This window comes from Mycobacterium sp. E342 (assembly GCF_001667665.1).
In the GTDB taxonomy this organism is placed as follows: Bacteria; Actinomycetota; Actinomycetes; order Mycobacteriales; family Mycobacteriaceae; genus Mycobacterium.
This window is the reverse complement of record NZ_LZJM01000250.1, coordinates 1-55,184: the sequence shown is the minus strand read 5'-3', so window position 1 is coordinate 55,184 and position 55,184 is coordinate 1. Positions and strand designations below refer to the sequence as shown.

General features: G+C 69.7%; 57 protein-coding genes (1 of these 57 running past the window's edge). 19 read left to right on the top strand and 38 right to left on the bottom strand.

Features of this window, described 5'->3' with window-relative positions; translation table 11 throughout:
- Positions 1-1,990, bottom strand: partial view of a DNA translocase FtsK gene (locus tag A5692_RS19745; RefSeq protein WP_082962896.1) — the 5' portion only. Its footprint begins 512 nt before the window's first position; the window shows 1,990 of its 2,502 coding nt (coding positions 1-1,990); the start codon lies at positions 1,988-1,990; the stop codon falls past the left edge of the window.
- A 170-nt stretch (positions 1,991-2,160) separates the two neighbouring features.
- On the opposite strand from A5692_RS19745, the gene A5692_RS19740 reads away from it, so the two are divergent.
- Genes A5692_RS19740 through A5692_RS19730 form a run of 3 tightly spaced genes read left to right on the top strand, consistent with a single transcriptional unit; the run spans position 2,161 to position 4,172 of the window.
- Complete coding sequence (locus tag A5692_RS19740; protein WP_067781730.1) at positions 2,161-2,475, top strand: putative quinol monooxygenase; 315 nt, start codon at positions 2,161-2,163, stop codon at positions 2,473-2,475.
- Entirely contained in the window at positions 2,472-3,293 is an 822-nt protein-coding gene (locus tag A5692_RS19735; RefSeq protein WP_068059091.1) for a mycofactocin-coupled SDR family oxidoreductase, read from the top strand. The genes A5692_RS19740 and A5692_RS19735 overlap by 4 nt, the downstream gene beginning before the upstream one ends.
- 6 nt (positions 3,294-3,299) lie before the next feature.
- Positions 3,300-4,172 (top strand): SAM-dependent methyltransferase, encoded by an 873-nt coding sequence (locus tag A5692_RS19730; RefSeq protein ID WP_068058871.1) that lies wholly within the window; start codon positions 3,300-3,302, stop codon positions 4,170-4,172.
- Here the strand turns inward: A5692_RS19730 and A5692_RS19725 are convergent.
- From A5692_RS19725 to A5692_RS19685, 9 genes are all read right to left on the bottom strand, one after another.
- Positions 4,169-5,845, bottom strand: a complete 1,677-nt coding sequence (locus A5692_RS19725) for a ribonuclease J (RefSeq protein ID WP_068058869.1) — start codon at positions 5,843-5,845, stop codon at positions 4,169-4,171. The two genes, A5692_RS19730 and A5692_RS19725, sit on opposite strands and share 4 nt — an antisense overlap.
- Positions 5,846-5,864: 19 nt before the next feature.
- Positions 5,865-6,767 carry a 4-hydroxy-tetrahydrodipicolinate synthase gene (dapA, locus tag A5692_RS19720; RefSeq protein ID WP_068058867.1) on the bottom strand — a complete coding sequence of 301 codons (903 nt, stop codon included), beginning with the start codon at positions 6,765-6,767 and terminating at the stop codon, positions 5,865-5,867.
- Positions 6,768-6,831: 64 nt separating this feature from the next.
- Positions 6,832-7,587, bottom strand: a complete 756-nt coding sequence (gene thyX / locus A5692_RS19715) for an FAD-dependent thymidylate synthase (RefSeq protein WP_068059089.1) — start codon at positions 7,585-7,587, stop codon at positions 6,832-6,834.
- Positions 7,588-7,597: 10 nt separating this feature from the next.
- Complete coding sequence (locus tag A5692_RS19710; RefSeq protein ID WP_068058864.1) at positions 7,598-8,659, bottom strand: restriction endonuclease subunit S; 1,062 nt, start codon at positions 8,657-8,659, stop codon at positions 7,598-7,600.
- A complete protein-coding gene (locus tag A5692_RS19705) occupies positions 8,656-10,029 on the bottom strand; it encodes a type I restriction-modification system subunit M (protein WP_068058862.1) in 1,374 nt (457 codons plus the stop codon). Before A5692_RS19705 ends, A5692_RS19710 begins: the two co-directional genes overlap by 4 nt.
- Positions 10,029-11,276 carry a winged helix-turn-helix domain-containing protein gene (locus tag A5692_RS19700; RefSeq protein WP_197514517.1) on the bottom strand — a complete coding sequence of 416 codons (1,248 nt, stop codon included), beginning with the start codon at positions 11,274-11,276 and terminating at the stop codon, positions 10,029-10,031. The genes A5692_RS19705 and A5692_RS19700 overlap by 1 nt, the downstream gene beginning before the upstream one ends.
- An 18-nt stretch (positions 11,277-11,294) precedes the next feature.
- Positions 11,295-11,996: a cell division protein DivIVA gene (locus tag A5692_RS19695; RefSeq protein WP_068058860.1), complete on the bottom strand. Its 702-nt coding sequence runs from the start codon at positions 11,994-11,996 to the stop codon at positions 11,295-11,297.
- 86 nt (positions 11,997-12,082) lie between these two features.
- Positions 12,083-12,580, bottom strand: coding sequence for a dihydrofolate reductase (locus tag A5692_RS19690; protein ID WP_068058858.1), 498 nt, complete (start codon positions 12,578-12,580; stop codon positions 12,083-12,085).
- Positions 12,577-13,377, bottom strand: a complete 801-nt coding sequence (locus A5692_RS19685) for a thymidylate synthase (protein WP_068058855.1) — start codon at positions 13,375-13,377, stop codon at positions 12,577-12,579. Before A5692_RS19685 ends, A5692_RS19690 begins: the two co-directional genes overlap by 4 nt.
- A 151-nt stretch (positions 13,378-13,528) precedes the next feature.
- On the opposite strand from A5692_RS19685, the gene A5692_RS19680 reads away from it, so the two are divergent.
- The gene (locus tag A5692_RS19680) at positions 13,529-14,278 is read left to right on the top strand and encodes a dienelactone hydrolase family protein (protein ID WP_068058853.1); all 750 of its coding nucleotides are present in this window, start codon (positions 13,529-13,531) and stop codon (positions 14,276-14,278) included.
- A 24-nt stretch (positions 14,279-14,302) separates the two neighbouring features.
- On the opposite strand, the gene A5692_RS19675 is transcribed toward A5692_RS19680, so the two are convergent.
- From A5692_RS19675 to A5692_RS19665, 3 genes are read right to left on the bottom strand one after another with little or no spacing between them, the layout of a single operon-like run.
- Positions 14,303-15,394 carry an acyl-CoA dehydrogenase family protein gene (locus A5692_RS19675; protein ID WP_068058851.1) on the bottom strand — a complete coding sequence of 364 codons (1,092 nt, stop codon included), beginning with the start codon at positions 15,392-15,394 and terminating at the stop codon, positions 14,303-14,305.
- Positions 15,391-16,584: an acyl-CoA dehydrogenase family protein gene (locus A5692_RS19670; RefSeq protein ID WP_068058850.1), complete on the bottom strand. Its 1,194-nt coding sequence runs from the start codon at positions 16,582-16,584 to the stop codon at positions 15,391-15,393. The genes A5692_RS19675 and A5692_RS19670 overlap by 4 nt, the downstream gene beginning before the upstream one ends.
- 2 nt (positions 16,585-16,586) lie before the next feature.
- On the bottom strand, positions 16,587-17,363 hold the full coding sequence (locus A5692_RS19665; RefSeq protein ID WP_068058848.1) for an SDR family oxidoreductase: 777 nt from the start codon (positions 17,361-17,363) through the stop codon (positions 16,587-16,589).
- A gap of 90 nt (positions 17,364-17,453) precedes the next feature.
- On the opposite strand from A5692_RS19665, the gene A5692_RS19660 reads away from it, so the two are divergent.
- Positions 17,454-17,801, top strand: coding sequence for a PE-PGRS family protein (locus tag A5692_RS19660; RefSeq protein ID WP_068058846.1), 348 nt, complete (start codon positions 17,454-17,456; stop codon positions 17,799-17,801).
- 13 nt (positions 17,802-17,814) lie between these two features.
- Here A5692_RS19660 and A5692_RS19655 read toward each other — a convergent pair whose 3' ends face one another.
- The 4 genes from A5692_RS19655 to A5692_RS19640 all read right to left on the bottom strand — a co-directional run bounded on the left by A5692_RS19655 (position 17,815) and on the right by A5692_RS19640 (position 23,376).
- Positions 17,815-21,051: a carboxyl transferase domain-containing protein gene (locus A5692_RS19655; protein WP_068058844.1), complete on the bottom strand. Its 3,237-nt coding sequence runs from the start codon at positions 21,049-21,051 to the stop codon at positions 17,815-17,817.
- On the bottom strand, positions 21,048-22,592 hold the full coding sequence (locus A5692_RS19650) for a class I adenylate-forming enzyme family protein (protein ID WP_068058842.1): 1,545 nt from the start codon (positions 22,590-22,592) through the stop codon (positions 21,048-21,050). The genes A5692_RS19655 and A5692_RS19650 overlap by 4 nt, the downstream gene beginning before the upstream one ends.
- 87 nt (positions 22,593-22,679) lie before the next feature.
- The gene (locus tag A5692_RS19645) at positions 22,680-22,895 is read right to left on the bottom strand and encodes a hypothetical protein (RefSeq protein WP_156766173.1); all 216 of its coding nucleotides are present in this window, start codon (positions 22,893-22,895) and stop codon (positions 22,680-22,682) included.
- A gap of 61 nt (positions 22,896-22,956) precedes the next feature.
- Complete coding sequence (locus A5692_RS19640) at positions 22,957-23,376, bottom strand: hypothetical protein (RefSeq protein WP_156766172.1); 420 nt, start codon at positions 23,374-23,376, stop codon at positions 22,957-22,959.
- Positions 23,377-23,394: 18 nt separating this feature from the next.
- Here A5692_RS19640 and A5692_RS19635 point away from each other — a divergent pair, with 18 nt between their 5' ends.
- Genes A5692_RS19635 through A5692_RS19625 form a run of 3 tightly spaced genes read left to right on the top strand, consistent with a single transcriptional unit; the run spans position 23,395 to position 26,493 of the window.
- Positions 23,395-24,060 carry a response regulator transcription factor gene (locus A5692_RS19635; RefSeq protein ID WP_068058836.1) on the top strand — a complete coding sequence of 222 codons (666 nt, stop codon included), beginning with the start codon at positions 23,395-23,397 and terminating at the stop codon, positions 24,058-24,060.
- Between the two features lie 3 nt (positions 24,061-24,063).
- Positions 24,064-25,620 (top strand): GAF domain-containing sensor histidine kinase, encoded by a 1,557-nt coding sequence (locus A5692_RS19630; RefSeq protein WP_082962889.1) that lies wholly within the window; start codon positions 24,064-24,066, stop codon positions 25,618-25,620.
- A gap of 42 nt (positions 25,621-25,662) precedes the next feature.
- Complete coding sequence (locus tag A5692_RS19625) at positions 25,663-26,493, top strand: thioesterase family protein (protein ID WP_068058834.1); 831 nt, start codon at positions 25,663-25,665, stop codon at positions 26,491-26,493.
- On the opposite strand, the gene A5692_RS19620 is transcribed toward A5692_RS19625, so the two are convergent.
- The 3 genes from A5692_RS19620 to dapB are packed head-to-tail and all read right to left on the bottom strand — an operon-like array spanning position 26,490 to position 28,142.
- Positions 26,490-26,945, bottom strand: coding sequence for a flavodoxin family protein (locus tag A5692_RS19620; protein WP_068058832.1), 456 nt, complete (start codon positions 26,943-26,945; stop codon positions 26,490-26,492). The two genes, A5692_RS19625 and A5692_RS19620, sit on opposite strands and share 4 nt — an antisense overlap.
- On the bottom strand, positions 26,942-27,397 hold the full coding sequence (locus tag A5692_RS19615) for a hypothetical protein (RefSeq protein WP_068058830.1): 456 nt from the start codon (positions 27,395-27,397) through the stop codon (positions 26,942-26,944). Before A5692_RS19615 ends, A5692_RS19620 begins: the two co-directional genes overlap by 4 nt.
- Positions 27,398-27,404: 7 nt before the next feature.
- Complete coding sequence (dapB, locus tag A5692_RS19610; RefSeq protein ID WP_068058828.1) at positions 27,405-28,142, bottom strand: 4-hydroxy-tetrahydrodipicolinate reductase; 738 nt, start codon at positions 28,140-28,142, stop codon at positions 27,405-27,407.
- Between the two features lie 104 nt (positions 28,143-28,246).
- On the opposite strand from dapB, the gene A5692_RS19605 reads away from it, so the two are divergent.
- Positions 28,247-29,593, top strand: coding sequence for an HNH endonuclease signature motif containing protein (locus A5692_RS19605; RefSeq protein ID WP_068058826.1), 1,347 nt, complete (start codon positions 28,247-28,249; stop codon positions 29,591-29,593).
- Positions 29,594-29,595: 2 nt separating this feature from the next.
- On the opposite strand, the gene A5692_RS19600 is transcribed toward A5692_RS19605, so the two are convergent.
- Together A5692_RS19600 and A5692_RS19595 are read right to left on the bottom strand one after the other, a co-directional pair.
- Positions 29,596-30,678 (bottom strand): dihydrodipicolinate reductase, encoded by a 1,083-nt coding sequence (locus A5692_RS19600; RefSeq protein ID WP_068058824.1) that lies wholly within the window; start codon positions 30,676-30,678, stop codon positions 29,596-29,598.
- Positions 30,675-31,682 (bottom strand): Rieske 2Fe-2S domain-containing protein, encoded by a 1,008-nt coding sequence (locus tag A5692_RS19595; RefSeq protein WP_068058822.1) that lies wholly within the window; start codon positions 31,680-31,682, stop codon positions 30,675-30,677. Before A5692_RS19595 ends, A5692_RS19600 begins: the two co-directional genes overlap by 4 nt.
- A gap of 90 nt (positions 31,683-31,772) precedes the next feature.
- Here A5692_RS19595 and A5692_RS19590 point away from each other — a divergent pair, with 90 nt between their 5' ends.
- Together A5692_RS19590 and A5692_RS19585 are read left to right on the top strand one after the other, a co-directional pair.
- On the top strand, positions 31,773-32,423 hold the full coding sequence (locus tag A5692_RS19590; protein WP_068058820.1) for a TetR/AcrR family transcriptional regulator: 651 nt from the start codon (positions 31,773-31,775) through the stop codon (positions 32,421-32,423).
- Between the two features lie 71 nt (positions 32,424-32,494).
- Entirely contained in the window at positions 32,495-32,944 is a 450-nt protein-coding gene (locus A5692_RS19585) for a GNAT family N-acetyltransferase (protein ID WP_082962926.1), read from the top strand.
- A 28-nt stretch (positions 32,945-32,972) separates the two neighbouring features.
- On the opposite strand, the gene A5692_RS19580 is transcribed toward A5692_RS19585, so the two are convergent.
- Both A5692_RS19580 and A5692_RS19575 read right to left on the bottom strand, forming a co-directional pair.
- Complete coding sequence (locus A5692_RS19580) at positions 32,973-33,998, bottom strand: NAD(P)/FAD-dependent oxidoreductase (protein ID WP_068058816.1); 1,026 nt, start codon at positions 33,996-33,998, stop codon at positions 32,973-32,975.
- A gap of 10 nt (positions 33,999-34,008) precedes the next feature.
- Complete coding sequence (locus A5692_RS19575; RefSeq protein WP_068058814.1) at positions 34,009-34,470, bottom strand: SRPBCC family protein; 462 nt, start codon at positions 34,468-34,470, stop codon at positions 34,009-34,011.
- A 100-nt stretch (positions 34,471-34,570) separates the two neighbouring features.
- Here A5692_RS19575 and ald point away from each other — a divergent pair, with 100 nt between their 5' ends.
- Positions 34,571-35,686, top strand: coding sequence for an alanine dehydrogenase (ald, locus tag A5692_RS19570; RefSeq protein ID WP_068058812.1), 1,116 nt, complete (start codon positions 34,571-34,573; stop codon positions 35,684-35,686).
- On the opposite strand, the gene A5692_RS19565 is transcribed toward ald, so the two are convergent.
- The 4 genes from A5692_RS19565 to rpsO form a co-directional block, all read right to left on the bottom strand.
- Positions 35,683-36,708, bottom strand: a complete 1,026-nt coding sequence (locus A5692_RS19565) for a nitronate monooxygenase (RefSeq protein ID WP_068058810.1) — start codon at positions 36,706-36,708, stop codon at positions 35,683-35,685. The two genes, ald and A5692_RS19565, sit on opposite strands and share 4 nt — an antisense overlap.
- A 4-nt stretch (positions 36,709-36,712) precedes the next feature.
- Positions 36,713-38,068 (bottom strand): pitrilysin family protein, encoded by a 1,356-nt coding sequence (locus tag A5692_RS19560; RefSeq protein ID WP_068058808.1) that lies wholly within the window; start codon positions 38,066-38,068, stop codon positions 36,713-36,715.
- On the bottom strand, positions 38,046-40,325 hold the full coding sequence (locus A5692_RS19555; protein ID WP_068058806.1) for a polyribonucleotide nucleotidyltransferase: 2,280 nt from the start codon (positions 40,323-40,325) through the stop codon (positions 38,046-38,048). The genes A5692_RS19560 and A5692_RS19555 overlap by 23 nt, the downstream gene beginning before the upstream one ends.
- Positions 40,326-40,667: 342 nt before the next feature.
- The gene (rpsO, locus tag A5692_RS19550) at positions 40,668-40,937 is read right to left on the bottom strand and encodes a 30S ribosomal protein S15 (protein ID WP_003878661.1); all 270 of its coding nucleotides are present in this window, start codon (positions 40,935-40,937) and stop codon (positions 40,668-40,670) included.
- A gap of 172 nt (positions 40,938-41,109) precedes the next feature.
- Here rpsO and A5692_RS19545 point away from each other — a divergent pair, with 172 nt between their 5' ends.
- Positions 41,110-41,469 carry a helix-turn-helix transcriptional regulator gene (locus A5692_RS19545; RefSeq protein WP_068058804.1) on the top strand — a complete coding sequence of 120 codons (360 nt, stop codon included), beginning with the start codon at positions 41,110-41,112 and terminating at the stop codon, positions 41,467-41,469.
- A gap of 2 nt (positions 41,470-41,471) precedes the next feature.
- Positions 41,472-41,957, top strand: a complete 486-nt coding sequence (locus A5692_RS19540) for an SRPBCC domain-containing protein (protein WP_068058802.1) — start codon at positions 41,472-41,474, stop codon at positions 41,955-41,957.
- A 12-nt stretch (positions 41,958-41,969) separates the two neighbouring features.
- Here A5692_RS19540 and A5692_RS19535 read toward each other — a convergent pair whose 3' ends face one another.
- Positions 41,970-42,947 carry a bifunctional riboflavin kinase/FAD synthetase gene (locus tag A5692_RS19535; RefSeq protein ID WP_068058800.1) on the bottom strand — a complete coding sequence of 326 codons (978 nt, stop codon included), beginning with the start codon at positions 42,945-42,947 and terminating at the stop codon, positions 41,970-41,972.
- A gap of 127 nt (positions 42,948-43,074) precedes the next feature.
- Here A5692_RS19535 and mntR point away from each other — a divergent pair, with 127 nt between their 5' ends.
- Complete coding sequence (gene mntR / locus A5692_RS19530) at positions 43,075-43,779, top strand: manganese-binding transcriptional regulator MntR (protein ID WP_068058798.1); 705 nt, start codon at positions 43,075-43,077, stop codon at positions 43,777-43,779.
- A 16-nt stretch (positions 43,780-43,795) separates the two neighbouring features.
- Here the strand turns inward: mntR and A5692_RS19525 are convergent, their stop codons facing one another.
- The 4 genes from A5692_RS19525 to A5692_RS19510 all read right to left on the bottom strand — a co-directional run bounded on the left by A5692_RS19525 (position 43,796) and on the right by A5692_RS19510 (position 47,583).
- Positions 43,796-44,986: a lipid-transfer protein gene (locus tag A5692_RS19525; protein ID WP_068058796.1), complete on the bottom strand. Its 1,191-nt coding sequence runs from the start codon at positions 44,984-44,986 to the stop codon at positions 43,796-43,798.
- Positions 44,987-45,077: 91 nt separating this feature from the next.
- A complete protein-coding gene (truB, locus tag A5692_RS19520) occupies positions 45,078-45,983 on the bottom strand; it encodes a tRNA pseudouridine(55) synthase TruB (protein WP_068058793.1) in 906 nt (301 codons plus the stop codon).
- The gene (locus tag A5692_RS19515) at positions 45,980-46,660 is read right to left on the bottom strand and encodes a 4'-phosphopantetheinyl transferase (RefSeq protein WP_068058791.1); all 681 of its coding nucleotides are present in this window, start codon (positions 46,658-46,660) and stop codon (positions 45,980-45,982) included. Before A5692_RS19515 ends, truB begins: the two co-directional genes overlap by 4 nt.
- The gene (locus A5692_RS19510; protein WP_369830311.1) at positions 46,657-47,583 is read right to left on the bottom strand and encodes a metallophosphoesterase; all 927 of its coding nucleotides are present in this window, start codon (positions 47,581-47,583) and stop codon (positions 46,657-46,659) included. Before A5692_RS19510 ends, A5692_RS19515 begins: the two co-directional genes overlap by 4 nt.
- 199 nt (positions 47,584-47,782) lie before the next feature.
- Between A5692_RS19510 and A5692_RS19505 the strand changes: the two genes are divergently transcribed.
- Together A5692_RS19505 and A5692_RS19500 are read left to right on the top strand one after the other, a co-directional pair.
- The gene (locus A5692_RS19505; RefSeq protein ID WP_068058787.1) at positions 47,783-48,367 is read left to right on the top strand and encodes a DUF3558 domain-containing protein; all 585 of its coding nucleotides are present in this window, start codon (positions 47,783-47,785) and stop codon (positions 48,365-48,367) included.
- Between the two features lie 28 nt (positions 48,368-48,395).
- On the top strand, positions 48,396-50,114 hold the full coding sequence (locus A5692_RS19500; RefSeq protein ID WP_068058786.1) for a CocE/NonD family hydrolase: 1,719 nt from the start codon (positions 48,396-48,398) through the stop codon (positions 50,112-50,114).
- Here the strand turns inward: A5692_RS19500 and A5692_RS19495 are convergent.
- The gene (locus A5692_RS19495) at positions 50,073-50,633 is read right to left on the bottom strand and encodes a DUF1802 family protein (RefSeq protein WP_068058784.1); all 561 of its coding nucleotides are present in this window, start codon (positions 50,631-50,633) and stop codon (positions 50,073-50,075) included. The two genes, A5692_RS19500 and A5692_RS19495, sit on opposite strands and share 42 nt — an antisense overlap.
- Entirely contained in the window at positions 50,630-50,941 is a 312-nt protein-coding gene (locus tag A5692_RS19490; protein WP_068058782.1) for a DUF2277 domain-containing protein, read from the bottom strand. Before A5692_RS19490 ends, A5692_RS19495 begins: the two co-directional genes overlap by 4 nt.
- Before the next feature lie 43 nt (positions 50,942-50,984).
- Between A5692_RS19490 and A5692_RS19485 the strand changes: the two genes are divergently transcribed.
- Both A5692_RS19485 and A5692_RS19480 read left to right on the top strand, forming a co-directional pair.
- Entirely contained in the window at positions 50,985-51,734 is a 750-nt protein-coding gene (locus tag A5692_RS19485) for an enoyl-CoA hydratase (RefSeq protein ID WP_068058779.1), read from the top strand.
- A gap of 49 nt (positions 51,735-51,783) precedes the next feature.
- Entirely contained in the window at positions 51,784-52,365 is a 582-nt protein-coding gene (locus A5692_RS19480) for a hypothetical protein (RefSeq protein WP_068058777.1), read from the top strand.
- A 21-nt stretch (positions 52,366-52,386) separates the two neighbouring features.
- Here A5692_RS19480 and A5692_RS19475 read toward each other — a convergent pair whose 3' ends face one another.
- The 3 genes from A5692_RS19475 to infB form a co-directional block, all read right to left on the bottom strand.
- Positions 52,387-53,397: a bifunctional oligoribonuclease/PAP phosphatase NrnA gene (locus A5692_RS19475; protein ID WP_068058775.1), complete on the bottom strand. Its 1,011-nt coding sequence runs from the start codon at positions 53,395-53,397 to the stop codon at positions 52,387-52,389.
- Positions 53,372-53,839 (bottom strand): 30S ribosome-binding factor RbfA, encoded by a 468-nt coding sequence (gene rbfA, locus A5692_RS19470; RefSeq protein WP_068058774.1) that lies wholly within the window; start codon positions 53,837-53,839, stop codon positions 53,372-53,374. The genes A5692_RS19475 and rbfA overlap by 26 nt, the downstream gene beginning before the upstream one ends.
- 81 nt (positions 53,840-53,920) lie before the next feature.
- On the bottom strand, positions 53,921-55,184 hold a 1,264-nt coding region (gene infB, locus A5692_RS19465), incomplete at its 5' end, for a translation initiation factor IF-2 (protein WP_068058772.1).

Sequence of the window (55,184 nt, the reverse complement as noted above, 5' to 3'; positions counted from 1 at the left end):
TGGCGAACGCCAGCCGCGACGGCACGTTGGTCTTGATGAGCCCGGTGACGACGTCCACCGACGGGCGCTGGGTGGCCAAGACCAGGTGAATGCCCGCCGCACGCGCCTTCTGGGTGATCCGCACGATGGCGTCCTCGACGTCGCGGGGCGCGGTCATCATCAGGTCGGCCAGCTCGTCGACGATCGCCACGACGTACGGGTAGGGGCGGTATTCGCGCTGGCTGCCCAGCGGCGCGGTGATGGCCCCGGAGCGCACCTTGGCGTTGAAGTCGTCGATGTGGCGCACCCGGGAGGCCTGCATGTCCTGGTAGCGCTGCTCCATCTCCTCGACCAGCCACGCCAGCGCGGCGGCCGCCTTCTTGGGCTGGGTGATGATCGGTGTGATCAGGTGCGGGATGCCCTCATACGGCGTCAGCTCCACCATCTTCGGGTCGATCAGGATCATCCTGACCTCCTCCGGCGTGGCCCGGGTCAGCAGCGACACCAGCATGGAGTTGACGAAGCTCGACTTACCCGAGCCGGTGGAGCCGGCGACCAGCAGGTGCGGCATCTTGGCCAGGTTGGCCGAGATGAAGTCGCCTTCGATGTCCTTGCCCAGCCCGATCACCAGCGGGTGGTGGTCGCGGCGGGTCGACGGCGCGGTCAGCACGTCGGCCAGCCGCACCATCTCCCGGTCGGTGTTGGGCACCTCGATGCCCACGGCGGACTTGCCGGGGATCGGCGCCAGCATGCGCACGCTCTCGGTGGCCACCGCGTAGGCGATGTTCTTCTGCAGCGCGGTGATCTTCTCCACCTTGACGCCGGGCCCGAGCTCGACCTCGTAGCGGGTGACGGTCGGCCCCCGCGTGCAGCCGGTGACGGCGGCGTCGACCTTGAACTGGGTGAGCACCTCGCTGATGGCGTCGGCCATGACGGTGTTGGCGGCGCTGCGTTTCTTGGGCGGGTCACCGGCGACCAGCAGGTTCAGCGAGGGCAGGGTGTAGGGACCCTCGACGACGCGGTCGAGCACCTCGGTCTTCTTCTTGTCGCGGCGGCGGCTCTTCCCGATGGCCGGTTCCGGCGTGGTGGGGATGTCGTCTTCGTTGTCGCGCAGGGCGGGCGCCGGGTCCGCCGCCGACCACGCGTGCGGCTCGTCGACGGGGGCGGGCACGCCCTCGTCGTCGAGGCCGTCGGAGAAGTCTTCGGAGGGATAGGAATCGGCATAGGAATCGGCGTCGTCGTAGTCGTCGTAGCCGTATTCGTCGTCGTCGCCGAGCAGTCGGGCGCCGAACATGTTGCGGACCGCGTCGGGCACCTCCCGGATGGTCGTCCCGGTGAGCAACAGCAGCCCGAACATGAAGCCGATGAACAGCAACGGCGCCGCGATCCACGCCGTCAGCCCGTCCGACAGGGGGCCCCCGATGGCGAAGCCGACGAATCCCGCCGCGCGGCGCCGGGCCTCCGGGTCCTCGGGCGAGCCGGACCACAGATGGCGCAGCCCCAGCACGGAAAGGGCGATCAGGGTGGCGCCCAGGATCAGCCGGGGCCGCGCCTCGGGATTGGGCTGGGTGCGCATCAGCGCCACCGCCACGCCGGCGGTGACGACGGGAAGCGCCAGGACGCCCGCCCCGATGAAGGTGCGCAACAGCGTGTCGACCCACGCGCCGACCGGCCGGGCGGCGTTGAACCACGAGCTCGCGGCAACCACGACGGACAGGGCGAGCAGCATCAGCGCGATGCCGTCGCGGCGGTGTCCCGGGTCGATGTCCCGGGCCCGCCCGATCGACCGCGCCGCGCCCCCTGTGCTGCGTGCGGCCATCAGCCAGGTGGCGCGCAGGGCACGGCCGCCGGTCAGTCCGGCGGCCACCACCAGCGAATGGTTGCGCCGCCTGGCGGGCCTGCTCGGCCGCTTACGGGGTGCCGCCGGCCGCGCGCGACCCGACCCGCTCCGCGAAGGGGCCTTTGACCTGCTCGTTCTGGCTTTGGAGCGGGCGGCGGTCTTGTTAGCCATGTCGGCCAGGGTAGTCGCATCGACATCATCTGCACCACCCGCCACACGGGTAACGGTTCGGCCTCGTGCGCCATCTGGCGGGTCGGGCGCCTGGCCGCGTGAGTAGGGTGACAACCGGTGACGGAAGTTGTGCGCGTCACCCCACCCCGTTTGCCCCAGGAGGCCCCAGCATGCCCGTCGTCGTCGTTGCCACCATGACCGTCAAACCGGAGTCGGTCGACACAGTCCGCGACATCCTTACGCAGGCGGTGGAGGAAGTGCACAACGAACCGGGCTGCCAGTTGTACTCATTGCACCAATCGGGCGAGACCTTCGTGTTCGTCGAGCAGTGGGCCGACGAAGAGGCGCTGAAAGCCCACAGCACCGCGCCGGCCATCGGCAAGATGTTCGGCGCGGCCGGCGAGCACCTCGCCGGGGCGCCGGACATCAAGATGCTGCAGCCGGTTCCCGCGGGGGACCCGGACAAGGGTCAGCTCCGGTCCTGATGACCCGGCCACTCGAGGGCAAGGTCGCCTTCATCACCGGCGCGGCGCGCGGGCAGGGACGCGCGCATGCGGTGCGGCTCGCCGCCGACGGCGCGAACATCATCGCGGTCGACCTGTGCGAGCAGATCGCCAGCGTCCCCTACCCCCTGGCCACCGAGGACGACCTGGCGGAGACCGTCAAGCTGGTCGAGGACACCGGCGCTCGCATCGTGGCCACTCGCGGCGACGTGCGCGAGCGGGCCTCACTGTCGGCCGCGCTGCAGTCGGGTCTGGACGAGTTCGGCCGGCTCGACATCGTCGTGGCCAACGCCGGCATCGCCCCGATGCAATCCGGTGACGACGGCTGGCGCGACGTGATCGACGTCAACCTCACCGGCGTCTACAACACGATCAAGGCCGCCCTCCCGACCATGGTCAGGCAAGGCACCGGGGGCTCGATCGTGCTCATCAGTTCGAGCGCCGGCCTGGCCGGTGTCGGTAGCCCCGACGCCGGTTCGGTCGGCTACGCCGCCGCCAAGCACGGCGTGGTGGGGTTGATGCGGGTGTACGCGAATCTGCTTGCTACCCAGTACATTCGGGTGAACTCGATCCACCCCTCCGGCGTGGAGACCCCGATGATCAACAACGAGTTCACCCGGGAGTGGCTGGCCAAGATGGCCGCCGCGACCGACACTCCCGGGGCCATGGGCAATGCCATGCCGGTGGAGGTGCTGCAGGTCGAAGACGTCGCCAACGCGGTGGCGTGGCTGGTGTCCGACCAGGCGCGCTACATCACCGGCGTGACGTTGCCCGTCGATGCCGGATTCTTGAACAAGTAGCTTCGCATGGCCCGAAATCCCGCCGCGCAGACCGCCTTCGGACCGATGGTGCTGGCGGCCGTCGAGCACAATGAGCCGCCGGGCCACCGCCTGGTGGACGACGACCTCGCGGAACTGTTCCTGCCGACGCCGCTGCGCTGGCTCGTCGCGGCGACGCGCGCGGCGCCGCTGCGCCGCCTGATGATCCGCGCATCGGAGTGGTCCGGCCGCGGCCTGTGGGCGAACCTGGCCTGCCGCAAGCGGTTCATCGGCGACAAGCTGGCCGAAGCGCTGGACGGCATCGACGCGGTCGTCATCCTCGGCGCCGGATTGGACACGCGCGCATACCTTTTGACGCGCCAGGTCCGCATCCCCGTCTTCGAGGTGGACCTGCCGGTCAACATCGCCCGCAAGCTCAAGACGGTCCGGCGGGTGCTCGGCGGGCCGCCGATGTCGGTGCGGCAGGTGGCACTGGACCTGGAGCGCGACGACCTGCTCACCTCCCTGGCCGAGCACGGCTATCACACCGACTACCGCACGTTCTTCATCTGCGAGGGCGTGACCCAGTACCTCAGCGAGGAGACGGTCCGGCGGACCTTGGAGGGGTTGCGGGCCGCCGCGCCCGGCAGTCGTCTGATCTTCACCTACGTCCGGCGGGATTTCATCGACGGTACCAACCGGTACGGCACCCGCACGCTCTATCGCAGCGTCCGCCAGCGTCGGCAGTTGTGGCACTTCGGTCTGCTGCCCGACGAGGTCGGCGGCTTCGTCGGCGAATACGAGTGGCGGCTGCTCGAGCAGGCCGGCCCCGACGAGCTCGTTGCGCGTTACGTCGCGCCCACCGGCCGCAAACTCCCTGCCTCCCAGGTGGAGTGGTCGGCCTACGCGGAGAAGCTTTAAACCTCGATGACCGTCGGCACGATCATCGGCTGCCGGCGGTACGTCTCGCCCACCCACTTGCCGACGGTGCGGCGCACCGCCTGGGCGATGCGGCCCGGGTCGGTGATGCTGTCGGCGGCGAGCAATTCCAGCTCGGCCTCGACCCGGCGCACCGCGGGCTCCAGCGCCTTGGGGTCTTCGGAGAACCCGCGCGAGTGCAGGTGTGGCGCAGCCGCCGGGCGTCCGGTGCCGCGCTGGACGACCACGGTCACCGCGATGAAACCCGACGACAGGATGAGCCGCTCGCCCAGCGTGATGTCGCCGACGTCGCCGCTAATCAGCCCGTCGACGAACATCTTGCCCACCGGCACCGCCCCGGCGATCGACGCCGCGCCGGCGACCAGGTCGACGCTGACGCCGTTCTCGGCCAACAGGATTGACTCCTCCGGCACCCCGGTGCTGGCCGCCAGCTTGGCGTTGGCGCGCAACATCCGCCAGGTACCGTGCACGGGCATGACGTTCCGCGGCCGCACACCGTTGTAGAGGAACAACAGCTCACCGGCGTACGCGTGGCCCGAGACATGCACGCGCGCTTGGGCGTTGGTGACGACGCGGGCCCCGATCTTGGCGAGCGCGTCGATCACTCCGTAGACCGCCTCCTCGTTGCCGGGGATGAGCGAGGACGCCAGCACCACCAGGTCCCCCGCGGTGAGCGTGATGCTGCGATGCTCGCCGCGCGACATCCGCGACAGCGCCGACATGGGTTCGCCCTGGGTGCCGGTGGTGATCAGCACCACCCGCTCGGGTGGCATCAGCTCGGCGGCGCCGATGTCGATCACGTCGGCATCGTCGACCCGCAGGAACCCCAACTCGCGGGCGATGCCCATGTTGCGCACCATCGACCGCCCGACGAACGACACCCGCCGCCCCAAAGCGACCGCCGCGTCGATGATCTGCTGGACGCGGTCCACGTTGGAGGCGAAGCACGCCACGATCACGCGGCCCTCGGCGCCGCGGATCAGGCGGTGCAGCGTCGGTCCCACTTCGCTTTCCGACGGTCCCACGCCGGGGATCTCGGAGTTGGTCGAGTCGCACAGGAACAGGTCCACCCCGGCGTCGCCGAGCCGCGACATGCCGGGCAGATCGGTGGGCCGGCCGTCGAGGGGCAACTGGTCGAGCTTGATGTCGCCGGTGTGCAGGATGGTGCCCGCGCCGGTGTGCACGGCGATCGCCAACGCGTCCGGGATGGAGTGGTTGACGGCGAAGTACTCGCACTCGAAGACGCCGTGGGTGCTCCGCTGCCGCTCGGTGACCTCGACGAACACCGGCTTGAGCCGGTGCTCGCGGCATTTGGCCGCGACCAGCGCCAGGGTGAACTTCGACCCGACGACCGGGATGTCCGGTCGCAGCTTGAGCAGGAACGGGATGCCGCCGATGTGGTCCTCGTGCGCGTGGGTCAACACCAGCGCCTCGATGTCGTCGAGGCGGTCGGAGATGTGGCGCAGGTCCGGCAGGATCAGGTCCACCCCCGGCTCGTCGTGGGTGGGGAACATCACCCCGCAGTCGATGATCAGCAGCCGGCCGAGGTGCTCGAAAACCGTCATGTTGCGGCCGATTTCGCTGATGCCGCCCAGCGCGGTGACCCGCAGCCCGCCAGTGGTCAAGGGACCGGGAGGGGCGAGCTCTACATCCACTGACGGGCCACCCTTTAGCTCACCGGAGCACCGATGCCGCGCGCATATCGGCGGCCAGCGCGTCGATCTGCTCGGGCGTTGCGGGCATCTGCGGCAACCGGGGATCGCCGGCGTCGATGCCCTGCAGGCGCAGACCCGCCTTGGACATTGTCACACCGCCCAGCCGGCTCATCGCGTCGCAGAGCGGCGCGACGGTGACGTTGATCTTGCGCGCGGTCGCGATGTCACCCGAAGCGAAGGCCGACAACATCTCTCGAAGCTGACCGGCGGCCACGTGCGAGATCACGCTGATGAAACCGGTAGCGCCCATGGCCAGCCACGGCAGGTTCAGTGCGTCGTCGCCCGAGTAGTAGGCCAGTCCGGTCTCGGCGATGATCTGGCCGCCGCTGTGCAGGTCGGCCTTGGCGTCCTTGATCCCCACGATGTTCGGGTGGGCGGCCAGCGTGCGGATGGTCTCGGTGGCGATCGGTATCACCGAGCGCGGCGGGATGTCGTACAGCAGCACGGGCAGCTCGGTGGCGTCGGCGACGGCGGTGAAATGCGCGATCAGCCCGCTCTGCGGCGGCTTGGAGTAGTAGGGCGTGACCACCAGCAAGCCATGGGCGCCCTCGGCTGCGCAGGCCCGGGCCAGCCGGACGCTGTGAGCGGTGTCATAAGTGCCCGCACCGGCGATGACCCGGGCGCGGTCACCCACCGCCTCCAGCACGACGCGCAGCAGCTCCCGCTTCTCGTCGTCGGTGGTGGTCGGCGACTCGCCGGTGGTTCCGGAGACCACCAGGCCGTCACAGCCTGCGTCGACCAGGTGGTTCGCCAACTGTGCCGCGGCGGCGGTGTCGAGCGAGCCGTCGGGAGCGAACGGTGTCACCATCGCGGTCAGCACGGTTCCCAACCGTGCCGGGGCGTCGAATCCGACCGTGCTCACGGTCTTTAGGTTACCTGGCGGCGGCAAGGGCTTTAGCAACGGCGCGGCGCGGCGGCAGTGCCACTCAGGCCTCGGTCGCCAGCGGGCTGGTGGCCACCTCGGTCCCGTCGGCCAGCGCCGAGATCTCGAAGTCGGCGAACACGGCGGGCGCGGCGTCGGCGAGCTGGCGCAGGCACTCGATGGCCAGCCGCCGGATTTCGAGGTCGGCGTGCTCGCTGGCCCGCATGGCGATGAAGTGCCGCCAGGCCCGGTAGTTGCCCGTCACGACGATGCGGGTCTCGGTCGCATTGGGCAGCACGGCGCGGGCGGCCTGCCGCGCCTGTTTGCGGCGCAAGACCGCGTTCGGCTGGCCCGCCGCGAGTTTCGCCTCGAGCTTGCCCAGCAGCTCGGTGTAGGCGGCCCGGCTGGCGTCGGCGGCCTCGGTCAGGATTTGCCGCAGTTCGGGGTCGTCTTCCACGCCCGGTGGCACGACGACTCGGGAGTCGCCCTCGGGCACGTAGCGCTGTGACAGCTGCGAGTAGGAGAAGTGCCGGTGCCGGATCAGCTCGTGCGTGAGCGATCGGGAGATGCCGGTGATGTAGAACGACACACTCGCGTGCTCGAGCACCGAGAAATGCCCGACGTCGATGATGTGCTTGATGTAGCCGGCGTTGGTCGCGGTCTTGGGATTGGGCTTCGACCAGCTTTGATAGCAGGCCCGGCCGGCGAATTCGACCAGCGCCGGGCCGCCGTCGGCGTCGGTGGTCCACGGCACGTCCGGCGGTGCCACGAACTCGGTCCTGGCGATCAGTTGCACGCGTAGCGGCGCGGTCTCGGCCACGGCGCTCACCTTAACGCGGTGACCGCACAGACAGCTCACCCGATATCAACACCGGCAGCAGCGCGTCGCGAAGCGCAGACAGCCGCTCGCTTTCGGCGCGGCGCGCGTGACACAGCGCCCCGAGGCCGGTGATCGTGCGTCGGGCCGCGGTGGGTAGGCGCCGGACGTCGGGGACGGGAACGTCGAGCAGCTCGGACGGCGGGATCCGCTGATGGCTTCCCGACGTCCCGGCGACCCGGCGTTGCAGTCGTTCGGAGACGTCCGGCTGCCGCAGGGCCGCCCACAGGGCCGACGCGTCGACTCCACTCGGTATCAGGACGACGAACTCGCTGCTGGCCAACGCCATTTCCGACGGCACGCCGACCACGTTCCAGATCCGCGGGATTCGCGGGTTCAGCCTCGCGAACAACACACATGGCCCCGACAACAGGAACTTGCCGCTCCTGATGGACGCGGAGGGCACGACGCGGGGGGTCGCCCTGTCATCGAACGCGGCAAGGCTGTAGTGCGCGACCGCGTCATCGAACTCGGCCACGTTGAGCAACCCCGTGGACCGGCTCGCCAGGGCGGACAACGGCACGCGCTCAGGGGCCGCCTGCGCAATGGCCACCATCACGTCCTCCGCGGTGTCGATCACCCGCGCGTTGGCGGATATCTTGTCGTCGAGGGAGCCGAGCAGCTCGGCGATCGCCCGGCGCCGGGGCGCTTCCACGCTCCGCACCGCCACGTCACGCAGGACCCGCTGGCTGAGCAGCGGTTGTCCCGATCCGCAGCGGTGATCCCCCAGCCGGCAGGTCTGCAACGCGTAGTACCAATACCGCGTTTCGCGGGGGTCTTTGGCCCGGCATACCACGGCGTTCTCGGTGACCCAGACGTCGGAGTCGCAATACCGCAGACTCCCGCACTGCGCCCCGACGCGCCCGAGGACGATCAGCGGACCGGCCGCGTTGGATTCGTTGCAATAACCGATGGCCCCGTTGGCGCCATAGACACGGAAGCGTCCGCGCGGGGCGCTCCGCGGCGCGCTGCTGCCGGTGCTGAAGACCAGGTGGTCGCCCAGCGTGGCCGTCACCGCAAGCGCTCCAGTTGCCGGCGCACCGCGTCGTCCAGCCGGGCGGATTCGTCGAGCGCGGCCAGCAGGTCACCGGTCAGCCGGGTGATCTTGTTCCCGATGGGCTCGCCGTCATCGACGCCGGCGGGCACCCCGACATAACGGCCCGGCGTGAGCGGGTAGCCGGCCGCCGCGATGTCGTCGAGGCAGGCGGACCCGCAGAAACCCGGAACGTCTTGATAAACAATGTCTTTCGCGGCGACTGACGGTGACCCGCGCCATGCGTGATAGGTGTCGCCGATCCGGACGACTTCCTCATGCGTCAGCGCGCGCTCGGCGCGGCTGGCCAGGTAGCCGAACCCACGGGCGTCGATGAACAGCACCTGCCCGGATCGCTCACCCTTGTCGGTGTCGAAGATCCACAGGCACACCGGAATCGATGTGCTGCGGAACAGCTGCGCGGGCAAGGCGACCATGCAGGAGACCAGGTCGGCGTCGACGATCCGCGCACGAATATCGCCCTCCCCCAGCCCATTCGACGACATCGAACCGTTGGCCATGACCACCCCGGCCCTTCCGCCGGGGGCGAGTTTGGACAGGATGTGCTGAATCCACGCGTAGTTGGCGTTGCCGGCGGGTGGGACACCGAATCGCCAGCGCGGGTCGTGTTCGTCGCGGGCCCAATCCTTGATGTTGAAGGGCGGGTTGGCCATCACGTAATCCATGTGCACGCCCGCGTGCTGGTCCTCGAGGAGCGTGTCGCCCCAGCGGGCGCCCAGGCCGGTGTTGTCGATGCCGTGCACGGCGAGGTTCATTCGCGCCATCCGCCAGGTCTGCTCGACGCTTTCCTGCCCGCAGATCGTGACGTCCGCGGGATCGCCGTCGTGCTCGGCGATGAACCGTTCGGTCTGCACGAACATCCCGCCCGAGCCGCAGCATGGGTCATAGACCCGCCCTCTTGCGGGTTCCAGCATCTCGACGATCACCCGAACCACGCTCGGCGGGGTGAAGAATTCGCCGCCCCGGCGGCCTTCCGCGCGCGCGAAATTGCCCAGGAAGTATTCGTACACCTCGCCCAGGAAGTCGCGGGCGCGGCCGCGTTCCCCGAATCGCGCGGAGTCGAGCAGGCGCAGCAGCTCACCGAGCCGGCGCTGGTCGAGCCCTTCGCACAGCCGCGGCAACGCCATCGCCTCCATCGCGTCGTCGACGAGCCGGCCAAGCCCGGGCGATTCGGCGTTGTGTCTCAACAACTCCCACTGCGCGTCGGAGGCATGCCGGAGATACACCAGCCCGAGGACGACGTCCTTGTACTGGCTCGCCGGCAGGGATCCGCGCAGCGTGTTCGCGGCCTTCCAGAGCGTGTCTTTGAGCTCCTTGTCCGTCGCCCGCATCAGCCGGCCGCCCGCAGGTCGGCGGCCAGGTCGCCCCGGGTCGCGACGCTGAACCCGCCCAGGCCCAGCCAGGACGCCATGGACCGTAGCTCGCCGGCCAGCGCCTCGACCACGCGCGGCCGCGGGGTGTCGGGTTCGCCGAACGCGCCCAGGACGCGCAGCGTGTCGCCGGCACGGTCCGCCTTGAGGTCGACGCGGGCGACCAGTTGCCCGTCCATCAGCAGGGGCCAGACGTAGTAGCCGTATCGGCGTTGGGCGGCCGGGGTGTAGATCTCGATGCGGTAGTGAAACCCGAACAGCCGCTCGACCCGGGGACGGAAGAAGATCAGCGGGTCGAACGGGCACAGCAGCGCGGTGCCTCGATCGGCACGCGGCACCGCCCGACCGGCGCGCAGGTAGGCCGGCGCGGGCCAGCCGGCCACCTCGACCCGCTCCATCTCCCCCGCGGCGACCAGGTCCGCGACGGCGGGTTTGACCTGCTGGGCCGACAGGCGGAAGTAGTCGCGGATGTCGGCCTCGGTGGCCACGCCGAGCGCGGTGGCGGCCCGCAGCGTGAGTTCCCGGACGGCCTCGGCGTCGTCGACCTCGCGGGCCAGCACGCTCGCCGGCAGCACCCGCTCCACCAGGTCGTAGTGGCGGGCGAAGCCCACCCGGGTGGCCGTGGTGAGCACGCCGGCCGCGAACAGCGCCTCGGCGACCCATTTGGTGTCGCTGCGGCTGCCCCACCAGCTTCCTTTGGGCCCGCGCGGTTCGGCCTCGAGATGAGCCTCGATCTGCCCGGCGGTGCTGGGCCCGAGTTCGGCGACGGCGGCAACGATCTTGTCGGCGAGGTGGGGGTTGGCCTTGACGATGTGGGTGCCCCAGCGGCCGTGCCGGTACTGGCGCATCCGCCAGCGCAGCAGGGGCCAGTCGTCGACGGCCATCAGCGCGGCCTCGTGCGCCCAGTACTCGGCCAGCAGCCGCGACGACCGCGGGCCCCAGGCGGCGCGGTCCAGCACGTCGCGGTCGTAGGGGCCGAGCCGGCTGAACACCGGCGCGTAGTGGGCGCGCACCGCGACCGACACCGAATCCAGTTGCAGCACTTGAATTCTCGATATCAGCCGCTTCAGGTGGGTGCGGGTGACCGGACCGGACGGCCGCGGCTCGCTAAAGCCTTGGGCCGCAACGGCGATCCGCCGGGCCTGCGCGGCCGACAGCCTGGGGGTCCGGATCGACACGGCGCCGAGAATACCGCTCGGGTCCGACAGCGGCGGGTGGCGACGCGGCTAGGCCGTGCTGACCTTTCCGTCCAGCGGCACCACGACGCTGGGTTCCGGCGCGTTCTTCTGCTCTTGGTAGGCCGACTCGAGCGCGGCGGGGACGGCCTCGAGGTCGCGGTACACGCCCATCAGCTGCTCGAGGACGTCGATCCGTTGTTTGATCGCCTCGTCCGCCGCGCGCCGGGCCTGCTCACGGTAGTGATCGGCCTCCCGCTGGGCATCGCGCCAGGACTTGTCGATCGCCGCTTCGGTTTCGGCGCGCATGCCCGCCAGTTCGGCCTCAAGTTGCTTCTTGGTTTCCTCGTAATCGTTTTCCATGGCTTTTCGTTGGGCGGCCATCTCCGCCAACTCCTCTTCGTGCTTTCGCTGCGCCGCCTCGACCTCCGCCTGGGCCGCCGCGATCAGCGCGTCCGCCTCGCTGCGCGCCTCGGCCTGCATCTCGGCCACCTCGTCGACCGCGCGGTTGAGCATCTTCGCCATCCGGCGCTGCATCGCGTGCGGTGCGGGTGAGGTGTCGGTGAGGACGGCGACCTCCTTGCGCAGCGCGGCCGTTTCGTCGCCGGCTTCCTTCAGCCGGGTCCGCAGGCTATCGACGTCGTCGAGCAACAACTGCTGCTTGGTGGTCAACATCTCGATGTGGGCGTCGACCGCGGACGGGTCGTAGCCCCTGAACATGCGATTGAACGCCTTTGCGGGTTCGGTTATCACTGCCAATTCCCCCTTCTGGCAACGTGTGGTGACCTGGTGAGACCGACCCCCGCGTCCGAGTATGTCACGGGCGCGGGGACCAACGCTCATGCCCGACGGTAGCTGTGCAGCCGGTACCGCAGCCCCGTGCGGCTGACCTGCCACTCCCCCGTGTGACCGATCCAGCTGTCGTCGAGCACCGGTGCCAGCGCGTCGTCGTCGTCGCGCCGCAGGTCGACTTCGACCTCGGTGACCTCGCACCGGGTGGCGCGCGGCAGCGCGAGCAGATACACCTGCTCGCCGCCGATCACCCAGGTCTGTGGCTCGTCCTCGCAACCGGCGAGCGCCGCCTCGAGCGAATCGACGACCTGCGCCCCGTCGGCCACGAAGTCGCTCCGGCGCGAGAGTACGACATTGCGGCGACCCGGCAGCGGCCGGACCTTCGCCGGCAGGGACTCCCACGTCCGCCGCCCCATGACCACGGTGTGCCCGAGCGTCAGCTCCCGGAAGCGGGCCAGGTCCTCGGGCACTCGCCACGGGATGTCGCCACCGCGGCCGATGATGCCCGATGTGGACTGCGCCCACACCAGGCCGAGATCGGTCATACGGCGACGGGCGCTTTGATCGCGGGGTGCGGGTCGTAGTTCTTCACCACGACGTCGTCGTAGGTGTAGTCGAAGATCGAATCCCGGTGCGCCAGTACTAATTCCGGGTAGGGCCGCGGTTCGCGGCTGAGCTGGGTCCGCACCTGCTCGACGTGATTGTCGTAGATGTGGCAGTCGCCGCCCGTCCAGACGAACTCGCCGACCCCCAGACCGGCCTGGGCGGCCATCATGTGGGTGAGCAGAGCGTAGCTGGCGATGTTGAACGGGACCCCGAGAAACAGGTCGGCGCTGCGCTGATACAGCTGGCAGCTCAGGCGGCCGTCGGCCACGTAGAACTGGAAGAACGCGTGGCACGGCGGCAGCGCCATCTGCGGGATCTCCCCGACGTTCCACGCCGAGACGATGATGCGCCGTGAGTTCGGGTCGGTGCGCAGCAGCTCCAGCGCCGCGCTGATCTGGTCGACGTGCTCACCCGTCGGCGTCGGCCAGGACCGCCACTGCACGCCGTAGATCGGACCGAGATCGCCCGTGCTGCTTGCCCATTCGTCCCAGATGGTGACGCCGTGCTCGTGCAGCCACGCGACGTTGGAGTCGCCGCGCAGGAACCACAGCAACTCGTAGACGACCGACTTCAGATGCACCTTCTTGGTGGTGAGCAGCGGGAAGCCGGCCGACAGGTCGTAGCGCAACTGCTGGCCGAACAGGCTGCGGGTCCCGGTGCCGGTGCGGTCGGATTTGGCCGTGCCCCGCTCGAGCACCAGGCGCAGCAGGTCCTCGTAAGGCGTGGGAACCGGCACGCCGAAAGCTTAGCGGCGATCGCAAGCGCGGCGAAGCCGGGCGCGGCGGGTCGCCGCCACATTTCCCGCGGCGATCGCAAGCGCGGCGAAGCCGGGCGCGGCGGGTCGCCGCCATATTCCAGCGGTGGGCATGCGGAGTACAACGAATGCCATGCCGAAAATCATCGACACCATCACCACCGCTGACGGGACCTGCACCGTCCACTTGTTCACCCCCGACGGTCCGGAAGCCCAGGTCCCCTGGCCGGGCGTGGTCATGTACCCCGATGCCGGCGGGGTGCGCGACACCTTCGACCAGATGGCCGCCAAGCTCGCCGGATACGGCTACACCGTGCTGCTGCCCGACGTGTACTACCGCAGCGGCGACTGGGCGCCGTTCGACATGGCCACCGTGTTCGGCGACGAACGGGAACGCAGGCGCTTGTTCGGCATGATCGGCAGTATCACGCCGGACAAGATGGCCAGTGACGCCGGCGCCTTCTTCGACTACCTGGCGGCCCGGCCCGACGTGTCCGGGGAGCGCTTCGGCGTGTGCGGCTACTGCATGGGTGGGCGCACGTCGCTGGTGGTCGCCGGCAGGGTGCCCGAACGCGTCGCCGCGGCGGCGTCGTTCCACGGCGGCGGCCTGGTGACCGACACCGCGGACAGCCCGCACCTGCTGGCCGACCGGCTGCGCGCCACCGTGTACGTCGGCGGCGCCAAGGACGACGCGTCCTTCACCCGCGAGGACGCCGAGCAGCTCGAGAAGGCGCTGACGGCGGCCGGCGTGCGGCACACCATCGAGTGGTATCCGGCGGCCCACGGGTTCGCGGTTCCGGACAACGCGCCGTACGACCCCGCGGCGGCCGAGCGGCACTGGCAGGCCATGACCGAGGTGTTCGCTTCGGCGCTACCGCGCTAAACCGTCCAGCAGCAACGTCGCCGCCTAGCTCGGCGGCAGGTCCACCAATTCGGCCAGCCGGGCGCGGTGACGGTAGGCGGTGCCGAAGATGAGCTGGTCGCTCTTGGCTCGCTTGAGGTAGAGGTGCGCGGGATACTCCCACGTCATGCCGATGCCGCCGTGCAGCTGGACGCACTCCTCGGCCGCGTGCACGGCGACTCCGCTGCAGTAGGCCTGGGCGAGGGCCGTGGCGACGGCGGCGTCTTCGTCGTCGCGGGCGCACGCGTCGGCGGCGTAGCGGGCCGCCGCCGTCGCGGCGCCGACCTCGAACCACAGGTCGGCCAGCCGGTGCTTGACCGCCTGGTAGGAACCGATCGCGCGGCCGAACTGCTTGCGCTGCTTGACGTAAGCCAGCGTGGTGTCGAAACACCACTGGGCCACCCCGAGTTGCTCCGACGCGAGCAGGGCCGCCCCGGTGCGCAGCGCCTCGGCGACCGGTCCGTCCGCCGGCCCGACGCGCGACGAGTCCACCGCCGAAAAGCTCACGTCGGCGAGGGGTCTCGTCATGTCCAACGCGAGCAGTGGGGACACCTGCACACCGGCCGCCGCGCGCGGGACGGTATGCAGCTCCAGCCCGGCCGGGCCCGCGACCGGGACCACCAGCACGTCGGCCTCGGCGGCCCCGGCGACGCTGGTGACCGAGCCGGTCAGCCCGTCGGCGGCGCCGGTCACCGCCGTCACCGGATCGCCGGGTGCGGCCGACAGCGGCACCACCAACGCGGCGGTCAGTTCGCCTTGTGCCAGGGCGGACACGGTCTCGGTATCGCCGGCGCGCAACAGCGCGACGGTGGCCAGCACGGCGCTGGACAAGAACGGCACGGGCGCGACGGCCCGCCCGATCTCTTCCATGACGACCGCCGCCTCGCGCGCACCCGCGCCCGCTCCGCCGAGCGACTCCGGGACCAGTAGGCCGGCCACTCCCAGCTCGCCGGCGAGCGTCCGCCAAACACCCGAAAAGTCTTGCGGCTCCGGGTCGTACGCGTGGGTCACCGATTCGGGTGGACAGCGGTCGGCGAACAGCTGCCGGACGCTGTCCCGCAGCGCCTCCTCGGTGTCGGAGTACAGCAGGTCACTCACCGGTTCAGGTCCTTCCACGCGACGTCTTTGTCGACGCGATGTTCACCCGGCAGGCCGAGGATGCGCTCGGAAATGGTGTTGCGCAGGACCTCCGAGGTGCCGCCCTCGATCGAGTTGCCGCGGGCGCGCAGGTAGCGGTACCCGGGCTCGCGTCCGATCAGATCGACGACCTCGGTCCGGCGCATGGTCCAGTCGTCGTACTGCAGGCCGGACTCGGCATGCAGCTCGATGTCGAAGCCCGAAACGGCTTGTGCGAGGCGGGCGAAGGCCACCTTCATGCCCGCGCCCTCCGGTCCCGGCTGGCCGGCCTGGGCCTGCTGCCGCAGCCGCTCACCGGCCAGGCGGAGGACCTCCGCGTCGACCCACAGCCGCATCAGCTCGTCGTGCATTCCGGGGTTGCGCAGCCCCGGCTCGTCCCGCCACGCCTTGGTGATCTTCCCGATCATCCCGCCCTCGCGCGGCGTCCCGGCGCGGGTGCCGATGGCGACGCGCTCGTTGTTCAGCGTCGTGGTCGCGACCCGCCAGCCGCCACCGACCGGGCCGAGCCGGTTGGCGTCGGGCACGCGGGCGTCGGTGAGGAACACCTCGTTGAACTCCGCCTCGCCGGTGATCTGACGCAGGGGTCGCACCTCGACGCCGGGCTGCGTCATGTCGCACAGGAAATACGTCAGCCCCGCGTGTTTGGGCACCGTGGGGTCGGTGCGGGCGACCAGGATCGCCATCTGCGCGTGCTGGGCCATCGAGGTCCACACCTTCTGCCCGTTGACAATCCAGTCGTCACCGTCGCGCACCGCACGGGTGGCCAGCCCGGCCAAATCCGAGCCCGCGCCGGGCTCGCTGAACAGCTGGCAGTAGACCTGCTCGCCGGTGAACAAGGGGCGCAGGAACTTTCGTTTTTGTTCGTCCGTCCCGAATGCCGCGATGGTGGGGGCCGCCATGCCCATTCCGATGAAATTCTTAGCCGTGCCGCCCACCGGCGCGCCCGCGGCGGCCAGCTGGGCGTCGACGATTTCCTGCGCCTTGCGCGGCAGGTCCAGCCCGCCGAAACCGCGCGGCAGGTGCACCCAGGCCAGGCCCGCGTCGTACTGCGCGCCGAGGAATTCGCGCGGTTCGGTGGTGGCCGGGTCGTGCTCGTCCAACAGCGCCTGCACCCGCGCCTTGAGGTCCACCGCCAGGTCTTCGGAGCTCATCGCTAGCCCTGCGGTCGGATCTGGAAGCCTTGCGCGGCACCGAGCAGCAGGCCGCCGTCGATGACCATCGTTTCGCCGGTGATCCAGCTCGCGGCGTCGGAAACGAGGAAGGCCACGGCGCCGGCCACATCGGCGGGCTCACCGATGCGCCCGAGCGCGATCGAGGAGGCGAGCGGGTCCTCGTGGTCCTTCCACAGCGCCTCGGCGAGCCGGGTGCGCACCACCCCGGGGGCGATGGCGTTGACACGGATGCGCGGAGAGAGTTCCAGCGCCAGCTGCTTGGTGACGTGGATCAGCGCGGCCTTGGTGGCGTTGTACATGCCCATGGCCGGCGACTGGTGCAGGCCGCCGATGGAGGCGGTGTTGACGATCGCCCCGCCGTGCTCGCCCATCCACGACTTGACGACCAGCGAGGTCCACAGCAGCGGCGCCCAGAGGTTGACGTCGAAGATCTTGGTGAAGCGGGCGTGGTCCTGGTCGATGAGCGGACCGTAGGCAGGGTTGGTGCCCGCGTTGTTGACCAGGATGCCCACGCCGCCGAAGCGTTCGAGCGTGAGGTCCACGCAGCGGCGGGCGGCGTCCTCGTCGACCGCGTGGGCGCCGACGCCGAGGGCGTTTCCGTCCACCTGCGCCGCGGCCTCGTCGGCCGCCTCCTGCTTGCGGGCGGTGAGCACCACGTTCGCCCCCGCGGCCGCGAGCTGCTGGGCGATGGCCAGCCCGATCCCGCGCGAGGCGCCGGTGATGATCGCGGTTCGGCCGGTCAGGTCCAGTGAGGTCATCGTGGTGCGCCTTCCGTTGCGCGAAAGCCAACGGTTTCCCGTTCGCTACATGGATGTTTTACACGTGTCGGTCCGTGGTATGCGACCCGCATGTTCTCGAAATTAACCCTCGCGAAAAGACTGGTAGTGGGCGGGGCTGCGGCCGCGGCAATCGCGGTCGCGCCGATCGCCATGACCGACTCCTCCGCCTCAACGCCTGCGCCGTCCGCGGCGCCCACGCACGTGGTGTTCAAGGACGACCCGGGCGGTGGCGGCTGTGACGCCAACGGCAACTGCGGTTCCGGCGGCCAGTTCAACGGCCCCGGTGGCGGTCCCGGCGGCCAGGGCTGCGTCCCGGGCGTGGGCTGCGGCTCCGGCGGCCAGAACGCGGGACCCGGTGGGATCCCCGGCGGTCAGGGCTGCCTGCCCGGCATCGGCTGCGGTTCCGGGCACGCCTGATCAGTTGGACTGATCAATTCGATCTGCGCGGCTCCCGGAGCCTGGCGATCCAGGCCCGGGAGTCCGCGGGGTCGATGACGTCGTCGAGTTCGAATGTGGTGGCCGCCCGCAGCGCCTTGCCGTGCTCGTAGGCCGCCGCCACCAGCTTGTCGAACAGCTCCTGGCGCTTCACCGGGTCTCCCTCGGCCGCCAGCTCCTTGCTGAAGCCGAGGCGCACGGCGCCCTCGAGTCCCATCCCGCCGATCTCCCCCGTGGGCCAGGCGACGGTGAACTGCGGGGCGCGGAACGAACCGCCGGCCATGGCCATCGCGCCGAGCCCATATCCCTTGCGCAGGATGATCATGCCGAGCGGCACGGTCAGCCGCGCTCCCAGCACGAACATTCGCCCGAACCGCCGGACCGCGGCCTGGGTCTCCGCGTCGGGACCGACCATGAAGCCCGGGGTGTCGCACAGCGAGATGACCGGCAGCCGGAACGATTCGCAGAGGGCGAGGAAGTCACCGGCCTTGTCGGCCGCCTCGGCATCGATGGCGCCGCCGAGGTGGTGCGTGCTGTTGGCGATCAGCCCGTAGGGCGCCCCTTCGACGCGGACGAGCGCGGTGACGATCCCGACGCCATAGTCGGGCCGCAGCTCCAACGCGGAGCCGGTGTCGACGATCGCCTCGATCGCCCGGTGTACGTCGTAGGCGCGTAACCGATTCTGCGGCACCACATGCCGGGCCAAGCGTGGGTCCGGTGCCGCCCAGTCGTCCAGTGCGCCCTGGAAAAAGGACAGATATTGCTTGGCCAGCGCGACCGCGTGCAGCTCGTCGCGGGCGACCAGGCTGACCACGCCGTTGCGCCGCTGCACGCCGATCGGCCCGATCGCCTCCGGCGGGTACACCCCGAGCCCGCCGCCCTCGATCATGGCCGGGCCGCCCATCCCGATGTTGGCGTCCGGCGTCGCGATGATGACGTCGCACACCCCGGCCAGCGCGGCGTTGCCGGCGAAGCACCGCCCCGACACGATCGATATCAGCGGGACCCGGCCGCTCAGCGCCGCCAGCATCCGGAAGGTCGGCACGTCCAGCCCCGCGGCGCCGCCGACGTCGGTGTCGCCCGGCCGGCCGCCGCCACCCTCGGCGAACAGCACCACCGGCAACCCCTTTCGGGCCGCCAGGTCGAACGCGCGGTCGGTCTTCGCGTGGTTGCGCATGCCCTGCGTGCCCGCGAGCACGGTGTAGTCGTAAGACACCACGACGGCCTCGGCCGCCGCTCGCCCGAAACGGTCCGCGCCGATGGTGGCCAGGCCGGCGACCAGGCCGTCGGCCGGCGTGTTGGCGATCAGGTCCTCCTCCGAGCGTCGGCTGCGCTGCGCCGCGATCGCCAGCGCGCCGTACTCGACGAAGCTGCCGGGGTCGATCAGATCGGCGATGTTCTCCCGGGCGGTGCGACGGCCTTGCTTGTGCCGCTTGGCCACCGCCGCCCCGCGGCCCTCATCGCGGGTCAGCAGATGCCTCCTGTGCACCTCGTCGAGGTCGGCGCGCGGCCTGTCGAGATCCGTTGCCGCCGTTGACGAATCGCCGTCAGAAGCGGTGCCAGTGCGGGTGAAGACCAGTAACGGGTCGCCGGTTCCGACGACCTGCCCAGGGGTCACCAGGTTGCGCGTGGTCCGCAGCGCATCCGGCGCGACGAGCACGTGCTGCATTTTCATCGCTTCGAGGACGACGAGCTGGCTGCCCGCGCCGTATTCGGCGTCCTCGGGCGCCACCTCGACGACGGTGCCGGCCAGCTGCGCCCGCAACACGTCCTCGCCGGGGTAGAGCTCGACCGGCGCGGCGCGGACGTCGTGCTGGTGCCACGACGCCGCCGCCAGCTCGGGTAGCTTCTGGTCGACGAAAGTGGTGCTCACGCAGCCGGATTCCACGGCAGGGTCACTCAGCAGCTCGCGCAGGAAGTCGATGTTGGTGCGGACGCCCTCGACGCCGAACTCGGCGAGGGCGGTCCGGGTCTTGCGCAGCGCGGCCCCGAGTGAGGACCCGCGGACGTGGGTGACCACCTTCGCCAGCAGCGAGTCGTAATGCGGGTTGACGACCAGTCCCGTCCGGCCGTAGGTGTCGACCCGGATCCCCAGCCCGCTCGGCGGCGAGAAGGCGGTGAGCGTGCCGGCGGAGGGGACAACCGAAAGGTCGACGGCGAAGGTCTCCGCGTTGACCCGCGCCTGGATCGCGACGCCGCGGTGCGCGGCGGGCTCGCCGATGACTTCGGTGCCGTCGGAGGCGATTCCGGCCGGAAGCCCGAGCTGGTAGAAGGAGGCGCCCCCGGCGATGTCCAGCTGGACCGCCACCAGGTCGATCCCGGTCGTCTCCTCGGTGACCGTGTGCTCCACCTGGATTCTCGGGTTGACCTCCAGGAATACGAAGTCCTCGCCGGTGACCAGGAATTCGACCGTGGCCAGCCCGCGCAGCGCGACTCGCGCGCACAGCCGGGCAGCAGCCTGGTGCAGACCACGGCGCAATACGTCGGAAAGCCCTTGGGCGGGCGCCATTTCGACGAGTTTCTGGTAGCGCCGCTGGATGCTGCAGTCGCGGTCACCGAGTGCGAGTGCACGGGTCTGGTGCCCCGCCGGGGCGGCGACCACCTGGACCTCGATGTGCCGGGCACCGTCGAGAAGCGCCTCGGCGAACAGCGCCGGGTCGCCGAAGCCGAGCCGCGCCTCCGCGGCGCACCGCTGGTAGGCGTCGCCGATCTGATCGGCGCTGCGCACCGTGCGCATCCCCCGTCCACCCCCGCCGGCGAGGGCCTTGATCATGATGGCGCCGCCCTGGGCGGCGAAGAACGCCTCGACGTCCGCCACGCTGCTCGGCCCGTCGGTCGCGGGCAACACCGGCACCCCGGCGGCGACGGCGGCACCGCGGGCGGCGGCCTTGTTGCCGACCAGCTCGAGCGCGTCGGCGGCCGGTCCCACAAACGTGTACCCGCCGCCGGCGCAGGCGCGGGCGAATTCGGCGTTCTCACTGAGGAACCCGTAGCCCGGGTGGACCAGCTGCGCGCCGGAGCTCTTGGCCGCGGCCAGCAGGGCGGACTGGTCCAGATAGGCTCGCGGTCCGGCGCCGGGCAGGCCGATCGCCTCGTCGGCGGCGTGCACGTGCGGGCTCTCGGCATCGTCCTCGGCGTAGACCGCGGCCGTCCGCAGGCCCAATTCGGTTGCGGTGCGGATGATTCGGAGCGCAATCTCGCCGCGGTTGGCGACCAACAAGGTCGCGCTCATCGCAGCTGCTCCCCCCACCGCACCTGCTCACGGAGTTTGCCTTTGAGCAGCTTGCCGCCGGCGTTGCGCGGCAGCGCGTAAGCGACCACGGCGACGTACTGCGGCACCTTGAAGTCGGCGAGCTGCGAGCGACAGTAGTCGAGCACTGCCGGTACGTCGATCTCGTCCGCGCCGCCGAAGAGCACCGCCCCCACCTTCTCGCCCATGACGTCGTCGGGAACGGCGAGCACGCACGCGTCGGCGATGTGGGGCGCCGCCAGGAGCACGGCTTCGACCTCGACGCTGGAGACGTTCTCACCGCCGCGGTTGATGATGTCCTTGAGCCGGTCGACGATGTGTATCCGACCGGCGTCGTCGACCCGCACCACGTCGCCGGTGTGCAGCCAGCCGTCCACGATGGTGGCCGCGGTCGCCTCCGGGCGGTTCCAGTAGCCGGCAGTCACGTTGGCGCCGCGCACCACCAGCTCGCCCACGCCCGGCTCGTCACCGCCGAACGGAACCAGGCCCAGGTCGACGGACGGGACCGCGAACCCGACCGAGTCGGCGTGCTCGACGGCGTCGCGGCTCGGCAGCACGGTCATCAGCGATGCCGTCTCGGTCATGCCGTAGCCGTTGAACACCGTGGCCTGGGGGAAGGCGCCCTTCACCGCGCGCACCAACGACGGGGCGATCGGGGCGCCACCGTACCCGACCCAGCGGACCCCGGAGACATCGACGTCGGCGAAGCTGTTGTGCCGCAACATCAATGCGTAGATCGCCGGGACGGTGACCATGACGGAGATGCGCTCGGCGCTCAGCGTGGCGATCAGCCCGTCCAGGTCAAGGGCGGGCAATATCACCGACGCCCCGCCCAGCCGGGTGGCCGCCAACAGCTGCGAGTTGCACCCGGTCACGTGGAAGAGTGGCACGGAGATCAGCGTGCGCATCGCTTCGCCGAGATCTCTCGGCTGGTCTAGGCAACGCATCGCGTTCTCGGTGTTGGTCAGGAATGCCTCGTGGGTGGTGGGTACCCCCTTGGGGTGGCCGGTGGTGCCCGAGGTATAGAACAGCGCGGCCACGTCGGCGGGACCGAGTTGCTCGGTCACGTACGGCCGCCCGTCGGGCAGCGGTGCGTCGGCCGCCAGGTCCAGCGTCGCCCCCGAGTCGGAGAGGACGAAGTCGACTTCAGGTTGCGCCGAGCGCGTGTTGACCGCCACCGCGACGCCGCCGGCCATCACCGTGCCCCAGAACGCCAGCACCCAGTTGATGCCCGCGGGGTGCCGCACCGCGACGCGGTCGCCGGGCCGCAGTCCGGCTGCGCGCAGCCCACCGGCCACCCGCGCCGCGGAGTCCCACAACTGACGGTAGGTCAGTCGCCCGGCGCCGAGTTCGACCACCGCCTCGCTGTCCGGGCGCCGCTCGACCTGCTCGACGAGCATGTCGAGCAGGGTGGCCGGGAGATCGTCGTAGCGCGGGATGCGGTCGGCGCCGCGAGTCACTCCGGTCGTGGGAAACGGGTTGTTGTCCCGGGAGATGTCGAGGACCGCGCCCCGCTGCGTCACGTCTCGACCTCCGTCACAAGAACAGTTGCGTCCCGCTGTGAGCGTAGTAGGCCGCCCCGTCCCTGAGCTCGAAACGGTCCTGCCGGATCAGCGCGATGGTCCCGGCGGCGAACCGGACAGACCGTCCGACAGACCGTCCGCGATCCCCCGGTCTATGTCGTGTTGTTGAACCGGGCCGCCGCCTGAAGGCGTGTCCGGGCAGCTGCAGCCGAGCGTGCCGAAGACGCTGGGGTCGGCGTGGACCGGTGTCCCGACACCGCAGCCCAGCGCCAGGACGGCGGTGAGCACTATCTCGGCGATCACGTCGCGGCCCCTCCTCACCCGGCGGCTGCCCGCCCCATACATAACCGGACGAGCACGCGCACTAACGGGTTCCACCGATGAGATCGGGGGCGCGGTCGATGGCCGCCTCGGCCGCCTCCGAGCGCAGAAGCATCCCGTTGAGGGCGAAGAACGTCAGGACCGCCCCGGAACCGGCCATCATCGGCGGCAGCACCAGCAAACACAGCTCCGACAAGCCCAATCCGGTCAGACGAACTCCTGCCAGCAAAACGGCGGCGTTGAAGGCGAGGATTTCGGCGAGGTGGACAACGGACCTCACCAGATACCGGCCGCCGACGGCACGGATACTGGCCGAAGATGCGGTGGTCGTCGTCATGACCCCAGGCTCGCGCGGCGCCGGGCCGCTGTCGTCGGCGCTGACACCCGTCTTGCGGGACCGCCAGCCTGACCGCGGCGATACCCGCTGGCTGCAATTACGCTCGACACTGCCGGTGCGGATCATACGAGAGGATCGGGTCAGGTGGAGCCGGAGAAACCGGGCAAGCGCGTCGTCGTCGCCGACGACGACGTGCTGTTGCGGGAGGGATTGGCCAGCCTGCTGACCCGGTCCGGTTACCGCGTCGTTGGCCAGGCCGGTGACGCGGCGAGCCTTCTAGAACTGGTCCGCCGGGAAAAGCCGGAGCTGGCGATCGTCGACATCCGGATGCCGCCGACGGGCACCACCGAAGGACTCGACGCCGCGATGACCATCCGCGAGGAGCTGCCGCCGGTCGGGCTGGTGATCTTGTCCGCGCACGTGGACGTCGAGCCGGCGATGCGGCTCCTGGCCAGCGGCCGCGGCGTCGGTTACCTGCTGAAGACGCGGGTCACCGATGTCGACGACTTCCTGGACACGCTGGGCCGGATCGCCGGCGGCGCGTGTGTGGTCGATCCGGCTCTGGTCCAGGAGTTGGTCGAAGCGCGCACCCGCAACGACCCGCTGGCCGCGCTGAGCCCACGGGAGTTGGAGGTCCTCGCCCTGATGGCGGAAGGGCGCTCGAATGCCGGCATCGCCCGCCGCTTGTGGGTCACCGAGGGCACCGTCGAGAAGCACGTCCGCAGCATCATGACCAAACTGGAGCTGCGCGAGACCCCGGACGATCACCGACGGGTTCGTGCGGTCGTCACCTTCCTGAAGGCCCGCTGACCGGTGCCGAAAGCCAAGTCGCAGGCCCTGTCTCGCCTTGGCTCGACGTTGCTGTCCCGCGACCCACTGCCCACGCCGCTGGGGATCGCGGTCGCGACCGCCTGCATCGGCGTGGAGACCGCCGTCATGCTGCTGCTCAAGATGCTCGCCGCCGACAACGCCTTCGGCGTCCTCTACCTGATCGGGGTTCTGATCGTCGCTACCGGCTGGGGCCCAAGCCTGGCCGCCGCCACCGCGGCGCTCAGCGCGCTCGCCTTCGACTACTTTCGTGGCTGGCCGGACAACACGATGGTGCCGAGCCAGCCCCAGGACTGGACGGTATTGCTGGTCTTCGTCGTCGTCGGACTGGTGGCAAACGCCCTGGCGCGCACCGCGCGAGCCCACGCCGCGGATGCCGAACAGCGGCGGCGCGACGCCGAGGCGAGCCGCGACGAGCTCGGTGTGCTGGCCGAGCAACAAGCCGCGCTACGCCGGGTTGCCACCCTGGTCGCGCGCGGAATTCGGCCATCCGACGTCTTCCCGGCGGTCGCCAATGAGCTGGCGAGATCGCTCGGCGTTGCCAACGCTTCCCTTTGGCGCTACGAGAACGACGGCACCGCAACGCTTGTCGCGGCCCGTGACGACCCCGTGCAGGTCGCGCGGATGCCCGTCGGCAGCCGTTGGTCCCTGGGCGGGCAGAACATCGGCGCCATGGTGGCCGATTCCGGTCGGCCCGCTCGAATGGACAGTCACGACAAGGCGATTGGCGACGTGGCTGCGCTGATTCGCCGCCTCGGATTGCGCAGCGGCGTGGGCGCACCCATCGTGGTCGACGGCAGGCTGTGGGGTGTCGCCGTCGTCGGCTCCGCCGCGGAGCCGCTGCCGCCCGATACCGAACAGCGGATCGGCGAGTTCAGCGAGCTGGTCGCGGCCGCCATCGCCAATGCCGAAGCCCACGCGGCACTCACGGCGTCGCGAGCGCGGATCGTCACGGCCGCCGACGACGCCCGGCGCCGCCTGGAGCGTGATCTGCACGACGGGGCGCAACAGCGGCTGGTATCGCTTGCGCTGCAACTGCGCTCGATCGAGGCCGCCATCCCGCCCGAACTGGGTTCGCTAAGAAACGAGATCTCGGCCGCCGTCACGGGCCTGAGCGCGGCGTCGGCCGATCTCCAGGAGCTCGCCCGGGGCATTCATCCGGCGATCTCGTCCAGAGGAGGGCTCGGTCCGGCGCTCGAGGCGCTCGCCCGCCGCTGCCCCGTTCCGGTCACGGTTCGCCTGGCACTGGAAGAACAGATTCCCGAATCCGTCGAAGTCGCGGCGTATTACGTTGTGGCGGAAGCCCTTACCAACGCGACCCGGCATGCGCGCGCCTCACTGATCGACGTCGACGCCCGGACCGACGAGGCGCAGCTGATGGTCGCCATCTGCGACGACGGGGTCGGTGGAGCGGACAGCCGCAACGGATCCGGGCTCCTCGGCTTGCTAGACCGGGTCGAGGCGCTCGGGGGTCACCTCGACATTGCCAGTCCGCCCGGCGGCGGCACCGCGCTGCAGGTGGCGATACCCACCCGCGCGTGACACCGCGCGGCCTCGGCCGCACGGTGTCCTATCGTCATAGCGGTGACGACTGATTCCGCCGTTGTGCCCGAGGCGTTCTTCACGGTCGACGGTGACTCGTATGTTCCGGGCGCGATGACCCAGGGGCCGTGGGGTGCCGCGATGGGTGGTCAGATCGTCGGTGGCCTGTTGGCCTGGGGCATAGAACAATCCGGTATCGAGGCCGACTTCCAGCCGGCCCGCCTCACCGTCGACCTGCTGCGTCCGGCGTTGCTCGAACCGGTGCAGATTCGGACCTCGGTGCAGCGGGAGGGCCGGCGGATCAAACTGGTCGACGGCGCGCTGGTGCAGAACGGAAACACCGTCGCGCGGGCCAGCGCGCTGTTCCTGCGCCGAGGGGAGCATCCCGACCAGGCGGTGTGGTCCGCCCCCCTGGCGATGCCGCCGCTGCCTGCCGACTCCGAGGACTTTCCGGCCGATATGCCATTTTTCATCTGGGGATACGGCGCCACCACCGCGGGCAGCCCGGGCATCGCGGCCGGCGAATGGGAACAGTCGCATTCCCGGAAGTTCGCCTGGACGCGCCTGTTTCGCCCGATCGTGCAGGGCCACCCATTGACCCCGTTCGCCCGGCTCGGCTTCGTCGGTGACGTCACCAGTTCACTGACCCATTGGGGCACCGGCGGATTGCGCTACATCAACGCCGACTACACGGTCACCGCCAGCCGCCTGCCCGACGGCGAATACCTGGGCCTGGCCGCGCAAAGCCATTACGGCACGGCCGGCGTGGCCACCGGCGCCGCCACTCTGTTCGACCGGCACGGCCCGATCGGCACCAGCTCGGCACTGGCCCTGGCCCAGCCGGCCGAGGCATTCAAGCCGAAACTCGCCTAGTCCATCAGTTGGGCGGCGACCGTCGCCCCGAGTTCCCAGCAGGCCTGCAGGTCACCCTTGTCCGGCTTGCCCGAAACCACCACGGTTTCTGCAGCTTTCGTCCAGCCCAGGCCGGTGGTGATCGACATGACGCCGCGCTCGGCGCCCTCGGTGCCCTCGTTGCCGTGCAAGTACAGGCCGAACGGGCGCCCGCGCGTCGAGTCGAGCAGCTGGTAGTAGGCGCAGTCGAACGCGTGCTTGAGCGCCCCGCTCATGTAGCCCAGGTTGGCGGGGCTACCCAGCAGGTAGCCGTCGGCGCTCAGCATCTCGGCCGGCGACACGGTCAGCGCCGGCCGGCGGACGACCTCGACACCCTCGATCTCGGGGTCGGTGGCGCCCGAGACGACCGCCTCGAACATCTCGTGGCAGTGCGGGGACGGTGTGTGGTGGACGATCAGCAGCGTCTTGCTCATGGGCGGCCCTGCAATTCGAGCGCCGTCTTCATGGCCGCCCGCGCCCGGCGGCGGTCCCCCGCGTAATCGTAGGCGCGGGCCAGCCGGTACCAGCGCCGCCAATCATCGGGATTATCTTCGACTTCGGTGCGCACCGTGGCGAACAGCGCGTCGGCGGCGTCCCGCTCGATGCGGCCCGACGCCCGTCGCGGCAGCCCGCTGGTGTCGAGCTCCATGCCGTCGGCCGCGATCAGGTGGGCCAGCTTCTGGTGCGCGAACCCGTTGCGAAGCGTCGCCACCATCGCCCACAGCCCGATCAGGGGCATGATCAGCACCGCCAGGCCCAGACCCACGGCGGCCGGCCGCCCCGAAGCGATCATCGCGACGGCCATCCGCCCCAGCAGCACGAAGTAGGTCAGCATCGCGACGCAGAGGAAGGCGATGAGGAACTGGGCGCGCAGGGCGGCGTTCATCGCCGGCTCACTGCAGGTCGAGCAGGGGCTCGAGCCCCACGGTGAGGCCGGGCCGTTCCTGGACGCGCCGCACCGCCAACAGCACGCCCGGCACGAACGAGGTGCGGTCCAGACTGTCGTGGCGGATGGTGAGCGTCTCCCCCTCGGTGCCGAACAGGATCTCCTGGTGGGCGACCAGCCCGGCCAGCCGCACCGAATGTACGGGGATTCCGTCGACGTCGGCGCCACGGGCGCCCGGCAGGCCCGTGCTGGTGGCATCGGGGTTAGGCGGCAAGCCTTTTCGCGCTTCGGCGATCAGCTTGGCAGTACGCGCGGCGGTACCGGACGGGGCGTCGACCTTGTGCGGGTGGTGCAGCTCGATCACCTCCACCGATTCGAAGAAGCGCGCCGCCTGCGCGGCGAAGTGCATCGACAGCACCGCGCCGATCGCGAAGTTCGGGGCGATGAGGACGCTCGTGTCGGGCTTGTCGGCCAGCCACGCCTCGACCTGCTGCAGGCGTTCGGCGGTGAAGCCGGTGGTGCCGACGACGGCGTGAATTCCGTTGCCGATCAGGAACTCCAGGTTGCCCATCACCACGTCGGGATGAGTGAAGTCGATGACCACCTCGGTGTCGGAGTCGGTTAACAGGCCGAGCGGGTCGCCGGCGTCGACCTCCGCGGACAGGGTCAAATCGTCGGCGGCCTGCACGCCCGCCACCATCGCCGAACCGACCTTGCCCTTAGCTCCCAGGACGCCTACCCGCATGGGCTTCACCCTAGACCGAGCCGATTCATCCACAGTTGGGTGTTTATCCACAACGGCGGTTTTCTCGGTGGCCTGGTACGGGCACCCTGGGATATTTTTCGAACATGTGTTCGAACGAGCTCCCGGCGGAGGTGTCCGCCGCCTTGGACGCGCAGGACGCGGCCGACGCGGCGGTGCGCGCCCTGAACCTCGGTGCGTTGAGCCCCGCCGTCCGGTTGCGCGTGCTGGAGCGTCTCGAGACCTCGCACCGCCGGCAGGTCGCGACAAGCCATGACCTGATCGCGGGCCTGGCGCTAGAGGATCCCGGTGAGCTGGGCGGGCCGGTTCACAAGGTCATCGGAGACTGGTTGCGCATCAGCTACGCCGAGGCATGCCGACGGGTCCGCGACGCCAGGCAGCTCTCGCCGCGCGTCACCCTCACCGGCCAGGAGTTGCCGCCTGAGTTACCCGCCACCGCGCGGGCATGGCGGGACGGCGCCCTCGACGGGCAGCACCTGCGGGTCATTCAGACCTTCGTGCGCGGTCTCCCCGACGCCGTGCCCCCCGAGACGGTGGAGGCCGCCGAACAGTTCCTGGCCCAGCAGGCGGTGACCTTGCGTCCCGACCAGCTGGAAAAGGTCGCGCACCGGTGCGCGCTGCGGATCAATCCGGACGGCAAATTCTCCGACGCCGACCGCGCGCGGCAGCGCGGCTTCGCCTGGACCGGGCAGCGCCTCGACGGGATGAGCGTCGGGAAGCTGGTCGCGTCCCCGGAACTGCGCGCCAACCTCGATGCCTGGCTGGCGCGGTTCGCCGCGCCCGGCATGTGCAACCCGGACGACGAAAAGCCCTGCGTCGAAGGCGAACCCAGCGACGAGTCGGCGAGCGGCGACGTGCGCAGCCACGCGCAACGCCAGCATGACGCCCTCAACGCCTTGGTGCGCGGCCTGCTGGGCGATCCGAAACTGGGCGCCCACAACGGATTACCGGTCACCGTCATCGTTTCCACCACGCTGCAGGAGCTGACGGCCGGCAGCGGGCGGGCGGTGACCGGCGGCGGAACGGTGCTGCCGATGGGCGACGTGATCCGGATGGCGCGCCATGCCTACCACTACCTGGCCGTGTTCGACGAACACTCGGACCGCCCGCTGTATCTCGGCCGGACGCGGCGAATCGCCACGCCGGATCAGCGCATCGTGCTGTACGCGAAGGACCGCGGCTGCACGCATCCTGGCTGCGACGCGCCGGGCTACTGGTGCGAGGTCCACCATCTCGACGACTGGGCCAGCGGCGGGTTGACCGACGCCGACAAGCTCACCTTCGCCTGCACGCAGCACCACAAGCTGATCGACAGGGGCTGGCGGACAAGGAAACTCCCGAACGGACGCACCGAATGGATTCCGCCGCCGCGCTTTGGCCGCGGCCCGGGCAGCAACGACTACCACCACCCGGAACGCTTGTCGGATCCTTGACGCTAGATCTTGAACCGGCCGGCGAACCCGCGCAGCGGCAGGTCCGCGCTGGTGATGAGCCCCGGCGGCGCCGCGACGACCGATCTGATCGAGGCGAGCGCGGGCATGCCGGTGACGGTCATGCCGATGGAGGCGAAGTTGTCCGGATTGGACAGGTCGACGCCGGGCTTGGGGAAGATCATGTGCTTGTTGTAGATGCACGGGTCACCCTTGATCTGGGTGATATAGCAGCCCTTGATGTTCCAGCTCGGATCGGTGTGCGGGGTCATCTGCCACTCCAGGTGCGTCTCGACCCGCGGCACCCCGTCCACCATGCCCTGATACTTGATGTAGTTGCCGCCCAGCGACCCCTTGGGCAGGGTGTACCAGCCCAGGTCCACGTCCTTGGTGCACGCGCCGAGTTCGTAGCTGAACTTCACCTCGTCGAGTGGCAGATCGAAGCAGTCGGCCATCATGAGCACGCTGTCCGCGAACACGCGGGTGTACTTCTCCAGCTTGGCCGGGATTTCCGGATCGTCGACCGGCTGGCCGTAGCCCACCTCGATCCAGGTGTCCTTGGAGTGGTGGCACGACACGTCCACGGATTCGATCGTGGTGACGTTCTCGATGTCGGCGACGTCGGCCGAACACACCACGCCCAGTATCTGGTTCAAACCCGGGTTCATCCCGGTCCCGTAGAACGTCGCGCCGCCCTTTTCGCAGGCCTCGGCCAGTAGCCGGCTCACCGGCTTGCCCGATGGGTGCGGATGGTTCTTGTCGCGGTGCCAGCCGGTGATCCAGTCGGCGGTGGTGACGATGTTGATCCCGGCCTCGAGCACCTTGACATAGAGGTCCTCGTCGGGGAACACGCCGTGGAAGGTGAGCACGTCCGGCTTGGCGGCGATGATCTCCTCGATGGTGCCGGTGGCCTTGACGCCGTTGGGGGCGACCCCGGCGAGCTCACCGGCGTCCTTGCCAACCTTCTCCGGCGAATAGCAATGCACGCCAATGAGTTCGAGGTCGGGCTGGGTCGCGATCCGCCTGATCATCTCCGAACCGACGTTTCCGGTGGCCACCTGGAACACGCGGATCGGTGCGCTGGTCATTGCATTGAACCTTCCTGTGATGCGAATGCCTCGGGATAGAACTGCTTGGCCCACTTACGAATTGCGGTGAAGCCCTCGTACTCCTCGGTGGCCAGCGCCGGCGGGTCCGAGTAGCGCTGGTGTCGCCAGATCTCGATGTCCTGCTCGAACTGGCGGATCACTTCACGCCCGAATTCGGCCGCCTTGCGCTCGGCGCGGTCGGGGTCTTTACCCCCGGTCCGGCCGATGTAGACCATGAACCGGACGTCGGAGGTGAACTCGTCGACCGGGGTGACCGCGGAGATGGTGCGGTTGTCGATCATCCCCCAACTCTTGGTCACCGCGATGCCCAAGCCGCCGTTGATGGCCTCGACGCCGCTGTTGACGTCCTCGATCTTCTGCCCGTCGTCACCTTCGAAGGTGATGGTGAAGTCGACGAACGACACCGGTTCGGCGAAGTCGTGGCGGGTGAACACCGGCACGATCGGCGTGTTGTGCACGAACTTGAAATGTGCGAAGTCGACGCCGTTTTCGAGCACGTACTGCGGGTGCAGCTCCAGGGCGGGCCGGTACAGCCGCTGCTGCGGGTAGTAGTCGGCGGCGCCGCTGCCGTCGCGGAATGCGGCGAAGACGTCCGGCGCGTCGAAATACGGCTCGCGGCGCTCGACGTCGTGCCAGATGTAGACCGACGCGTTGCGTTCGACGACCGGGTAGGTGCGGATGCGACGGCCCCGATTGGGCCGGTCCTGGTAGGGAATGCAGACGTTGCGGCCCTCCTGGCTCCACTGCCACCCGTGGAACGGGCACTGCAACACCTCGCCGACGACCGTGCCGCCGTAACCCAGGTGCGCGCCGAGGTGCTCGCAGTAGGCGTTCATCACGGTGAGCTCACCGGACTCGGCCCGCCAGGCGACCATCTCCTGGCCGAAATACTTCATCGCGTGCACCTCGCCCACACCGATCTCGTCGGACCAGGCGACCTGGAACCAGCCGGTTGGTGTCATCGACAACGGCGGCTTAGCCATGCGGGATCCCTCCTTGGAAGAGATGATAGGCGGGACCACGAACAAATCAAAGCACCCTCTATGAAACTGTGGGCGCGATAGGCTCGGCAGATGACTCGGCACGTCAACGCGGCCGGAACCGCGAGCCGGCGCCCCAACCGGCGTGGCAACGCCACCCGCGAGAGCATGCTCGAAGCCGCGCTCAAGTCGTTGGCATCCGGCGATCCGGGCTCGGTGTCGGCCAACCGCATCGCCAAGGAGATCGGCGCCACCTGGGGCGCCGTGCAGTACCAGTTCGGCGACACCGACGGCTTCTGGGCGGCGGTGCTGCACCGCACCGCCGAGCGCCGCGCAGCGACCTTCTCGACGCTGTCGACGCCGGTCTCACCCGACGCGCCCCTGCGCGAGCGGGTCGGGGCAATCATCGACACCCTTTACGACGGCTTGGCGTCGCCGGATTCGCGCGCGATCGAAAACCTGCGCGCTGCGCTCCCCCGCGACCCCGCCGAGCTCGAGCGCCTGTTCCCGCGCACCGCCGCCGAGCTGTTCTCCTGGGGCAAAAGCTGGCTGGAGACCTGCCAGAACGCCTTCGCCGGCCTGGACGTCGACCCCGAGCGGGTGCGCGAGGTGGCCGCCCTGATCCCCGGCGCGATGCGCGGGCTGGTGTCCGAACGTCAGCTGGGCTCGTACGCCGACCTCGATATGGCGCGGCGGGGCCTGACCAACGCGCTGGCCGCCTACCTGGAGCAATCGCGCCGGTGACGTCCGGTGACGTCCCGGGCGACATCGCGATCCGCCGGGCCGGACCGGGCGATTTCGCCCGGGTCGCCGAGATGCACTATCCGGTCTGGCGGCAGTCCTGGGCCGGCGTACTGCCGGACGCCACGCTCGACGTCCTCGGATCGCCGCGGCGCTGGGCCGTCCTGGCGTACCCGGGTATCCTGCTGCGCAGCCATTGGAGCATGTGGCTCGCGGAATCCGGTTCGCGGACAATCGGTATGACCCTCTTCGGCCCCGATCCCACGAACCCCGACCAGGTGGAACTCGATTCGCTCTACGTCGCGGCCGACAGCCAGCGCCACGGTGTCGGTGGGCGCCTGCTCGCCACGGCCCTGGCGGAAAGCCCGCCGGGAGACGTCGTCCTATGGTGCGCCGAACACAACACCCAGGCGCGAATCTTCTACGAGAGGAACGACTTTCACGCCGACGGGCGCACCCTGGACTGGGAACCGCTGCCCGGCGTCAAGGTCGCCCACCTGGGCTATCGGCTGCGCCGGCGTTAGCTTTGGCGGCCGGCATGGGACGCGGACGTCAGCCGGCGGCGACGTCTCGGCGCAGGTCGTACTCACCGAGATCGGTGTTCGCCAGCGTGGAGCGATGTGCGCCCGGGGTGAAGGGCCACACCTCGGGCACCCCCTCCTTGTTCAGGTACCAGCTGTCACATCCGGTCGTCCACACCGTGTCCGGCATCGCGGCGCGCAGCGTGGCGTTGAAACTCTCGGTCGCCGCCCAGGTCGGCTCCACGGTGTCGAATTCGCCACGCCGCCACCGTTGAATCCACCGCAGGATGTGGTCGGCCTGCGATTCGGCGACGGTCGTCAACGCGAGGTTGCCGACCGGGCTGTGCGGCCCCAGCATCATGAAGAAGTTCGGGAACCCGGGCAGCGCCACGGTCCGGTAGGCCCGCGGACCGTCGCGCCACACCTCGTCGGCGGTAATTCCGTCGCGGCCGATCACTTGCATCGGCCGGAAGAACGCGTGTGTGTCGAACCCGGTGGCGAGGACGACGATATCCGCCTCGTGCAAGACGCCGTCGCCGGTCACGATGCCGCGCCGTTCCAGGTGGTCGATTCCGGCGGTGACCAGCTCGACGTCGTCGCGCTGGATGGCGCGGTAGAAGCCGTTCGACATCACCAGCCGTTTGCACATCGGCGTGTAGTCGGGTGTCAGTGCCCGGCGCAACTCGGGGTCGCGGACCTCGCGCAGGCTCGCCCGGCACAGCGTTCCCATGATCTTTCGGCGCAGGCCCGGCTTGGTGAGCCCGGCGGCGAACGTGTCGAAGCCCAGGCTGTAGCCACGGTAGGCGATCCGGTCGAGCCAGCCGCCCGGCGAGAAGAGGTGCGACCAGTCGGGGTTGCGGGCGAACGTGTACTGGTAGACCCGCGAAGGGATGTCGCAGACCAGGCCGGGGTAGGTGTTCTCACGCCAGGTCCCGCCGACCTCGTCGGCCTTCTCGTAGATGGTGACGTCGGTTATCCCGTTGCGCAACAACGCGATCGCGACGCATAGTCCCGACATGCCCGCTCCGACGACGGCTACGGCGGGATCGCGTCGCATGGCCCGCCGGCTACTCGGACTCGGCGCGCTGTTTGAGGCGCTGCAGGGTGAGCCGGATGTGTTCGGTGTTGGCGGCCACGCGATCCGGAACGCCGGTGGCCCTGCCTGCGAGCTTGCGGAACCAGCGGGGCCTGCGGTCCCAGGTGCTTTCGGTGACCCGGCAGCCGTGGTCGGCGGCCACGATGTCGTATTGCCAGCGCGCGATCGGCAGGACGGTGTGCCGCACGTCGAACGCGAAGACGCGACCCGGTTCCGCATCGGTGACGGTGCACGTGGTGCTCCAGCGCCGCTTGCCGCTTTCGTTGTGTCCGGTGAACACGGCCCCGGGACGGGCGGCATCGCCTTTGCGCCACTCCATCGCCACCGCTTCCTCAGCGAACGAGGCCAGCGTCGGCAGATCGGTGAGGAGCCGGTACACCGCCTCGGGGCGGGCATTGACCTGCACGGTGGCCGTCACGCACGGGTCAGTCATCCGCCGATCATAGCCAGCACACCCCGGATTTCACCGTGATTGCGGCCCGTCCGAAGTTTCCCCACACTTGAGTGCGAACCGTCCAGAGCGAGGGGCAAGCATGCGAGTCGGCGTACCGACCGAGACCAAGGTCAACGAGTTCAGGGTGGCCATCACCCCCGCCGGCGTCGCCGAACTGACCCGTCGCGGCCACGAAGTGCTCGTGCAGGGCGGCGCCGGGGACGGGTCGTCTATCCCCGATGACGAGTTCAAGGCGGCGGGCGCCCGATTGGCCGACACGGCCGAACAGGTGTGGGCCGAGGCCGACCTGCTGCTCAAGGTGAAGGAGCCGATTGAGTCCGAATACGGCCTCCTGCGCCAGGATCAGGTGCTCTTCACCTATCTGCACCTGGCCGCCTCTCGTACCTGCACCGACGCGCTATTGGCTTCCGGGACAACGTCGATCGCGTACGAGACGGTGCAGGCCGCCGACGGCACCTTGCCGTTGCTGGCTCCGATGAGCGAGGTCGCCGGCCGGCTCTCGGCCCAGGTCGGCGCCTACCACCTGATGCGCACCCACGGGGGGCGCGGTGTGCTGATGGGCGGGGTCCCCGGCGTCAAGCCCGCCGACGTCGTGGTGATCGGCGCGGGCACGGCCGGCTACAACGCCGCCCGGGTCGCGGGCGGCATGGGCGCGAACGTGACGGTCCTCGACGTCAACATCGCCAAGCTGCGCCTGCTGGATGCCGAATTCGGCGGACAGGTGCGCACGCGCTACTCGTCGGCGTACGAGCTCGAGGGCACCGTCACGCGCGCCGACCTGTTGATCGGGGCGGTCCTGTTGCCGGGCGGCAAGGCGCCGGAACTGGTGCCGAATTCGCTTGTGGCCCAGATGAAGTCGGGCGCGGTGCTGGTGGACATCTCCATCGACCAGGGCGGGTGCTTCGCGGATTCCCGGCCGACCACCCACGACGATCCGACGTTCGCCGTGTACGACAAGCAGTTCTACTGCGTGGCCAACATGCCCAGCGCGGTGCCCAAGACGTCGACGGTGGCGCTGACCAACGCGACCATGCCCTACGTGCTCGAACTGGCCGACCGCGGGTGGCGGGCGGCGTGCCGATCGGATCCCGCTCTGGCCAAAGGTCTTTCGACGCACGACGGCGGGCTGCTGGCCCAGCGGGTGGCCGCCGACTTGGGCCTGCCGTTCACCGACCCGGCGGGGCTGCTGAGCTAGTCGCGCTCCACCAGGCTGGCGATGATGTCGGCCGCCGGCCCGGGTTGGGCCTCCTTGAACGACGTTCCGGCCCATAGCGGTATCCCGTTCGGGTCCTCCATGGCGGCCGCCGCCTCCCGGATCGGGCTGGTCATCTGGTTGACCTCCGGGTAGCCCAGCGGCGCCACGTTGTCCAGCAGCCGGGTGAAGTTGTTCTCCAGGCCGCGCGCGTAGCGGCCCGAGAAGGCGCGCGTGACAACGGTGGTGCCGAAGACCGGGTTCTTCAGGGCGGTGCGGTGCGCGGTACTGGTGCCGGCTTCGTCGCTGAGCAACAGGGCGGTGCCGACCTGCGCGGCCACCGCGCCCCGGTTCAGCACGGCGGTGACGTCGCGGGCGGTGCCCAGTCCGCCGGCCGCGACGACCGGAACGTCTTGCGCATGGCGGATGCGATCGATCAGCTGGTGCAGCGATTCGTTGCCGGGCTCCATGTCGGGCGCGAACGTGCCCCGGTGCCCGCCCGCGTCCGGGCCCTGGACGATCAGGCTGTCCGCGCCGGCGGCCACGGCCACTCCGGCCTCGTACGCCGACGTCACCGTGACCATCACCAACAGGCCCAGCGCGCCGAGCCGCCGGATGACGTCGGGCGGCGGCACCCCGAAGGTGAACGAGACCAGCTCGGGCCGCACGTCGGCCACCACCTCGAGCTTGTGCTCCCAGTCGTCGTCGTCGCCGTATTGCGGGTGCCCGACCTCGACCTGGTAGTAGTCGGCGATCTCCTCGAGTTCCTCGGCGTAGTAGTCCAGCGCCATCCAGTCGGCGACGCTGGGTTGGGGGACGAACAGGTTGACGCCGAGCGGGCCGGTGGTGGCCGCGCGCGCGGCGGCGATGTCCTCGGCGAAGCGCTCCGCGCTGCGGTGGCCGCCGGGGACGAAGCCGAGGCCGCCCGCGTTGGAGACCGCCGCGGCCAGCTCGGGCGTGCCCGGTCCGCCAGCCATCGGCGCACCCACGATGGGCACCATGATGTCCCAAAAGCCCAGTACCACGGAGCTAATTTACCATCGCCCGAAGTTGTTGGGGCAGTGACCGTTTGGAGGCATAGGGCCCCAGGACGGCAGCACCATAGGGCTGGTTCAGCAGCCGGCGGGCAACCGCGTTGACCTCCTCGACCGTCACTTGGTCGATCTTCCCTAGGGTCTGCTCGATGCTGCGGTGCTCGCCGTAGTTCAGTTCGTTGCGGCCCAGACGGCTCATCCGCGAGCTGGAATCCTCCAAACCGAGTACGAGCCCGCCGCGCAACGACCCCTTCGCGATGCGGCACTCCCCCTCGGTGATGCCGTCGCGGGCCACCGACTCGAGGACCTCGTTGGTCACCTGCATCACCTCGGCGAACCGCTCGGGCTGGCAGGCGGCGTAGACGGACAGCGCGCCGCTGTCGGCGAAGATGTCCACCGTCGAGTAGACCGAATAGGCCAGCCCGCGCAACTCGCGAACCTCTTGAAACAGCCGGGAACTCAGGCCGCCGCCCAGCGCGCTGTGTAACACCGACAGCGCCCAGCGGTGCCGCCAGCTACGCCCCGGGGTCCGCACGCCCAGCGCCACGTGGGTCTGTTCGGCGTCCCGGTTGCCCAGCGACAAACTGGGCCGTCCGGTCACCCGTCCGGCACCCTTGCGCGGGGCGATGGGCCGGCGCCCGCGGACCAGGTGCGGCCCGAAGTGCGCACGCACCAGCGCGACGACCTCGTCGTGGTCGACGTTGCCGGCCACCGCCACCACCATGCGTTCCGGCGTGTAGCGGCGCACGTGAAACGAGTGCAGCTGATTCCGGGTCATCGACGACACCGAGTGCGCGGTGCCGATCACCGGCCGGCCCACCGGGTGGTCACCGAACATCGCGCCCAGGAACATGTCCCCCAGCGCGTCCTCGGGATCGTCGTCACGCATCGCGATCTCTTCGAGCACCACGTCGCGCTCCAGCTCGACGTCCTCGGCGGCGCACCGGCCGTTGAGCACCACGTCGGCCACCAGGTCGACGGCCAGCTCCAGGTCGCTGTCCAGCACGTGCGCGTAGTAGCAGGTGTGCTCCTTGGCCGTGAAGGCGTTCAGCTCCCCGCCGACGGCGTCCATCGCCTGCGCGATGTCCACAGCGCTTCGGGTGGGCGTCGACTTGAACAGCAGATGCTCGAGGAAGTGCGCCGCCCCAGCCACGGTGGCACCCTCGTCGCGCGATCCGACGCCCACCCAGACGCCGACGGACGCCGAACGCACCGACGGCAGGTACTCGGTGACGACCCGAAGGCCACCCGGAAGCGTGCTGCGGCGCAGCGCGGTCGAGGATTCGACCTCAAGCGTCTGCTTGCCGCGGCGCAGGGCCGCGGCGCGATCAGCTGCTGGCTGTCGCGGCATCGGCTGGCGCGGCCTCCTGAGGAGCCCCGGCGTCGGACGGGGCCGCGGCGTCTTCCTCGACCAGGACGAGGGAGATCTTGCCGCGCTTGTCGATGTCGGCGATCTCGACCCGCAGCTTGTCGCCGACGTTGACGACGTCCTCGACCTTCGCGATGCGCTTGCCCCTGCCGAGCTTCGAGATGTGCACCAGGCCGTCGCGTCCCGGCAGCAACGACACGAACGCGCCGAAATCGGTGGTCTTGACCACGGTGCCCAGGAACCGCTCGCCCACGGTCGGCAGCTGCGGGTTGGCGATGGCGTTGATCCGGTCGATCGCCGCCTGGGCCGAGGGGCCGTCGGTGGCGCCGACGAACACGGTGCCGTCGTCCTCGATGGAGATCTGCGCGCCGGTCTCCTCGGTGATGGCGTTGATGACCTTGCCCTTGGGCCCGATGACCTCGCCGATCTTGTCCACCGGGACCTTGATGGTGGTCACCCGCGGCGCGTAGGGGCTCATCTCGTCGGGCGCGTCAATGGCCTCGGCCATCACCTCGAGGATGGTCAGTCGCGCATCCTTGGCCTGCGCGAGGGCACCCGCGAGGACCTGGGACGGGATGCCGTCGAGCTTGGTGTCGAGCTGCAGCGCGGTGACGAAGTCCTTGGTGCCGGCACACTTGAAGTCCATGTCGCCGAACGCGTCCTCGGCACCAAGGATGTCGGTCAGCGTGACGAATCGCCGCTCGGCCTTACCGTCGACCTCGACGTCGTCGGACACCAGCCCCATCGCGATGCCGGCGACCGGCGCCTTGAGCGGCACCCCGGCGTTGAGCAGGGCCAGCGTGGACGCGCACACCGATCCCATCGACGTCGAGCCGTTGGAGCCCAGCGCTTCGGACACCTGGCGGATGGCGTAGGGGAACTCCTCGACGCTGGGCAGCACCGGGATCAGGGCGCGCTCGGCGAGCGCGCCGTGCCCGATCTCACGCCGCTTGGGCGAACCGACCCGGCCGGTTTCACCGGTCGAATACGGCGGGAAGTTGTAGTGGTGCATGTAGCGCTTGGACGTCTCGGGCCCCAGCGAGTCGATCTGCTGGGCCATCTTGACCATGTCCAGCGTGGTCACCCCGAGGATCTGGGTCTCGCCGCGCTCGAACAGCGCGCTGCCGTGCGCCCGCGGCACCACGGCCACCTCCGCCGACAACGCTCGGATGTCGGTGATGCCGCGGCCGTCGATGCGGAAGTGGTCGGTCAGGATGCGCTGGCGGACCAGCTTCTTGGTCAGCGAGCGGAACGCGGCGCTGACCTCCTTTTCGCGGCCCTCATAGGTCTCGGCGAGGCGCTGCTGCACCTCGGCCTTGAGCTCGTCGGTGCGCGCGTCGCGCTCGGCCTTGCCGCCGATGGTCAGCGCCTTGGCCAGCTCGTCGGTGGCCACCGAGGCCACCGAGTAGTAGACGTCGTCGCCGTAGTCGGGGAACGTCGGGTAGTCACCCGTGGGTTTGGCGGCCGCGTCGGCCAGCTCCTGCTGCGCGGTGCACAGCGCGGCGATGAACGGCTTGGCGGCCTCCAGGCCCTCGGCCACGACGGTTTCGGTCGGCGACTGGGCTCCGCCTTCGACGAGCTCGATGACGTTCTCGGTGGCCTCGGCCTCGACCATCATGATCGCGACGTCCGCCTTGCCGTCATGCTCGCCGACGATGCGGCCGGCCACCACCATGTCGAACACGGCCCGTTCGAGCTGCTCGACCGTGGGGAAGGCGACCCAGGTGCCGTCGATCAGCGCCACCCGCACGCCCCCGACGGGACCGGAGAACGGCAGGCCGGCCAGCTGGGTGGAGGCCGACGCGGCGTTGATCGCCAGCACGTCGTACAGGTCGTTGGGGTCCAGGCTCAGGATCGTCACCACGACCTGGATCTCGTTGCGCAGCCCGTTGACGAACGATGGCCGCAGCGGGCGGTCGATCAGCCGGCAGGTCAGGATCGCGTCGGTGGAGGGCCGGCCCTCGCGACGGAAGAACGAACCGGGGATGCGGCCGGCGGCGTACATCCGCTCCTCGACATCGACGGTGAGCGGGAAGAAGTCGAAGTGCTCCTTGGGGCTCTTGCTGGCGGTGGTCGCCGACAAGAGCATGTTCTCGTCGTCGAGGTAGGCGACGACGGCGCCGGCGGCCTGCTGGGCCAGCCGGCCGGTCTCGAAACGGATGGTGCGGGTGCCGAGGCTCCCGTTGTCGATAACGGCGGTTGACTCGAACACGCCTTCTTCAATTTCAGCGACAGACATGGGTGTCCGTACGGCCTCTCTGGGTATTCAGCTGTTTCGCGTGGTCACGCGCAGGTAACCCGAGAGCTTCCTAAGGAGAGGAAAGAGTCTGAATGCGGCTACGGCCATCGATCGAAGCGGCCGACCTGCTCCAGATCCGGAGAGCCCGGCAGCCACTACCGAAGACCGCCCGATGCAGACCGGGCTGCTCCCATGTGACGTGCGCAGTGACACGCTGGAACGGCACACGCGGATCTGCGTGACCGCACCGTTTGCTCGGGCCGAATCGGCCCAGAACGCTCCCACTCTACATGGCGAACTCAGGCCGCCGGCAGGGCTTCGCCAATTGGCGGTTTCCGAGCGTCAGCGGCGCAGACCCAGGCGCTCGACCAGCGAGCGGTACCGTTCCACGTCGATCTGGGCGACGTACTTGAGCAGCCGGCGCCGCCGACCGACCAGCAGGAGCAGACCCCGCCGCGAGTGGTGATCGTGCTTGTGCACCTTGAGGTGCTCGGTCAGGTCGGCGATCCGCTTCGTCAGCAGCGCGACCTGCGCCTCCGGGGAACCGGTGTCGGTGTCATGCAGGCCGTAGGTGCCCAGGATTTCTTTCTTCTGTTCGGCGGTCAGCGCCACGAAAACATCTCCATCAATCGGTGCCGCGAAAAATACGTCGGGCGTGGCCGCCGCGGACTGCAGCACACGCCGTATCGGGGGGCGAGTCTATCAGCGGCGGTGACGTCGGCCGAAATCGCAGGCCGGACCCGCCCCTTGACAACATACAACCATTTGGTTGTATGTTGGAGCAGTGACCGTAGCGCAAGAGGACCGGGTGGACGCCCTGTTCCACGCGCTGGCCGACCGAACCCGGCGCGACATCATGCGCCGGACGCTGGCCGGGGAACACTCGGTGTCCGCACTGGCACTGAAATACGACATGAGTTTTGCGGCGGTGCAGAAGCACGTCGCCGTGCTCGAGAAGGCCGGCCTGATAACCAAACGGCGCAGCGGTCGCGAGCAGTTGGCCAGGGGGGACGTGACGGCCGTGCGGTCGGTCGCTTCCCTGCTGACCGAGCTGGAACTGCTCTGGCGCGGTCACATCGCGCGCGTCGACGAACTCATCGCATCGGACTCGACCGATTCCACCAACCCGACCAGGGAGGACTGACCATGCCCGTCACCGACGTCCAGCACGATCTGGAGAACCTCACGCTGACCATCACCGCGGACTTCGCCGCGCCGGTGCAGCGGATCTGGCAGGTCTACGCCGACCCGCGTCAGCTGGAGAAGGTGTGGGGACCGCCGTCGCACCCGGCGACCGTCGTCGATCACAGCCTCACGCCCGGAAGCCGCACGACCTACTTCATGACCGGCCCGGACGGCGAGAAGTACGCCGGCTACTGGGAGATTACGGCCGTCGACGAACCGACGAGCTTCTCGTTCCTCGACGGCTTCGCCGACCCGGACTTCAATCCCAACCCCGACCTGCCGGTCTCGGTGAACGTGTACACCTTCGCCGAGCACGGCGGCGGTACTCGGGCGACCTATGTGAGCACCTACGAGTCCGCCGAGGCGCTTCAGCAGGTGCTGGACATGGGCGTGGTCGAGGGCGCCTCGTCGGCGATCAACCAGATCGACCACCTGCTGGCTTCCTGAAAGCGCGGCGGGTCAGTCCCGCGCCGAAAGCATCGCGCGCGCCCGTTCGGTGTCCTTGCCCATCGCGTCGATGAGGTCCTTCACCGAATCGAACTTGGTTTGCCCGCGGATGCGGCCGACGAAGTCCAGCGCCACGTACTGGCCGTAGAGGTCGGCGGTGGTGTCCAGGACGAAGGCCTCGACGGTGCGGGTGCGTCCGGAGAACGTGGGGTTGGTGCCGACGGACACCGCGGCCTGGTAGCGCTCGCCCGGGACGACGCTGCCGGTCACCGGTCCGTGCCCGAGCAGGGTGAACCACGCGGCATAGATGCCGTCGGCCGGAATCGCCGAATACATCGGGGGCGCCACGTTGGCGGTCGGGAATCCCAGCTCCATGCCGCGCCCCTCGCCCCGGACGACCACGCCCTCGACGCGGTGCGGACGGCCCAGCGCCTCCATGGCCGTCACCACGTCGCCGGCGTCCACGCAGGACCGGATGTAGGTCGAAGAAAACGTCACCGTCTCGTTGCTGTGGTGCTCGGACAGCAGCGACATGGACTCGACGGCGAACCCGAAGCGCTCCCCGGCGCGCCGCAGGGTCTCGACGTTGCCGGCCGCCTTCTTGCCGAAGGTGAAGTTCTCCCCCACCACCACCTCCACCACGTGCAGGTGTTCCACCAGCAGCTCGTGGACGTAGCGCTCCGGGGTCAGCTTCATGAAGTCGCTGGTGAACGGCATCACCAGGAAGACGTCGATGCCCATCTCCTCGACCAGCTCCGCGCGCCGCGTCAGCGTCGTCAGCTGCGCCGGATGGCTGCCCGGGTAGACCACCTCCATCGGGTGCGGGTCGAAGGTCATCAGCACGGTCGGCACGTTGCGCTCGCGCCCGGCCTTGACCGCATGAGCGATCAGTTCGGCATGGCCCCGGTGCACGCCATCGAACACGCCGATGGTGAGCACGCATCTGCCCCAGTCCGTGGGGATCTCGTCTTGGCCGCGCCACCGCTGCACGAGGGCAAGCCTACGGCCACCCAACGTCTGCCGGGAGATCCGCCACCGCGAGGGTGTCGAGGAGCACACGATCAGGCCTGGGTTGCCTAAACTTTGTCGTTGTGAGGGGTCGTTGTGAGGGATCGTTGTGAGGGCTGACGAAGAGCGTGGCGGTATCACCGCGGTCGGCCAGGATTACCTCAAAGTGATCTGGAACGCGCAGGAGTGGTCCCCCAAGGACGCACCGCAAAAGGTCAGCACCAAGATGCTGGCCGAGAAGATCGGGGTGTCGGCCAGTACGGCCTCGGAGTCCATCCGCAAGCTCGCCGAGCAGGGCCTGGTCGACCACGAGAAATACGGGGCGGTGACCCTGACCGAGGCGGGCCGGCGGGCGGCGCTGGCGATGGTGCGCCGGCACCGGCTGCTGGAGACCTTCCTGGTGAACGAGCTCGGCTACGGCTGGGACGAGGTGCACGACGAGGCCGAGGTGCTCGAACACGCGGTGTCGGATCGGCTGGTCGCCCGCATCGACGCAAAACTGGGGTTCCCGCAGCGCGACCCGCACGGGGACCCGATCCCGGCCTCCGACGGCCAGGTGCCCACGCCGCCGGCCCGGCAGCTGTGGGCGTGCGGCGACGGGGACACCGGAACCGTGGCCCGCATCTCCGACGCCGACCCGGAGATGCTGCGCTATTTCGCCGACGTCGGCATCAACCTCGACTCGCGGCTGCGGGTCCTGACCCGTCGGGAATTCGCCGGCATGATCTCGGTGGCGATCGAATCCGGCGACGGAGTGGAGACGACGGTCGACCTGGGCAGCCCGGCAGCCCGGGCGATCTGGGTTGTGGGCTAACCCAAGCTCGCTCGGGCTAGCGCTCGGCGCGCTGGTAGGCGGTGACGACGGCCGCGCCACCCAGCCCGATGTTGTGTTGCAGTGCGGCGCTGACGTTGTCGACCTGCCGCTTGTCGGCGGTGCCCCGCAGCTGCCACGTCAGCTCGGCGCACTGCGCCAGGCCCGTCGCGCCCAGCGGGTGGCCCTTGGAGATCAGGCCGCCCGACGGGTTGACCACCCAGCGCCCGCCGTAGGTGGTGTCGCCGTTGTCGATCAGCTTGGGCGCCTCGCCCGGGGCGCACAGGCCCAGCGCCTCGTACAGCAGCAGCTCGTTGGCCGAGAAGCAGTCGTGCAGCTCGATCACCTGGAAGTCTTCGGGCCCCAACCCGGACTGCTGGTAAACCTGTTGCGCGGCCTGGACATTCATGTCGTAGCCGATCAGGTTCTTGGCGCTTCCGTCGAAGGTGGACTCGAAGTCGGTGGTCATGGCCTGACCGACGATCTCCACGGCCTGGCCGGCCAACCCGTGGCTGTCGACGAAGCTCTCCGAGGCCAGGATCGCCGCGCCGGAACCGTCGGACGTGGGCGAGCACTGCAGCTTGGTCAGGGGATCGGAGATCATCCGTGCGGCCAGGATGTCCTCGAGCGTGTAGGACTCCTGGAACTGCGCGAACGGGTTGTTGACGGAGTGCTTGTGATTCTTGTAGCCGATCTTGGCGAAATGCTCTGCGGTGCTGCCGTATTGGCGCATGTGCTCGCGACCGGCGGCGCCGAACATCCAGGGTGCGACCGGCATCGCGAACTCGTCGATCGCGGCCATCGCCTTGACGTGCTTGCCCATCGGCGATTCGCGGTCCTGCGCACCGCCGCCCAGCGAACCGGGTTGCATCTTCTCGAAGCCGAGCGCGATGGCGCAGTCGACGATCCCGCCGCGGATGGCCTGGGCCGCCAGGAACAGCGCGGTCGAGCCAGTCGAGCAGTTGTTGTTGACGTTGACGATCGGAATGCCGGTCATGCCCAGCTCGTAGAGCGCCCGCTGCCCGGACGTCGAGTCGCCGGCGACGTAGCCGACGTAGCCCTGCTGCACCTCGCGGTAGTCGATGCCGGCGTCGGCCAGCGCGTTGGTTCCGGACTCGCGCGCCATGTCGGGGTAGTCCCAGCCCTCTCGGCGGCCCGGCTTCTCGAATTTCGTCATGCCGACGCCGACGACGTAAACCTTGTTGGACATCGTTGTCCCCTTCCGAACAGTAGGCCGGCTAGATATCCGCCTGGATGTCTCAGTGTGCAACGTAGCCCAACCAACCGTTCGGCCGGGGCCGCTACAGCGTCGCCGGGCGGATCACGACCACCGACTTGGTGCGCGCGCCCTCGTCGCGCAGCAGCGCGATGACCCGCCCGTCGGCATCGCAGGCGGCATAGACACCCTGCATGCCGGCCGGGGCAAGCGGCCGGCCATTGGCGGTCGCGTCCGCCTCCTCTGCGGTCAGGTCGCGGCGCGGAAAATTCAGCAGGCACGCCTCGTCCAGCGTCAGCGACAGGGCGGGCCGCTCGGCCAGGTCGTCGAGCGAGCGGGCCTGCTCCAGCGTGAAGCGACCGACGCGGGTGCGCCGCAGCGCCGTCAGGTGCCCGCCCACCCCCAGCGCGGCCCCGACGTCGCGGGCCAGCGCGCGAACGTAGGTCCCCGACGAGCAGTCCACCTCCACGTCCACGTCGACGAACTCACCGGCGGGCCGGACGTCGAGCACCTCGAACCGATCGATGCGCACCGGCCGGGCCGCGAGCTCGACGGTCTGACCCTCACGCACCAGCCGGTAGGCGCGGCGGCCCTCCACCTTGATGGCGCTTACCGACGACGGCACCTGCTCGATGTCGCCGCGCAGGCCCGCAACCGCGGCGTCGATCGCCTCCCGCGTCAGGTGCGCGGCCGAAACGCTGTGCAGCACTTCGCCTTCGGCGTCCTCGGTGGACGTCGTCTGGCCGAGCCGGACGGTGGCGGCGTAGGACTTGGATGCCGCCGTCAGCAGGCCGAGGATCTTGGTGGCGCGGTCGATGCCGATCACCAGCACGCCGGTGGCCATCGGGTCCAGAGTTCCGGCGTGTCCCACCCTGCGGGTGGAGAAGATGCGCCGGCAACGCCCGACCACGTCGTGGCTGGTCATCCCGGCCGGCTTGTCGACGACGACGATCCCCGGGCCGCAGCGGGAGCTCCCCCTGGTGGAGGTCATAGCACGATGGCGGTCAGCACCAGCCCCCGCTCCACCGACCACCGGCCCCGCAGCGCGGTCAGGGGCGGGCCGTCGAGCGCCTGCCCGTCGATCAGGATCTTGGATACGAAGACCCCGGTGGTGCCCCCGTCGGGCGGGTCGAGGTCGAGCACGATGTGGGCGTCCTCGAAACCCAGCCAGCGCTTGGTCAACGGGAACCACGCCTTGTACGTTGCTTCCTTGGCGCAGAACAGGATTCGATCCCAGTGCAGACCCTCGGGCAGCGTGGCCATCTCGTGCCGCTCCTCGGGCAGGCTGATCGCGTTCAGCACGCCGTCCGGCAACACGTCATGGGGTTCGGCGTCGATGCCCACCGAGCGCACCGCTTCCGCGCGCCCCACGACCGCCCCGCGATAGCCCGTGCAATGGGTGAGACTGCCCACCACGCCGTCGGGCCAGCACGGTTCGCCCTTGTCGCCCTTGAGGATCGGCACCGGCGGTAGGCCGAGCTCGCCCAGCGCGACCCGCGCGCAGTGCCGGACGGTGACGAACTCGTTGCGGCGCTTGGCCACCGACCTCGCGATCAGCGGCTCCTCTTCGGGCAGCGGCGCGAGGCCGGGCGGATCGGTGTACACCTCCGCGTAGGCCAGGCCGTCCGACGCCGGCAGCACCGAGGAGACCAGCATGTCCTCGGTCATCGTGATTGCCGCTGCCGCAACCGTTCCCGGAACTGCGCGGCCTGCTGCCGCATCTCGGGAGTGATCTCGAAGTGACCGCCGAAGTCGTTGAGGTAACCGGGCGCGTACTCCGGATCCGGCAGCACCTGGCGCAGCCAGTGGTGCGGCTTGCGACGCCGCCACTCTCGCGGGTAACCCACCGACACCTCCTCGAAGCGCACGTCGTCGTACCAGGTGGTGCGCGGAATGTGCAGGTGACCGTAGACCGAGCAGACGGCGTTGTAGCGGGTGTGCCAGTCGGCGGTCTTGGTGGTTCCACACCACAGCGCGAACTCCGGGTAGAACAGCGCGTCGCAGGGGTCACGGACCAGGGGGAAATGGTTCACCAGGACGGTCGGTGTCATCCAGTCGAGTTTCTCGAGACGGGCCCGGGTGGTGGCCAGTCGCTGCCGGCACCAGGCCTCCCGGGTGGGATAGGGCTCCGGCGACAGCAGGAATTCGTCGGTGGCGACCACGTTGCGCTCCCGCGCGATGGTCAGGCCCTCTGCTTTGCTGGCCGCGCCCTCGGGCAAGAAGCTGTAGTCGTACAGCAGGAACATCGGCACGATGGTCGCCGGTCCCCCGCGCTCGGTCCACACCGGAAAGGGATGCTCGGGCGTAACGATCCCCATCTCGTCGCACATGTTGACCAGGTAGTCGTAGCGGGCCTTGCCGAAGATCTGCACCGGATCGCGCGTCGTGGTCCACAACTCGTGGTTACCCGGGACCCAGATCACCTTGGCGAAGCGCCGGCGCAGCAGGTCAAGCGCCCAACGGATCTCGTCGGTGCGTTCGGCGACATCGCCGGCCACGATCAGCCAGTCGTCCGGCGACGACGGGTGCAGCGATTCGGTGACCGGCTTGTTGCCGAGGTGGCCGGTGTGCAGATCGGAGACGGCCCACAGCGTCGGTTGCCCGCCGTTCGTCGATTGGTTGCCCGCGTTTTGACCAGCCACGATTAACCAGACTAATGACCCGTGGCCGCGGGCCGGGCCGGACCGGCCCTTGCCCGACGGCATTAGAACGTGTTCTTGTTTGTCTGTGGCCGTGGCGGCGCGACTTGTACACTCCCGGGCAAGGGCCGCCGGGCCGTCAGGGGGTGTCGTGTTCGCCAAGGTGCGTCTGATCGGCGCGGTCGGTGCCCTCGTCGTCGCGGCCGTCGCCGGCTCGATGGGGTGGCAGGGTGCCGCGCCGGGGCCGGCGGGGGGCGGGCGCGTGGAGCTGCGCTCGACCGCGGCGCCGATGGAAACCACCATGAAGAGCCCTATCGTGGCGACCACCGACCCGCGGCCGTTCGATGCGTGCGAGGACATCCCGTTCGACGCGCTGCAGCGGCTCGGGTTGGCCTTCACCCCGCCCGAGCACGAAGACGGCCTGCGCTGCCACTTCGACGCGGGCAACTACCAGCTCGCCGTCGAGCCCATCATCTGGCGCACCTACGAGGAGACGCTGCCGCCCGACGCCGTGGAGACCACCATCGCGGGCCACCGCGCCGCGCAGTATTGGGTGCTCAAGCCGACGTATCACAACAGCTACTGGTATTACTCCTGCATGGTCGTGTTCAAGACCAGCTACGGGGTGCTGCAGCAGGCGCTCTACTACTCGACGGTCTACTCCAATCCCGAGGTCGACTGCATGTCCACCGACCTGCAGCGCGCCAACGACCTGGCGCCGTACTACAAGTTCTGAAGGCGGGCCCGGGCCTTAACCTGGCACCGTGAGTATCACCTCGACGCGAGCCGCCCAGCCCACCCTGCACACCGTGCGACACCTCGGCGCCAAGGCGGCCGGTCGGCTGCTGCGCCTGCCGCCGGCGACCGCCGATTACACCGTGCGGCGAGTCCGGGTGCCCATGCGCGACGGGGTCGACCTGGTGGCCGATCACTACGCGCCGAACACCTCGCCGGCCGCGGGCACCCTGCTGGTCCGGGGGCCGTACGGGCGCGCGTTTCCGTTCTCCCTGCTGTTCGGCGCGCTGTACGCGGCGCGGGGCTACCACGTCGTGCTGCAGAGCGTCCGTGGCACCTTCGGCTCGGGCGGGGATTTCGAGCCGATGGCCAACGAGGTCGCCGACGGCGCCGACACAGTGGCCTGGCTGCGCGAGCAGCCCTGGTTCACCGGCCGGTTCGCCACCATCGGAATGTCGTACCTCGGGTTCACCCAGTGGGCGCTGCTGCAGGATCCGCCCCCGGAGCTGGCCGCTGCGGTCATCACCGTCGGGCCGCACGATTTCAACGCGTCCGTGTGGGGCACCGGCTCGTTCGCCGTCAACGACTTTCTCGGGTGGAGCGACATGGTCGCCCATCAGGAGGACCCGGTGCGCGCCCGGTCGGCGCTGCGCCAGCTGCAGAACCGGAACAGGGTGACGCGGGCGGCGCTCGGGCTGCCGGTAGGTGACACGGCCCGGGCACTGCTCGGCGCCGGCGCGCCGTGGTTCGAGTCGTGGGTTGAGCACACCGACCCGAGCGACCCGTTCTGGGATGCGCTGCGCTGCGGCGACGCGCTGGACCGCGTCGACGTGCCCGTCCTGCTGATCGGCGGTTGGCAGGACATCTTCGTCAGGCAGACGTTGCAGCAGTACGCGCATCTGAGGGCCCGGGGCGTCGACGTCGCGCTCACCATGGGCCCGTGGACGCACACCCAGATACTCACGACGGGGCTGAGCACCTGCCTGCGGGAGTCGCTGGATTGGCTGGACGCCCACCTAGGTGGCGCCCCCGGCCCGCACCGGCCCAGCCGGGTCCGCGCCTACGTCACGGGGCAGGGCTGGCGCAACGCGGCCGACTGGCCGCCGGCCACCACCGAGCGCGCGCTCTATCTGCGGCCCGGCGGACACCTGGGTGAGACCGCGCCGACGGACCTGACGCGGTTGGCGCCGGCGACCTTCCGCTACGACCCGGCCGACCCGACGCCCACCACCGGCGGCCCCCTGCTGTCGCCGAACGGCGGCTACCGCGACGACAGCCGGCTCGCGGCGCGCGACGACGTGCTGGCCTTCACCAGCCTGACCCTCACCCAGGACCTGTGCATCTACGGCAGCCCGGTCGTCGAGCTGGCGCACGGCGCGGACACCCCGCATGTCGACCTGTTCGTGCGGGTGAGCGAGGTCGACGCCAGGGGCCGGTCGACCAACGTCAGCGACGGCTACCGGCGGCTGGACGCCGCGGCCAAGAACTCGAGGAAGACGGTCCGCGTCGAGCTCGACGGCATCGCCCACCGCTTCCGCGCCGGCTCACGCATCCGCGTGGTGATCGCCGGCAGCTGGTTTCCGCGCTACGCCCGCAACCTGGGCACCGATGAGCCGATCCTGACGGGCCGGCAGTCCAGGCCGGCCACCCACACGGTGCGGTACGGACGCTCCCGGTTGCTGCTGCCCGTCGGACCGCTGGACCTGTCAGCCAACGGCGCGGCGGACGCGCTCGGCGACGTCGGCTAGCGCGGCTTCGTCCAGGACCGGCGGCGTCACCGGCGCGCGCACCGGCAACTCCACCCAGCTCTTGCAGCCGCCGTGCTCGGGTGTCCGGGTGATCTCCACCGGCTCGGTCAGCGGGTGCACCGACACCACCAGCACGGCCAGCTTGCGCTTGGGCCGGAAGTCGAGCCGGTCGGCCCGCACCGACTCGGCGGTCCAGATGTGCAGGTCCTCGATCGCCGTCAGGCCCTCCGGCCGGTTGACCTCCACGGCCGCAACGACTTTCGCGGCCGCCCGGATCACCAGACGATCCTCGGTGCTGTCGGCGGCCGCGCCGTCGAGCAGGTCGCGGTGTTCGGGCCGGACGCGCTCGCGGTGGCTGTGCGCGACCGTCGGGAACAGCAGGAACTCGCGGGCGGCCAGGTCGAACCGTTTCTCCCCGATGCCGCCCTTGCGCAGCAGCACCCGCTGGCGGCCGTCGAGCAGGGCGTGCACGGCGGCACTCCATTCCTTGAGCGCGGGCATGGTCGCGACGAGGGTCATGTCGCGGTGGCCGTCATCGCGCCCCCGGCCAGCCGGGCGATCACGCCCCCGCGAGCGGGTGGTACCCCCACGGGCCGGCGCAGCGGCGGGACGGTCTTGGGCGGCTGCCGGCGCGCGGGCAGCGCCGCGAGCAACCGCGTCGTCGTCTCGGTGACCTCGGCGACGGCGGCCTCGAACGCCTCGGCGTTGGCCGCCGAGGGGTGGGTGATGCCGCTGACCTTGCGCACGTACTGGCGCGCAGCCGCCGCGATCTCCTCGGGCGTGGCCGCCGGTTGAAGCCCGCGCAGCTCGGTGATGTTCCGACACATGCCTCAACGATAGGCGCGGCCGGCGACCCCTTACGGTGATCTCATGACCGACGACATCCTGCTGATCGACACCGACGAGCGGGTGCGCACCCTGACCCTCAATCGGCCGCAATCCCGCAACGCGCTGTCCTCGGCGCTGCGGGACCGGTTCTTCGGGGCCCTGGCCGACGCGGAAACCGACGACGCCGTCGACGTCGTCATCGTCACCGGCACCGACCCGGTGTTCTGTGCGGGACTGGATCTCAAAGAGTTGGGCGGTTCCTCGGCGCTTCCGGATATCTCCCCGCGCTGGCCACCGCTGAGCAAGCCGGTCATCGGCGCGATCAACGGCGCCGCCGTCACGGGCGGGCTGGAGGTGGCCCTGTACTGCGACATCCTGATCGCCTCGGAGAACGCCCGGTTCGCCGACACCCATGCCCGGGTGGGCCTGCTGCCCACCTGGGGGCTGAGCGTGCGGCTGCCGCAGAAGGTGGGCGTCGGCCTGGCCCGGCGGATGAGCATGACCGGGGACTACCTGTCGGCCACGGACGCGCTGCGCGCCGGGCTGGTGACCGAGGTGGTGCCGCACGACCAGCTGTTGGCCACCGCCCGCGGGGTGGCGGCGTCGATCGTCGGCAACAACCAGGACGCGGTGCGCGCGCTGCTGGCGTCCTATCACCGGATCGACGATGCGCAGACGAGCGCGGGGCTGTGGCTCGAAGCGATGGCGGCCCGCCAGTTCCGGACCAGCGGCGACGACATCGCCGCCAACCGCGAGGCGGTACTGCAGCGGGGGCGGGCCCAGGTCCGGTAGGCGCGGCGGTCTGGCCCCGCCGGTCGCAGGCAACCAATACGATCAGCTGATGCGTGCTGTCGTCGATGCCATCGTGAGGGTGTTCGCGGGCGCCGTGATGCTCGCGGTGGCCGCCATTGCGGGACTCGCACCGCGTGCGGCCGCCCTGCCGCCGCCGGGGTTTCCCAACCTGGACGGCTTCGCGCCCGTCCCGGCGGACGGCTTTGTGACCAGCACCGGTCCGGGCACCGCGCCGCGGATCAGCTTCTCCACCCCCTACACCCTGGTGTGCGACTTCTACGGCGGCCCGCCGCCGGCGCCGCAGCCGTCACAGGACATCAAATGCAAGGGCGACATGCCCGGCATCGACGACGTTCCCGTGCTGGGCGGGCGCCCGCATCCGGGCGATTGCCTGGTGGGCTCGGCCGAGTTCAAGGGGCCCGGCTACCAATTGAGCCGCATGTCCTATGGCGGCTGCGACGGCAGCCCGGCCGTCCTGCCGCCGGCCGGCAAGCTGTTGAGCGCGGGCCAGAAGTTGACCTACCTGAACGTCACGTGCGCAGTCGGCGCCGACAACCTGGTCGCCTGCCTGGACACCACCAGCGGGGACCACGGGTTCGTGCTGCAACGTTCCGGCAGCTGGGCGTTCTAGCCCGTTTTACCCAGCCCCGTTTTAACCCAGCGCCGTGCGCAGCGCCGCCACGACGTCGTCGATCGGGCCGCTCGCCGAATAGCCGGCCGCCAGCCGGTGGCCGCCCCCGCCGAACGCGGACGCGACGGCCGCCAGATCCACGTCGGCCTTGGCGCGCATCGACACCGACCACCGCTGCGGGTCGACTTCCTTGAACACCGCGGCCACCTCGGCCTGCTGCGTGGTGCGAACGATGTCGACGATGCTTTCGACTTCCTCGGCCCGCGAGCTGACCCAATCCTGGTGCCCGACAACGGCATACACCAGCCCACGGCCACCCACCGCGTCCGGCAGCAACTGCGCCGAGCCCAGCACCCGGGACAGCAGCGGCAGCCAGGTGAAGGGGTGGCTGTCCATCAGCGTGCGGCTGATGGCGGCGTTGTCGACGCCCGTCTCGACCAGCCGGGCCGCCAGCCGGAGCGCGCGGGGGGTGGCCCAGCGGAACGACCCGGTGTCGGTCGTCAGCCCGGCGTAGATGCAGTGCGCGACGTCGGGGTCGATCGGCTTGTCCCACGCGTCGAGGATGTCGGCGATCATCATGGTGGTCGAATCCGCAGACACGTCAACGAAGTTGGCGGTCCCGAACATCTCGTTGGAGGCGTGGTGGTCGATCACCAGCAGCTCCCGGCCGGGGCCGGCCAAATCACTCAACGCGCCCAGCCGCTTGACGCTCGGAACATCAACGGTGACAACCAGATCGACGTCGCGCCGCATCGCGTCGGCACCGACCAGCAGCCGACAACCGGGGAGCGACGACAGCGACTCCGGCAGCGTCGCCGGCTCGGCGAAGCCCACCTCGACGCTCTTGCCGCACCTGTCCAACACCAGAGCCAGCGCCAGGCCCGCGCCGATGGTGTCGGCATCGGGGTGGACGTGGGCGACCACCGCGATAGTCGCGGCGCCGGAGAGCAATTCGACCGCCCCGTGGACGTCGACGCGTGCCCCGGTTCCCGCGGCGCGGGTCAGCTCAGTCTTCGCGTCGGTCGTCGTCACCGGTGTCCTCGTCGCTTGACCCCCGGTAGGGATCGGCCTCCCCGGCCGGCTTGGCCCCCGAGCGAACCCGCGCCAGGTCGGCGTCCGCCGCCCGGGCGCGGGCCAGCAACTCGTCCATCCGCTGCACGGTGTCCAGCGTGGTGTCGCGGGTGAAGGTCAGCGTGGGCGTGAAGCGCACGCCAGTGCCCGCCCCCACCATCGTGCGCAGCGCGCCCTTGGCCCGTTCCAGCGCGGCCGCCGCGGCGGCGTAGTCCGGCTCGTCGTCCAGGGTGCGGCCCATCACGGTGTAGAACACCGTCGCATCGTGCAGGTCGGCGGTGACCTTGGTGTCGACGATGGTCACCCCGTCCAGGCCGGGATCCTTGATCTCGAACTCGATCGCCGAGGCGACGATCGTGTTGATGCGTTTGGCCAATCGGCGCGCCCGAGCCGGGTCAGGCATTTTGATTCACCGCCTCTCCCCCGCAAGCGGGAGGTACCCCCACCTCATCACACATTTCCCTTTCTGCATCGTCGGCAGTGGTCAGGCGCGCTCCTTCTCGACGAGCTCGTAGGACTCGATGATGTCGCCTTCCTTGATGTCGGCGTAGCCCAGCGTCATACCGCACTCGAAGCCCTCGCGGACCTCGGTCACGTCGTCCTTCTCCCGTCGCAGCGAGTTGATCGTCAGGTTCTCGGTGACCACGACGTTGTCCCGCAGCAGGCGCGCCTTCGCGTTGCGCCGCACCACCCCGGAGCTGATCATGCAGCCGGCGATGATGCCCACCTTCGAGGACCGGAAGATCGCGCGGATCTCGGCGCGACCCAGCTCCTTCTCCTCGTAGATCGGCTTGAGCATGCCGCGCAGGGCCTTCTCGATGTCGTCGATCGCCTGGTAGATGACCGAGTAGTACCGGATCTCGACGCCCTCGCGGTTGGCCAGCTCCGTCGCCTTCCCTTCGGCGCGCACGTTGAAGCCGATGATCACCGCGTCCGACGCCGACGCCAGGTTGACGTTGGTCTCGGTGATGCCACCGACGCCGCGGTCGATCACGCGCAGCATCACCTCGTCGTCGACCTGGATGCCCATCAGGGCCTCCTCGAGTGCCTCGACGGTACCGGCGTTGTCGCCCTTGAGGATCAGGTTCAGCTGGCTGGTTTCCTTCAGCGCCGAGTCCAGGTCTTCCAGGCTGATCCGCTTGCGCGACCGCGCCGCCAGCGCGTTGCGCTTGCGCGCGCTGCGTCGGTCGGCGATCTGGCGGGCGATGCGGTCCTCGTCGACGACCAGGAAGTTGTCACCGGCGCCGGGCACCGACGTGAAGCCGATGACCTGCACCGGCCGCGACGGCAGCGCCTCCTCGACGTCGTCGCCGTGCTCGTCGACCATGCGGCGGACGCGACCGTAGGCGTCGCCGGCCACCACCGAGTCGCCGACCCGCAGCGTCCCGCGCTGCACCAGCACCGTGGCGACCGGGCCGCGACCGCGGTCCAGGTGCGCCTCGATCGCCACACCCTGGGCCTCCATGTCCGGGTTGGCCCGCAGGTCCAGGGCGGCGTCGGCGGTCAGCAGCACCGCCTCTTCGAGCGCCTTGATGTTGGTGCCTTCCTTGGCGGAGATGTCGACGAACATCGTGTCGCCACCGAAATCCTCTGCCACCAAGCCGTATTCGGTGAGCTGGCCGCGGATCTTGGCCGGGTCGGCGCCCTCCTTGTCGATCTTGTTGACCGCCACCACGATCGGCACGTCGGCCGCCTGCGCGTGGTTGATGGCCTCCACCGTCTGCGGCATCACGCCGTCGTCGGCGGCG

Excerpts from the sequence above, each read along its gene's own strand:
- A5692_RS19740 (WP_067781730.1), top strand. The coding sequence starts at position 2,161 with ATGCCCGTCGTCGTCGTTGCCACCATGACCGTCAAACCGGAGTCGGTC.
- A5692_RS19730 (WP_068058871.1), top strand. The coding sequence starts at position 3,300 with ATGGCCCGAAATCCCGCCGCGCAGACCGCCTTCGGACCGATGGTGCTG.
- A5692_RS19705 (WP_068058862.1), bottom strand. The coding sequence starts at position 10,029 with ATGCGGGCGACGGACAAGGAGCTCAAAGACACGCTCTGGAAGGCCGCG.
- A5692_RS19690 (WP_068058858.1), bottom strand. The coding sequence starts at position 12,580 with ATGACCGATCTCGGCCTGGTGTGGGCGCAGTCCACATCGGGCATCATC.
- A5692_RS19680 (WP_068058853.1), top strand. The coding sequence starts at position 13,529 with ATGCCGAAAATCATCGACACCATCACCACCGCTGACGGGACCTGCACC.
- A5692_RS19670 (WP_068058850.1), bottom strand. The coding sequence starts at position 16,584 with ATGAGCTCCGAAGACCTGGCGGTGGACCTCAAGGCGCGGGTGCAGGCG.
- A5692_RS19665 (WP_068058848.1), bottom strand. The coding sequence starts at position 17,363 with ATGACCTCACTGGACCTGACCGGCCGAACCGCGATCATCACCGGCGCC.
- A5692_RS19660 (WP_068058846.1), top strand. The coding sequence starts at position 17,454 with ATGTTCTCGAAATTAACCCTCGCGAAAAGACTGGTAGTGGGCGGGGCT.
- A5692_RS19655 (WP_068058844.1), bottom strand. The coding sequence starts at position 21,051 with ATGAGCGCGACCTTGTTGGTCGCCAACCGCGGCGAGATTGCGCTCCGA.
- A5692_RS19640 (WP_156766172.1), bottom strand. The coding sequence starts at position 23,376 with ATGATCCGCACCGGCAGTGTCGAGCGTAATTGCAGCCAGCGGGTATCG.
- A5692_RS19620 (WP_068058832.1), bottom strand. The coding sequence starts at position 26,945 with ATGAGCAAGACGCTGCTGATCGTCCACCACACACCGTCCCCGCACTGC.
- A5692_RS19615 (WP_068058830.1), bottom strand. The coding sequence starts at position 27,397 with ATGAACGCCGCCCTGCGCGCCCAGTTCCTCATCGCCTTCCTCTGCGTC.
- dapB (WP_068058828.1), bottom strand. The coding sequence starts at position 28,142 with ATGCGGGTAGGCGTCCTGGGAGCTAAGGGCAAGGTCGGTTCGGCGATG.
- A5692_RS19605 (WP_068058826.1), top strand. The coding sequence starts at position 28,247 with ATGTGTTCGAACGAGCTCCCGGCGGAGGTGTCCGCCGCCTTGGACGCG.
- A5692_RS19600 (WP_068058824.1), bottom strand. The coding sequence starts at position 30,678 with ATGACCAGCGCACCGATCCGCGTGTTCCAGGTGGCCACCGGAAACGTC.
- A5692_RS19595 (WP_068058822.1), bottom strand. The coding sequence starts at position 31,682 with ATGGCTAAGCCGCCGTTGTCGATGACACCAACCGGCTGGTTCCAGGTC.
- A5692_RS19590 (WP_068058820.1), top strand. The coding sequence starts at position 31,773 with ATGACTCGGCACGTCAACGCGGCCGGAACCGCGAGCCGGCGCCCCAAC.
- A5692_RS19585 (WP_082962926.1), top strand. The coding sequence starts at position 32,495 with ATGCACTATCCGGTCTGGCGGCAGTCCTGGGCCGGCGTACTGCCGGAC.
- A5692_RS19580 (WP_068058816.1), bottom strand. The coding sequence starts at position 33,998 with ATGCGACGCGATCCCGCCGTAGCCGTCGTCGGAGCGGGCATGTCGGGA.
- A5692_RS19575 (WP_068058814.1), bottom strand. The coding sequence starts at position 34,470 with ATGACTGACCCGTGCGTGACGGCCACCGTGCAGGTCAATGCCCGCCCC.
- ald (WP_068058812.1), top strand. The coding sequence starts at position 34,571 with ATGCGAGTCGGCGTACCGACCGAGACCAAGGTCAACGAGTTCAGGGTG.
- A5692_RS19560 (WP_068058808.1), bottom strand. The coding sequence starts at position 38,068 with ATGCCGCGACAGCCAGCAGCTGATCGCGCCGCGGCCCTGCGCCGCGGC.
- A5692_RS19555 (WP_068058806.1), bottom strand. The coding sequence starts at position 40,325 with ATGTCTGTCGCTGAAATTGAAGAAGGCGTGTTCGAGTCAACCGCCGTT.
- A5692_RS19540 (WP_068058802.1), top strand. The coding sequence starts at position 41,472 with ATGCCCGTCACCGACGTCCAGCACGATCTGGAGAACCTCACGCTGACC.
- A5692_RS19525 (WP_068058796.1), bottom strand. The coding sequence starts at position 44,986 with ATGTCCAACAAGGTTTACGTCGTCGGCGTCGGCATGACGAAATTCGAG.
- truB (WP_068058793.1), bottom strand. The coding sequence starts at position 45,983 with ATGACCTCCACCAGGGGGAGCTCCCGCTGCGGCCCGGGGATCGTCGTC.
- A5692_RS19515 (WP_068058791.1), bottom strand. The coding sequence starts at position 46,660 with ATGACCGAGGACATGCTGGTCTCCTCGGTGCTGCCGGCGTCGGACGGC.
- A5692_RS19495 (WP_068058784.1), bottom strand. The coding sequence starts at position 50,633 with ATGACCCTCGTCGCGACCATGCCCGCGCTCAAGGAATGGAGTGCCGCC.
- A5692_RS19490 (WP_068058782.1), bottom strand. The coding sequence starts at position 50,941 with ATGTGTCGGAACATCACCGAGCTGCGCGGGCTTCAACCGGCGGCCACG.
- A5692_RS19485 (WP_068058779.1), top strand. The coding sequence starts at position 50,985 with ATGACCGACGACATCCTGCTGATCGACACCGACGAGCGGGTGCGCACC.
- A5692_RS19480 (WP_068058777.1), top strand. The coding sequence starts at position 51,784 with ATGCGTGCTGTCGTCGATGCCATCGTGAGGGTGTTCGCGGGCGCCGTG.
- rbfA (WP_068058774.1), bottom strand. The coding sequence starts at position 53,839 with ATGCCTGACCCGGCTCGGGCGCGCCGATTGGCCAAACGCATCAACACG.